Origin of the sequence: Streptomyces hygroscopicus, assembly GCF_026168105.1 — a bacterium.
GTDB classification, from domain to species: domain Bacteria; phylum Actinomycetota; class Actinomycetes; order Streptomycetales; family Streptomycetaceae; genus Streptomyces; species Streptomyces hygroscopicus_D.
Genome location: NZ_LBMW01000013.1, coordinates 1 through 57357 on the forward strand (window position 1 = coordinate 1; position 57357 = coordinate 57357).

The 57357-nt window shown below is 69.8% G+C and carries 49 protein-coding genes, 1 tRNA gene and 2 pseudogenes (1 of these 52 only partly in view); 24 read left to right on the forward strand and 28 right to left on the reverse strand.

Annotated elements, in window-relative coordinates; translation table 11 throughout:
• Positions 1 to 121: 121 nt before the first annotated feature.
• From AAW14_RS15045 to AAW14_RS15060, 6 genes and pseudogenes are all read right to left on the reverse strand, one after another.
• Positions 122 to 397, reverse strand: coding sequence for a DUF1876 domain-containing protein (locus AAW14_RS15045; RefSeq protein ID WP_265564127.1), 276 nt, complete (start codon positions 395 to 397; stop codon positions 122 to 124).
• Positions 398 to 491: 94 nt separating this feature from the next.
• Positions 492 to 1388, reverse strand: a complete 897-nt coding sequence (locus AAW14_RS15050) for an NAD(P)-dependent oxidoreductase (protein ID WP_265564129.1) — start codon at positions 1386 to 1388, stop codon at positions 492 to 494.
• Between the two features lie 206 nt (positions 1389 to 1594).
• A complete protein-coding gene (locus AAW14_RS39740; protein ID WP_416223306.1) occupies positions 1595 to 1789 on the reverse strand; it encodes a pentapeptide repeat-containing protein in 195 nt (64 codons plus the stop codon).
• Positions 1790 to 1804: 15 nt separating this feature from the next.
• Positions 1805 to 1861, reverse strand: a pseudogene (locus AAW14_RS39745) (hypothetical protein); the annotation flags it as partial.
• Between the two features lie 297 nt (positions 1862 to 2158).
• Positions 2159 to 2830, reverse strand: a complete 672-nt coding sequence (locus tag AAW14_RS15055) for a HEAT repeat domain-containing protein (RefSeq protein ID WP_265564131.1) — start codon at positions 2828 to 2830, stop codon at positions 2159 to 2161.
• Positions 2827 to 4146 (reverse strand): FAD-dependent oxidoreductase, encoded by a 1320-nt coding sequence (locus AAW14_RS15060; protein ID WP_265564133.1) that lies wholly within the window; start codon positions 4144 to 4146, stop codon positions 2827 to 2829. The genes AAW14_RS15055 and AAW14_RS15060 overlap by 4 nt, the downstream gene beginning before the upstream one ends.
• Positions 4147 to 4184: 38 nt before the next feature.
• Here AAW14_RS15060 and AAW14_RS15065 point away from each other — a divergent pair, with 38 nt between their 5' ends.
• Positions 4185 to 4565 (forward strand): hypothetical protein, encoded by a 381-nt coding sequence (locus AAW14_RS15065; protein ID WP_265564135.1) that lies wholly within the window; start codon positions 4185 to 4187, stop codon positions 4563 to 4565.
• Positions 4566 to 4688: 123 nt separating this feature from the next.
• On the opposite strand, the gene AAW14_RS15070 is transcribed toward AAW14_RS15065, so the two are convergent.
• Positions 4689 to 5957 (reverse strand): FAD-dependent monooxygenase, encoded by a 1269-nt coding sequence (locus tag AAW14_RS15070; RefSeq protein ID WP_265564137.1) that lies wholly within the window; start codon positions 5955 to 5957, stop codon positions 4689 to 4691.
• Between the two features lie 140 nt (positions 5958 to 6097).
• Positions 6098 to 6469 (reverse strand): hypothetical protein, encoded by a 372-nt coding sequence (locus AAW14_RS15075; protein WP_265564139.1) that lies wholly within the window; start codon positions 6467 to 6469, stop codon positions 6098 to 6100.
• A gap of 387 nt (positions 6470 to 6856) precedes the next feature.
• Here AAW14_RS15075 and AAW14_RS15080 point away from each other — a divergent pair, with 387 nt between their 5' ends.
• Positions 6857 to 7429, forward strand: coding sequence for a TetR/AcrR family transcriptional regulator (locus tag AAW14_RS15080; protein ID WP_265564141.1), 573 nt, complete (start codon positions 6857 to 6859; stop codon positions 7427 to 7429).
• 82 nt (positions 7430 to 7511) lie between these two features.
• On the opposite strand, the gene AAW14_RS15085 is transcribed toward AAW14_RS15080, so the two are convergent.
• The 3 genes from AAW14_RS15085 to AAW14_RS15095 all read right to left on the reverse strand — a co-directional run bounded on the left by AAW14_RS15085 (position 7512) and on the right by AAW14_RS15095 (position 12869).
• Complete coding sequence (locus AAW14_RS15085; protein WP_265564142.1) at positions 7512 to 9182, reverse strand: penicillin-binding transpeptidase domain-containing protein; 1671 nt, start codon at positions 9180 to 9182, stop codon at positions 7512 to 7514.
• Positions 9183 to 9276: 94 nt separating this feature from the next.
• Positions 9277 to 10902, reverse strand: coding sequence for a penicillin-binding transpeptidase domain-containing protein (locus AAW14_RS15090; RefSeq protein WP_265564144.1), 1626 nt, complete (start codon positions 10900 to 10902; stop codon positions 9277 to 9279).
• A 206-nt stretch (positions 10903 to 11108) separates the two neighbouring features.
• A complete protein-coding gene (locus AAW14_RS15095; protein ID WP_265564146.1) occupies positions 11109 to 12869 on the reverse strand; it encodes a trypsin-like serine protease in 1761 nt (586 codons plus the stop codon).
• A 778-nt stretch (positions 12870 to 13647) separates the two neighbouring features.
• On the opposite strand from AAW14_RS15095, the gene AAW14_RS15100 reads away from it, so the two are divergent.
• A complete protein-coding gene (locus AAW14_RS15100; protein ID WP_265564148.1) occupies positions 13648 to 14922 on the forward strand; it encodes a glycoside hydrolase family 3 N-terminal domain-containing protein in 1275 nt (424 codons plus the stop codon).
• A gap of 93 nt (positions 14923 to 15015) precedes the next feature.
• Here AAW14_RS15100 and AAW14_RS15105 read toward each other — a convergent pair whose 3' ends face one another.
• Positions 15016 to 16755 carry a dolichyl-phosphate-mannose--protein mannosyltransferase gene (locus AAW14_RS15105; RefSeq protein ID WP_265564150.1) on the reverse strand — a complete coding sequence of 580 codons (1740 nt, stop codon included), beginning with the start codon at positions 16753 to 16755 and terminating at the stop codon, positions 15016 to 15018.
• A 62-nt stretch (positions 16756 to 16817) separates the two neighbouring features.
• On the opposite strand from AAW14_RS15105, the gene rsmI reads away from it, so the two are divergent.
• The 10 genes from rsmI to AAW14_RS15155 all read left to right on the forward strand — a co-directional run bounded on the left by rsmI (position 16818) and on the right by AAW14_RS15155 (position 29930).
• Positions 16818 to 17681: a 16S rRNA (cytidine(1402)-2'-O)-methyltransferase gene (gene rsmI, locus AAW14_RS15110; protein ID WP_265564151.1), complete on the forward strand. Its 864-nt coding sequence runs from the start codon at positions 16818 to 16820 to the stop codon at positions 17679 to 17681.
• A gap of 285 nt (positions 17682 to 17966) precedes the next feature.
• On the forward strand, positions 17967 to 18428 hold the full coding sequence (locus AAW14_RS15115; protein WP_265564153.1) for a hypothetical protein: 462 nt from the start codon (positions 17967 to 17969) through the stop codon (positions 18426 to 18428).
• Between the two features lie 127 nt (positions 18429 to 18555).
• Positions 18556 to 19437, forward strand: coding sequence for a TatD family hydrolase (locus tag AAW14_RS15120; protein WP_265564155.1), 882 nt, complete (start codon positions 18556 to 18558; stop codon positions 19435 to 19437).
• Positions 19438 to 19576: 139 nt separating this feature from the next.
• On the forward strand, positions 19577 to 21019 hold the full coding sequence (locus AAW14_RS15125) for a resuscitation-promoting factor (protein WP_265564157.1): 1443 nt from the start codon (positions 19577 to 19579) through the stop codon (positions 21017 to 21019).
• A gap of 106 nt (positions 21020 to 21125) precedes the next feature.
• Positions 21126 to 22124: a 16S rRNA (adenine(1518)-N(6)/adenine(1519)-N(6))-dimethyltransferase RsmA gene (gene rsmA / locus AAW14_RS15130; protein WP_265564159.1), complete on the forward strand. Its 999-nt coding sequence runs from the start codon at positions 21126 to 21128 to the stop codon at positions 22122 to 22124.
• A complete protein-coding gene (locus AAW14_RS15135) occupies positions 22121 to 23014 on the forward strand; it encodes a 4-(cytidine 5'-diphospho)-2-C-methyl-D-erythritol kinase (RefSeq protein ID WP_265564161.1) in 894 nt (297 codons plus the stop codon). The genes rsmA and AAW14_RS15135 overlap by 4 nt, the downstream gene beginning before the upstream one ends.
• Positions 23015 to 23377: 363 nt before the next feature.
• Entirely contained in the window at positions 23378 to 25180 is a 1803-nt protein-coding gene (locus AAW14_RS15140) for an ABC-F family ATP-binding cassette domain-containing protein (protein ID WP_265564163.1), read from the forward strand.
• A 243-nt stretch (positions 25181 to 25423) separates the two neighbouring features.
• Positions 25424 to 27163, forward strand: coding sequence for a PQQ-binding-like beta-propeller repeat protein (locus AAW14_RS15145; RefSeq protein ID WP_265564165.1), 1740 nt, complete (start codon positions 25424 to 25426; stop codon positions 27161 to 27163).
• 61 nt (positions 27164 to 27224) lie between these two features.
• Positions 27225 to 28991, forward strand: a complete 1767-nt coding sequence (locus AAW14_RS15150) for a PQQ-binding-like beta-propeller repeat protein (protein ID WP_265564167.1) — start codon at positions 27225 to 27227, stop codon at positions 28989 to 28991.
• 252 nt (positions 28992 to 29243) lie between these two features.
• Positions 29244 to 29930: a helix-turn-helix transcriptional regulator gene (locus AAW14_RS15155; protein WP_265564168.1), complete on the forward strand. Its 687-nt coding sequence runs from the start codon at positions 29244 to 29246 to the stop codon at positions 29928 to 29930.
• A 52-nt stretch (positions 29931 to 29982) separates the two neighbouring features.
• Here AAW14_RS15155 and AAW14_RS15160 read toward each other — a convergent pair whose 3' ends face one another.
• Both AAW14_RS15160 and AAW14_RS15165 read right to left on the reverse strand, forming a co-directional pair.
• Entirely contained in the window at positions 29983 to 30300 is a 318-nt protein-coding gene (locus AAW14_RS15160) for a hypothetical protein (RefSeq protein WP_265564170.1), read from the reverse strand.
• A gap of 21 nt (positions 30301 to 30321) precedes the next feature.
• Positions 30322 to 32016 (reverse strand): sodium:solute symporter family protein, encoded by a 1695-nt coding sequence (locus AAW14_RS15165; RefSeq protein WP_265564172.1) that lies wholly within the window; start codon positions 32014 to 32016, stop codon positions 30322 to 30324.
• Positions 32017 to 32219: 203 nt separating this feature from the next.
• Here AAW14_RS15165 and galT point away from each other — a divergent pair, with 203 nt between their 5' ends.
• Genes galT through galK form a run of 3 tightly spaced genes read left to right on the forward strand, consistent with a single transcriptional unit; the run spans position 32220 to position 35440 of the window.
• Positions 32220 to 33281, forward strand: coding sequence for a galactose-1-phosphate uridylyltransferase (galT, locus tag AAW14_RS15170; protein ID WP_265564175.1), 1062 nt, complete (start codon positions 32220 to 32222; stop codon positions 33279 to 33281).
• On the forward strand, positions 33278 to 34255 hold the full coding sequence (gene galE, locus AAW14_RS15175; protein WP_265564176.1) for a UDP-glucose 4-epimerase GalE: 978 nt from the start codon (positions 33278 to 33280) through the stop codon (positions 34253 to 34255). Before galT ends, galE begins: the two co-directional genes overlap by 4 nt.
• Positions 34256 to 35440 (forward strand): galactokinase, encoded by a 1185-nt coding sequence (gene galK / locus AAW14_RS15180; protein WP_265564178.1) that lies wholly within the window; start codon positions 34256 to 34258, stop codon positions 35438 to 35440.
• Here galK and AAW14_RS15185 read toward each other — a convergent pair.
• Entirely contained in the window at positions 35406 to 35861 is a 456-nt protein-coding gene (locus AAW14_RS15185; RefSeq protein ID WP_265564368.1) for a GNAT family N-acetyltransferase, read from the reverse strand. The genes galK and AAW14_RS15185 overlap by 35 nt on opposite strands.
• Before the next feature lie 249 nt (positions 35862 to 36110).
• Between AAW14_RS15185 and AAW14_RS15190 the strand changes: the two genes are divergently transcribed.
• Entirely contained in the window at positions 36111 to 36878 is a 768-nt protein-coding gene (locus tag AAW14_RS15190) for a response regulator transcription factor (protein WP_265564180.1), read from the forward strand.
• Here AAW14_RS15190 and tamR read toward each other — a convergent pair.
• Complete coding sequence (tamR, locus tag AAW14_RS15195; RefSeq protein ID WP_265564182.1) at positions 36837 to 37334, reverse strand: MarR family transcriptional regulator TamR; 498 nt, start codon at positions 37332 to 37334, stop codon at positions 36837 to 36839. The genes AAW14_RS15190 and tamR overlap by 42 nt on opposite strands.
• Before the next feature lie 167 nt (positions 37335 to 37501).
• Here tamR and AAW14_RS15200 point away from each other — a divergent pair, with 167 nt between their 5' ends.
• Entirely contained in the window at positions 37502 to 38305 is an 804-nt protein-coding gene (locus AAW14_RS15200) for a trans-aconitate 2-methyltransferase (RefSeq protein ID WP_265564183.1), read from the forward strand.
• Positions 38306 to 38307: 2 nt separating this feature from the next.
• Positions 38308 to 38676 (forward strand): VOC family protein, encoded by a 369-nt coding sequence (locus tag AAW14_RS15205; protein WP_265564370.1) that lies wholly within the window; start codon positions 38308 to 38310, stop codon positions 38674 to 38676.
• Between the two features lie 21 nt (positions 38677 to 38697).
• On the opposite strand, the pseudogene AAW14_RS15210 reads toward AAW14_RS15205, so the two are convergent.
• From AAW14_RS15210 to AAW14_RS15220, 3 genes and pseudogenes are all read right to left on the reverse strand, one after another.
• Positions 38698 to 38880: pseudogene (locus AAW14_RS15210) on the reverse strand (Uma2 family endonuclease); the annotation flags it as partial.
• A gap of 99 nt (positions 38881 to 38979) precedes the next feature.
• Complete coding sequence (locus AAW14_RS15215; RefSeq protein WP_265564185.1) at positions 38980 to 39654, reverse strand: TetR/AcrR family transcriptional regulator; 675 nt, start codon at positions 39652 to 39654, stop codon at positions 38980 to 38982.
• Positions 39651 to 40658: an acyl-CoA desaturase gene (locus AAW14_RS15220; RefSeq protein WP_265564187.1), complete on the reverse strand. Its 1008-nt coding sequence runs from the start codon at positions 40656 to 40658 to the stop codon at positions 39651 to 39653. The genes AAW14_RS15215 and AAW14_RS15220 overlap by 4 nt, the downstream gene beginning before the upstream one ends.
• 310 nt (positions 40659 to 40968) lie before the next feature.
• On the opposite strand from AAW14_RS15220, the gene ppc reads away from it, so the two are divergent.
• A complete protein-coding gene (ppc, locus tag AAW14_RS15225) occupies positions 40969 to 43701 on the forward strand; it encodes a phosphoenolpyruvate carboxylase (protein WP_265564189.1) in 2733 nt (910 codons plus the stop codon).
• A gap of 85 nt (positions 43702 to 43786) precedes the next feature.
• Here the strand turns inward: ppc and AAW14_RS15230 are convergent, their stop codons facing one another.
• The 7 genes from AAW14_RS15230 to AAW14_RS15260 all read right to left on the reverse strand — a co-directional run bounded on the left by AAW14_RS15230 (position 43787) and on the right by AAW14_RS15260 (position 49436).
• On the reverse strand, positions 43787 to 44278 hold the full coding sequence (locus AAW14_RS15230; RefSeq protein WP_265564190.1) for a hypothetical protein: 492 nt from the start codon (positions 44276 to 44278) through the stop codon (positions 43787 to 43789).
• Between the two features lie 54 nt (positions 44279 to 44332).
• Entirely contained in the window at positions 44333 to 44935 is a 603-nt protein-coding gene (gene pth, locus AAW14_RS15235; RefSeq protein WP_265564192.1) for an aminoacyl-tRNA hydrolase, read from the reverse strand.
• Between the two features lie 69 nt (positions 44936 to 45004).
• Positions 45005 to 45610, reverse strand: coding sequence for a 50S ribosomal protein L25/general stress protein Ctc (locus tag AAW14_RS15240; RefSeq protein ID WP_265564193.1), 606 nt, complete (start codon positions 45608 to 45610; stop codon positions 45005 to 45007).
• Between the two features lie 179 nt (positions 45611 to 45789).
• A complete protein-coding gene (locus tag AAW14_RS15245; protein ID WP_265564195.1) occupies positions 45790 to 46764 on the reverse strand; it encodes a ribose-phosphate diphosphokinase in 975 nt (324 codons plus the stop codon).
• A 147-nt stretch (positions 46765 to 46911) separates the two neighbouring features.
• Complete coding sequence (gene glmU, locus AAW14_RS15250; protein ID WP_265564198.1) at positions 46912 to 48360, reverse strand: bifunctional UDP-N-acetylglucosamine diphosphorylase/glucosamine-1-phosphate N-acetyltransferase GlmU; 1449 nt, start codon at positions 48358 to 48360, stop codon at positions 46912 to 46914.
• 113 nt (positions 48361 to 48473) lie between these two features.
• A tRNA-Gln gene (locus tag AAW14_RS15255) sits at positions 48474 to 48546 on the reverse strand.
• Positions 48547 to 48554: 8 nt separating this feature from the next.
• Complete coding sequence (locus tag AAW14_RS15260; protein WP_265564200.1) at positions 48555 to 49436, reverse strand: hypothetical protein; 882 nt, start codon at positions 49434 to 49436, stop codon at positions 48555 to 48557.
• A 168-nt stretch (positions 49437 to 49604) separates the two neighbouring features.
• Here AAW14_RS15260 and AAW14_RS15265 point away from each other — a divergent pair, with 168 nt between their 5' ends.
• Positions 49605 to 50924 carry a sensor histidine kinase gene (locus AAW14_RS15265; protein WP_265564202.1) on the forward strand — a complete coding sequence of 440 codons (1320 nt, stop codon included), beginning with the start codon at positions 49605 to 49607 and terminating at the stop codon, positions 50922 to 50924.
• A gap of 61 nt (positions 50925 to 50985) precedes the next feature.
• Here the strand turns inward: AAW14_RS15265 and AAW14_RS15270 are convergent, their stop codons facing one another.
• On the reverse strand, positions 50986 to 51480 hold the full coding sequence (locus AAW14_RS15270; protein WP_265564203.1) for an SUKH-3 domain-containing protein: 495 nt from the start codon (positions 51478 to 51480) through the stop codon (positions 50986 to 50988).
• 65 nt (positions 51481 to 51545) lie between these two features.
• Complete coding sequence (locus AAW14_RS15275) at positions 51546 to 52046, reverse strand: YwqJ-related putative deaminase (RefSeq protein WP_265564205.1); 501 nt, start codon at positions 52044 to 52046, stop codon at positions 51546 to 51548.
• Between the two features lie 263 nt (positions 52047 to 52309).
• Between AAW14_RS15275 and AAW14_RS15280 the strand changes: the two genes are divergently transcribed.
• The 3 genes from AAW14_RS15280 to AAW14_RS15290 form a co-directional block, all read left to right on the forward strand.
• The gene (locus tag AAW14_RS15280; protein WP_265564372.1) at positions 52310 to 53308 is read left to right on the forward strand and encodes an SMI1/KNR4 family protein; all 999 of its coding nucleotides are present in this window, start codon (positions 52310 to 52312) and stop codon (positions 53306 to 53308) included.
• 8 nt (positions 53309 to 53316) lie between these two features.
• Positions 53317 to 56208, forward strand: a complete 2892-nt coding sequence (locus AAW14_RS15285) for an SUKH-4 family immunity protein (protein ID WP_265564207.1) — start codon at positions 53317 to 53319, stop codon at positions 56206 to 56208.
• Between the two features lie 310 nt (positions 56209 to 56518).
• Positions 56519 to 57357, forward strand: partial view of a cellulose-binding protein gene (locus tag AAW14_RS15290; RefSeq protein WP_265564209.1) — the 5' portion only. Its footprint extends 46 nt past the window's final position; 839 of the gene's 885 nt are visible here — the first part of the coding sequence; its start codon is at positions 56519 to 56521; its stop codon lies off the right edge, out of view.

A 57357-nucleotide genomic window follows, 5' to 3' on the forward strand; every position in this document is an offset into this window, starting at 1 on the left:
CGTGCGCGGCGGGTCCGTGCGCGGCGGGTCCGTGCGCGGCGGTGCCACACGGGCATCACCCCGTAGGGGCCCGCCGCGTTCGGGTATTGACCCGCCGCGTACGGGCATCGATGCGAGGCACTCAGTGGGTCAGCGGGTGCGACGTCCTCCCCGACGCCTCGTCGATCTCGTCGTGCGCCTTGGTCAGCAACTGCATCGCCAGGTCGTTGAGCGCACGCGCCCCCGCGATCTCCTCCCCGACCCGTGGCTGATTGGAGTCGGTGCGGTGGCGGCTGGCGTACCCGCGGGCCCGGACTTCGTTCCCGTCGGGAAGCCGTACGAGTGCCGCCGCCCGCGTGCGGTCGTCGTCCTCCTGGAATTCGAGCTCCACGTGCCATCCGACTGCGGTGTGCATCATGACGATCACCTCCGGAACCGCTGATTCCAGGGTGCTCCTCATCGCCCCCCGACGCACGGCGCGGGCATGGCTCACCCCGCCTGCTCGCTGTCCTTCAACAGGATCCGGAGTCCTCGTCGTCGAAGCCGGCGAAGTACGCGGCGGCCATGTCCTCGTCGGCATGTCCCTGCGCCGCGGCACGGCGGAAGCGTTCGGCGGTGGCGGCGGCCACGTCGAGGCGGACGCCGTGCTTCTCCCCGGCCTCGACGATCAGACGGGCGTCCTTCTCCGCGGTCGCCACCGCGAAACTGGGCGGTGACAGCTCGCCGTTCAGGACGAGGTCGGCCTTGGCCCGCAGATAGCCCATGTCGAGCGGGCCGCCCGCGATGAGGTCGAAGAACTTCTGCGGCTCCACGTCCAGGGCCCGGGCCAGGGCCAGGACCTCTCCGGCCGCCGCGGTGGCCGCGAGGATCCAACTGTTGGTCACCAGCTTGAGCCGGGTGGCGCTGCCCGCCGCCCCGTCCTCGCCGGTCCACACCGTGCGGGTGCCCACCGCGTCGAAGACGGGCGTCACCGTGTCCCGCGCCCCGGCGGGACCCGCGGCGATGACGGTCAGCTGTCCGGCCTCCGCGGGCTGGCGGGTGCCGAGCACGGGGGCGTCGTAGAAGACCAGGGCGTGCTCCCGGGCGAAGGCGGCCAGGTCGCCGACGGCCTCGATGCCCACGGTGGTCGACTGCGCCCAGAGGAGACCGGTGCGCAGGGCGGGCGCGGCCTCCCGCATGACCTCCGCCACCGCCTTGCCGTCGTACAGCATGGTCAGCACGACGTCCGCGTCCCGCACGGCCTCCGCGGGAGTGTCCGTGACCTGCGCGCCGTCCGCGGCCAGCGGCTCGGCCTTGGCGCGGGTGCGGTTCCAGGCGTGGACGGTGTGCCCGGCACGGAGGAGGCTGCGGGCCATCGCGGCCCCCATGATGCCGGTGCCCAGGACGCTCACGGTGAGCTTGTCGGTCATGACGTCAACTTCCTGATCCGCGTGATGGGTGGTGCGCCTGCCATGCTGGCCCAGGCGCGAGCCTTCCCGGTGGCGGCCAGGACAACCCCGTCGGGGCGTGTCCCTTCCTCTGGGCATCCTCGGTCGCGCTGCTTGCTTCCGCCACTCGGCGACGCCCCCGGCCACGGGCGGGTGACCCGTCGCAACCCGTCCTCCGCAACACCCCTTCACTGCACGCTGGGCGCGGTGTCCGACGGTGTGCGATTCGGCTTGCCACGGGTCGTTGCCAGGTCCTTTTCGGTGAGTCCGGTATCAGTGATGATCGCTCCCGACAGTTCGGCGCCGCTGAGACGGGCGCCTGCGAGATGAGCACCATGGAGGTCGGCACCGCTCAGAGTCGTCGCCGTCAGGTCGGTTTGCAGGAGGAAGGCGTTACTGAGGTCCGCGTAGTAGAGGTTCGCCTTGTGCAGGGTGGCACTGTCGACGTGGGCTCCACTGACGAGTGCACGGCGCCGTGCGGCCGGCTGACGCGGGCCAGGTCGCGCGGCGCTAGCGGCGTTCTGTCAGATGGAGGTATGGATGGGGGACCTTCACCAAGGGGAGCGCGGTGTACCCGGCTCCAACTGCCGTGCATGGCATGGCAGTTTGCCCGACCGGCGAGCCGGCGTCGGACGGGAATCGGGTGTTGGCCTCGCGCCGTACTGCCCGTGCACAGGTGCGCGAACGCATCTGACGGCCGGCGGATGGGTCGCTGGGACGATCGTCGTGCCACCCCGGGCGAAACACCGGCGTTAGGCGACGCCGCTGTCCAGGTAGCGGCGAACGTCGGCAGCCTTGAGTTTCAGCATGTCGTCCGCGGAAGTGTCGGACTCGATGGACCTCAGGTCCCGGACGATTGCCACCCTTCGCTCCGACACCTCGATCGGCTCGTCCATGGCTGCGCGTGGCGAGGCTGTGGAGGAGTTCTCCGGTGGGTCAAACCTTCGGTCCGGCCCGGAGGTGATGCGCTTCGCGACCAGTTCTTCCAACGCGGTCAGTGCGGCAAAGCGGACGTCTGCCATTTCTTCAGGGTCGCTCGCCAGGCGGCTGAGGACACCGGCGCCACGCGGTCCACCGATGTCGCCCAGCGAGATGATGGCGGCAAACCGAGAGTTGGCGTCGGGGTTACCGCCGGCGCTGAGGTCTTCGAGGAAGGGAACCGTAGTTGAGTCGCCGAGATACCCGGCACTCATAGCAGCGTTGAGCCGCACGGATGGGTCATCGTCCTGGAGTGCCGCATTGAGGTTGTGGAGTCCTTCTTTCGTCAGCTGGCGCTCTGCCGCTTTGGCCAGAGAGCCTCGCTTCTCCAGACTCCGCCGTTTGGCGAGTACCCGATTCCGCAGATGTGTGGAGCTCTCTTGGCGTTGCTGCGTCTCCCGGCCCTGTGCCAGGTCGGAGGTGATCCGATTGAATTCCTCGCTCATGCCGGGCCTCCTCGTTCGCCCACATGCCACTGCTCAAGGAACTCGCGATATGGCAACATCTCGGTCTTATGCTCGTAAGAGCCCTCTACTTTCGGGCGGGACCACATCTCACTAGCCTTTTGAGGTGCCGGTGTCGTAATTTCGCGTCCAACGGTCGGCCAGGCGCCGGACGGCTCTGGCACCTTAGGACGGATGAACCGCAGGGCGACGTTGCTCGCGAAGGGCGTCATCGTCAGCTTGGTCGGCCAGATCGCCAGTAGATTTTCGAAGCCGAGAGGGTCAATGTACAGGTCAGTCATGTGCTGGCCCACCCCGAAATTCCGCTCAGACGTAAGTCCCGTGTATACCGCCATCTCCAGATTCTCGACTGTCCCGTCCGTGAGCAGCTCTGGCGCTGTTGCTCCGAGGGAGATCAGCATCCGCTGGACCCAGTCCGGTGAGGGTATGGGGTCAGATGATGACTCTCCGTTGATATTCATGGGATATGGTGTGCTGTTGTGGTCCGACGCGAGCCATACATTCTTTCCTGTAGTCGAGTCGGTGCGCGGACACAGGAAGACGCCGTGAAGTCCACCGCGGATCGGAAAGACTGCCGTCATCATGGGCAGATGGCTTCCGCGTACGATCAGCATGTGATTCTTGCGCTGGGCTTGGACAGGCGTTCCCGCCGGCACGAGGTTCGTATCGGCATCCAGCCGAGCCAAGAGGCCGTAGTTGCCGACGCCGGCGGTGAATACCACTACCTTCGGCTGGAAATCGACCCGCGTACCGGAAAGCAGTGCGTCCACGCGCACGATGGACGTCCCCTTGCGAAAGAACGCCAAGGAATCATCCTGGTCGTCCAACTTGTACATCGCGTGGTCTACATCATGGGACAGGCCCGTGATGACCTCGCTGGTGTCGAGCGAGAACTCGTCCGTTTCGAAAAGGTGCTTGGCTTTTCCGCCCCGGAGAATGGGTGGGGCCTCTACGCACGGATCGAACTTGAGGCCTGCGGTGTCCCACATATAAGTGTGGCCCTTTACCGCGGTACCCGATCCGAACCCAGCCAGAGCGCGTGATGCGTTCAGCTTGCTGAGTCCGTTCGCGTCAACAAATGCCTCCCAGAACTGCGCGGCAGCATTAAGGATGATCATCATGTCGACGTCGTCATAATAATGACCCCGGTGGATCAAGCCGTGCGAGTGGCAGGTCTGGCCTCCACCAAGTTCGTGGCGCTCCAGGAGAACGGCGCGGTACTGGCGTTTCGTCAGATCATTGAGGAGCCAAAGCCCTTGAGCGCCCCCTCCTATGACCAACACATCGAGATCAACCATGTCCACCTCCGGCTTTGGAACGCCGAATGTTGAATCGGTTGAGCAGGGAGACCATTTCCAGCATCTCCCCGGCCGACGGAACGTGCATCTCGAAGGAGTTTTCGACGGGAGTGAATCTGTTTCATCCTCCGTTTTCGCAGATCAGCAGGGTGTGGACGGCAGCGATGGTGTGTCTGACGAGCTTGGTTGAGCAGCCGGCTCTGCGGAAGATCCGCCATGTCTTCGCTCCGAAGTCCGCGGTCAGCGGAGTGATGACGCTGCTGCGGGCGATGTTCGAGCAGCCCGACGCCGAAGCAACTGAGCGGCAGTTGGACCAGGTCATCGACACCTCCACCAGCGATGCCCTGCCGCCGCCGACCACCTGGAGACCGTCCGCCGCGATCTGCCGGCCTTCACCGCGTTCCCACCTGAGGTGTTGAAGTGCACGCCGACTGCGACTAGGACGCCTACGGTGCACGCGAACACCACGCAGACGACGGCGAGCGGGAATCCGCAGGCGGCGACGTCCGCAAGGCGCCGCCGAAGTCCCATGCCCCCACTGTCTACCCTTCACGGTTTCCCTGCTGATCAAGTCCGGACGGGCACGGTGGTCGGCCAGTTGGACGTGACTGGTCGTCCTTCCCTTCGCCTCGCCGGCGTGCGAGGTACCAACGTCGGCCAGTGGCAAAGGCGCGCCGTGCCGTGCGTACGGCAGCGATCTGGGTGGCAAGGTGGAGTTGGTGGTGCCAGGGGTTCTGGCCACCGTGGCGTACCGACATGGCGTGCGCGAACGCCACAGCATCGCGGTCGATGTACTGGTCCAAGTGCTCGAACCACGCCATGCTCGTACGCGAGGCCGCCTGCACCGGATGGAGCTCCGCGCGGCGATGGCGGTCGTACTCCCGCAGCGCGTCCTCCATGTCAAGGTATTTCTGCAGGCTGTGTGCGAGGACGATCGCGTCGATGATCGCGAGTCTGGTCCCCGACCCCAGTGTGAAGTGGGTGGTGTGGGCAGCGTCGCCGACGAGCACCGTCGCGCCGTGGTACCAGGTCTTGTTGGTCACGTGCGCGAAGCGCTGCCAGTGCGCCGCTGCGCCCCGTGATCGGCTGATCAGGCGGTGGCCGTCGAGTGCTCGCTTGAAGATGTCCTCCAGCAGTCGCACTCCCTGGTCGCGGCCGAGCACGTCGAGTCCCAGACCGTGCCAGGTCTGCGGTGAGCATTCGACGATGCAGGTGCTGATTCCCGCGACCGATGGGTAGGCGTGGAACCAGATCCACCCGGCGGGCGTCTGCTCGAAGCTGAACATGAAGCTGCGGAACTCCTGGTCCGTGCCCAGCCAGATGTAGGGATTGAGCCCGACTTCAACGCGAGTTCCGAACGCTACGCTCTGCCCCCGGATCCCGCTGTTCCCACCGTCGGTGGCAACGAGAAGGTCCGCTTCGGGAAGCGTCGAGAGATCTGCAACGCGGCGGCCGTACTGGACGTCGACGCCGAGTTGCGAGGCACGCCGGGCCAGGACGTCGAGCAGTGCAGATCGGCTCATGCTGTATCCGTAGCCCCCGAAGTACGCCGTCTGCTCGCCGCTCGAGTCGTGCACACGCACCTCCTGGTCCTGCCACAGCACGGACCTGGCGGTGACCTCCCGGGCGCTTTCCGGATCGTTGCGATAGAGGACGTCCAACAGGTCGTCCCAGTACACGATGCCCCAGCCGTAGGTGGCCGCGGGCGGGTCACGGTCGTACACGGTGATCTCGTGCCCGGCATCGCGCAATTTGGCCGAGATCGCGAAGTACAGCCCCGCGGGCCCCGCACCGACGCACACGATCCTCACCGCTACGCACCGCCCCGACCATCAGTCGGATGGGAGGCCTGTCGCTTCACACGGGTCCGGATGCCCGAGGTGTCCGGGCATCCGGATTCGGCACCGACAAAACTGCCGCACGTTGATCGCGAGCTCACTGCGCCGGAGCGTCAGTAGCCATGCCCGCCACCGAAGCCGTGGTCACCGAAGCCGTGGTCACCACCGAAGCCGTGGTCACCGAAGCCGTGGTCACCGAAGCCGTGGTCACCGAAGCCGTGGTCACCGAAGCCATGGTCACCACCGAAGAAACCCCAGCCCCAGCCGTCACCGAAGAAGCAGCGGTCTCCCCAGCCCCAGCCCCAGCCGTCTTCGAAGAAGCAGCGATCTGCCAGGCTCTTGCTGTCGTGGGAGGGAGCCGAAGCGACATGGGACGACGAGGGGAGAGCGGCCGCGCTGGCGGCGCCGGCTCCGGCCGCGATGGCAAGGATGGGTGCCGTGCAGACCACAGCGGCTATCCGCCGCATCCTGCTCGTAGCGCGCATGATGATGTCCCCCTTCCGGGGGTCGTAACAGGGATCCCGGGCGCTCAAGGGGAACGCCCATATGCGCCAGATCCTGCGCGCGGGTCTGACGCGCGGTGTTCCACCCGCCGGACCTGCTGAACCACGTCGCAGTAGTTTCCAGGCAGGCTTGCGGATCTTACTATTGAATACAAGGCGGGGCATACAGTACGAAACGCCTCGTATCGCCAAGATAGGGTCACTTTCCGGACAAAGTCAACGGGGGGTGCCGGTGGCTCACAAGGGAGGCATGCGGTGGACGCTCCCAGGCCGCAAGACGGCCGCCAGAGGACTTTGGCTCCCGAGTACGCCCAGCCCGACCGCATCACGCCCGACTCGCGGCGGCGTCGCCGAGAATCTCACGAAGCCGTGCTCCGAGCCACGAAAGACCTGCTCGGCGAGGTCGGATACCAGCGGCTGGCCTTCGAAGGCATCGCCCGGCGGGCCGGAGTCAGCAAGGCCACCATCTATCGGTGGTGGCCGAACAAGGCCGCACTCGTGATCGAGGCCCTCAGCGGAGAAGTCCCCCTGCCTCCCATCCACGAAACCGGCGACCTCGAAGCCGACCTGCGCACAGCCGTCCGTCTCACCATCGAGCTCGTCTCCGCCATGCCCACCTGCCTGATCCTCCCGGCGCTTCTCGCCGACGTGATCGAGGATCCCACCGGCACCGGAGCCTTCGCCGAGCTCATCGAACCCCGCCGAGCGTCGGTCGTGAACCTGCTGGAGCGGGCCCGCCTCGATGGCCGGTTGCCGCCGGACACCGATACCTCACTGATGGTCGACATCTACTCCGGAACCGTCGTGTACCTGGCCGCGGTGAACCGCATACCACCGGGCGAGGCGGTGGTGGGCCAGCTCGTCAGCCTCCTCTTGCACGGCCACCCCCCGCTCTCGAAGGGACCCGCCCCCGCAGGCCGGGAAGGATCGCCAGGCGCGTGAGCCGGCCGCGCAGAAGTCGCCCCCGCCTGGGACGACACTTGTCGATGGTGCCGTAGGCCGGGGCTTCCGGCCTGTGGAGGCCTCAACTGCCCGCCCGCAGCAGGGCCGCCACGATCGGTCCCGCCGAGTCGCCGCCGTGCCCGCCCGCCTGGACCACGCCCGCGGCGGCCAGATCGCCCTTCCACGCCGTGAACCAGCCGTTTGGCTGCTTCTGTCCGTCGACCTCCGCCGAGCCCGTCTTCGCGCCGTAGTCCGGGCCGAGGCCCGCCATCGCCTTGGCGGCCGTGCCCGCCTCCGCCGTGTACTGGAGGACCTCCTTCAGCTGGGCCTGCGTCGACGCCGACATCGTACGGGCCGCCTTGGCCGGCGTGCGGTTGTCCACCGAGGGGGAGACCAGATACGGCTGGTGGAAGACGCCGGTCTTCGCCGTGGAGACCACCGAGGCCATGTTCAGCGGGTTCATACGAACGCCGCCCTGGCCGATCAGGGAGGCCGCCATCTGGGCGTCGCTCATCACCGGGACCGCGCCGTCGAAGGACGGGACGCCGATCGCCCAGTCGTTCATGCTCAGGCCGTAGATCTGCTGGGCGACCTTGGTGAGGTCGTCGTTCTGCAGCTTCTGCGCCTGGCTGATGAAGGCCGTGTTGCAGGAGATCGCGAAGCTCGTCTTGAACGTGCCGTTCTTGATCTCGAACTTGTTGTCGTTCTGGAACTTCCAGCCGCCGTACGTCACGTACTTGGGGCAGGGGTGCGGTTTGTCGGCCGACGCCAGGTTCTTCTCGAACAGCAGCGTCGACGTCACGATCTTCATCGTCGAGCCGGGGGCGAGCGAGCCCTGGAAGGCCACGTTGAAGCCGTGGTCGGAGTTCGCAACCGCCAGGATCTCGCCCGTCGACGGGCGCATGACGACCACGGACGCCTTGTCCTTGCTCCCCACCTCCTGCTCCGCCTTCGCCTGGAGCGCCGGGCTGAGCGTCGTCCTCAGCGTGCCCGGCGTGCCCTCGCTCAGCGTCAGCAGCGTCTTGTCGGGCGTCTTCTGCGTGCCCTTCGTTGCCGCCTTGCGCACGATCCGCAGCTCGATGCCCGCCTTGCCGCCGGCCGTCCTGCCGTACTTCTCGCGCAGGCCGTCCAGCACCGTACCCAGGGACGGGTACTTGTCCGTCGTGAGCTCGCCGCCGTCACGGTCCAGGGCCTTGACGGGGGGCGTGCCCGCGTCGCCGGTGACCAGACGGTCGCCGTCGGTCAGATCCGGGTGCACCACCGTCGGCTGCCAACGCACCAGCGGCACGCCGTCCTTGGCCCGGCGCACCACGGTCAGCCTGGTCGCGTACGAAAGCGGTTTGCTCTTGCCCTGGTAGGACACCGTCGCCTTCACAGAGAACGGGACCGTGGTTCCCGACGGCTTTCCGCTCGTCAGTGTCACGCCCGTGATGTACGCGTCCTTGCGGTAGCCGGTCAGGGCCTGCGTCGCCGCGGCCGAGTCGTCCGTGGCGGCCGCCGCCTTCGTGACGTCGCCCCGCTGCCAGGCCGTGAGGAACGCCGCGGCCGTCGCACGGACCTCGGACGCGGACGGCGGGCCCGTCTTCACGGTCTTGTGGACGGATCTGGCGGACGCGCCGTCATCAGCCGCGGCGCCGCCGCCCACCAGGCTGTATCCGGCGAACGCCCCGCCCACGCCCACGACAGCGATCAGACCACCGATGACCAGTGGTCCGCCCTTCTTGTGCTCGGCGATGCGCCTTCTCGTGCCCACAGCTTCCGACCCTCCGCAGTTCTCTGTTCCCCTGTGCCCTCACGCTCCCCAACGAGAACAACCACCCTAGGGTCCCGCGGTGACAAGAGTGACTTCAGCCTCCGGTTCGTAGCACAGCTGCGACGATCGGCCCCGCCGCGTCGCCGCCGTGCCCGCCCTCCTGGGCCATGGCCGCCGCCGCGACGTCGTCACGGTAGCCGGTGAACCAGCTGTTGGACCTCGCCTGTCCGTCGACCTCCGCCGACCCGGTCTTCGCGCCGATGTCACCGACGAGCCCGGCCATCGCGTGGGAGGCGGTGCCCTGGGTCGCGGTCAGCCGCATCATCGCCTTCAGTTGGGCGACGGTGCCCGAGGACAGCCCCTTGGCGGTGGCGAGCCGGCGGTCGTCGAGCTCCGGCGAGACCAGGTACGGCTGCCGGAACGTGCCGGTGGTCGCGGTCGCTGTGACGGACGCCATGCTCAGCGGGCTCATCTGGACCTGGCCCTGGCCGATCAGATTGGCCGCCGTGTCCGGGCCCGCGGAGGCGGGGACCGAGCCGTCGAAGGAGACGATGCCGGTCTTCCAGTCGTCCTGCCCGAGCCCGAAGCGGTCCTCGGCCTCCCGGGTGAGGGAGTCGGTCCTCACCTTGGCCGCGAACTTCACGAACGCCGTGTTGCACGAACGCATGAAGCTGCCCGCAAGCGTCGCCTTCTCATCGGGGACCAGGCCCTTGAGGTTGTGGAAGGTCTGGCTCTGCCAGACGGCCGTCTCGGTGCAGGGCGCCGGGCCGTTCATGGTGGTGAGGCCGTTGTCGATGAGGGTCGCCGCGCTGATGATCTTCATCGTGGAGCCGGGTGCGAGCCGCCCCTCGAAGGCGGCGTTGAAGCCGTCCCGGCGGTGGTTGGCGATCGCGAGCACCTCACCCGTGCTCGGCTTCACCGCCACCACCGAGGACTCCGGGTACCGCGTTACGGCCTGTTCGGCCGCCGCCTGCGCGGTGGCGCTGAGCGTCGTGTGCAGCGTGCCGGGCGTGCCCTTGGCGAGGGTCAGCAGGGTCTTGGCGGGCGCGTTCCCGTCGGCGTGCCGGACCGAAAGCTCGATGCCCGGCTTGCCGCCGGCCGCTTCGCCGTACTTGGCGCGCAGCGCGTCCAGGACCGGGCCGAGGGACGGGTACTTCTCCTTGGTCAGCACCACACCGTGCCGGTCCACCGCCTCGATCGGCGCGGCCGTGGCCTCACCGGTGAGGAGCGTGTCGCCCTTCTCGAGGGCGGGATGGACGACGGACGGCTGCCAGTCGACCAGCGCGCGCCCGGTGGTCACCCCGCGCACGACGTTCAGCCTGCCGGCGTAGGCGAGGGACTTGGACTGCCCGCCGTAGGACACCGTCGCCCGCACGGTGAACGGAACCGAGTCCCCGCTGCGTGCCCCCGGTGTGATGTGCGCCCCGGTGATGTGCGCGCTCGTGCCGTACGCCGTCAGCAACTGCTCGGCCGCCGCGGCGTTGTTGGTGTATGAGGCGGCGGTGGCCGCGTCGCCCTTCTCCCAGGCGGCGAGGAACTTGTGGCCCGTCTCCTCGACCTCGCTCGCGGACGGCGGACCGGTCTTCACGGACGCGGCGCCGGTGCCGCCTGTCGAACTGTCGTGCAGCGCCGACAGGATGTTGTACGCCCCGTACCCGGCTCCCCCCACCACCACCGCGAACACCCCGCCGACCACGCCGGCTTTGATCCCCTTGCGCATGACGCGTCGTCCCCTCCCCGTAGGGCTCGAAACTGTATGCGGTGCGAGGGGAGCGTGTGGGGATTGTGTTCGCATGTTGTCCGAACGGTGATCAGGGACATGACCAACCCCTCGGTGGCGGCCGCGAGGGGCGGGCCCGCGCGCCCAGATCAGGGGTGCACGGGCCCGCCCGTCGATGTGTGACCTTTTCGGCAGGTCCGGCCGGATCAGCCGAAGAGGCTGTAGATGTTGTAGCCGTATCCGACCTTGGCGCGGGCGCTCAGCGGCGCGGTGGCAGAGCCGGTGCCCTTGTACAGCCACAGGTTGCCGGAACTGTCGCGGGTGAGCAGGTCGGCGTTGCCGTCACCGGTGACGTCGCCGACGGCGTCGTACGCGGTGTAGTGGTAGCCGTAGCCGATCTTGACCCGCGACGCGAACGGCGTCGTCGCGCTGCCGGTGCCCTTGTACAGCCACAGGTTGCCGGAGCTGTCCTGGGCCAGCAGGTCCGGGTGGCCGTCGTGGGTGAAGTCACCGTGGCCGTGGACGTTTCCGCCGTAGATGTTCCAGCCGTAGCCGACCTTGGCCCGGGAGCCGAAGTAGCCCTTGCCGGTGCCGGGGTACAGCCAGATGTTGCCGCTGGAGTCCACCGCGATCAGGTCGCAGTAGCCGTCACCGTTGAGGTCGCCGGGGAGCGTCAGGACCTTCATCGAGTTCCAGCCGCTGCCGAGGTTGGTGTCCACGACGCCGTACGAGCTCGGGTCGATGTGCCGCCAGATCAGCGAGCCGCCCGTGGTGCGCATCACAAAGCCCTGGTAGCCGCTGCGGTTCAGGTCGGCCTGTCGGACCAGATTGAGACCGGACCAGCTCACACCGTTCAGCGACTGCCGGCCGGCGAAGCCGGTCCCCTTGGAGTCGTACTCGTAGGCCGAACCGCCCGAGGTGTCCGCGAACGTGTCCGCCAGGCCGTCACCGCTCAGGTCGGTGTCGTCAAGCCGCGGGTCGATGGTGGTGGCGTAGGTGCCGACCTTGCTGAAGACGCTGTACGACCCCTGTGCGACGCAGTCCTTCACGCCCCAGGAGACCACGCCGACGATCCTGCCGCCGACCACCAGCGGACCGCCGGAGTCGCCGTTGCAGGTCGCGACCGTTCCGCTGTCGGAGCCGGTCGCCGGGTTCCCGGCACAGGTCATGTGGCCGGAGACGAAGTCGCTGCCGTAGTAGCCCTTGCACGTCGAGTCGGCGTCGATCGACATCTGCGCCGTCTGGAGCATCTGCGAGATGTCGTTGTTGGTGGAGCTTGTCCTGCCCCAGCCGTAGACGGTGGCAGGGGTGCCGGGCGTGTACGACGCGGTGTCGGTCGCGGAGGTGATCGGCAGCGTCTTGCCCGCGACGGGCGAGTCCAGGGTCAGCACGGCCACGTCGTTGTCGGCGGCCGCCAAGTCGAAGGACGGGTGGCTCCACTGACGCAGCACGGCGTTGGCCGTGCCGCCGTTCATGCTGGTGACGTTGCCGTTGCTGTCGAAGCTCGGCAGCTGTGCGCTGCCGGAGACGACGGCGCCGTTGTCGGCCCAGTCATAGCCGGCGACACAATGCGCCGCGGTGAGGACCTTCGTCGGCGCGACGAGCGTGCCGCCGCAGAAGAACCCGTCCCCGGTGGCCGGGTCGGAGTACCACAGCTGCACCATCCAGGGTGCCGAGGAGAAGTTGGCCGTCTGGCCGCCGATTATCTGCGGTTCGACGGTCCTGGACGGGGCCGTGGAGGTGGTGGCCGACGGCGTCGGCGAGGTGGCGGCGGATGCCGACGGCGCGGCTGTCGAGGAGTTCGACGCCGCTGTCCTGGACGCCGACGCGGCCGGCCCCGCGGTGACGGTGGTGAGGCGCTTGCCCTTCTCGGCACCGCGCATCCTGGCCCGCAACTGGGCCTGGGTCGGCACGTGGTGGGCGCTCAGGGTGGTCTTCGGGACGTCCGTCGCGTGCGCCGGTGCCATGAGGAAGGCGCCGATCCCCCCGACGACCAATGCGCCTGCAGCCGCAGGTACCACGGTCCGGGCCCGGCGGCGGTGTTTCCCACTTCTGTGGGCAGATGACACTCACGTCTCCTGTACGATCGAAAGTTGAAAGCTTGATGAAAATCGCTTGATCGTACAACTAGTCGACGGATGTTCACCCGTTCGTCACGTCATGATCGCGTAAAAACGCGCGGGTCATCATGTACCTGCGGTAGCCGGGTCCTTGGCCGGCTGAGGGTGAGCTCGTCGACGGCCGACAACGACCACGAGGGCGCGGCAGGCTGCCGCGCCCTCGTGGTGTGTCCGCTCGTCGGGAGAGCTGAAATCTTTTGCGCATGCGCGACTTGGTGGTCGGTTCCCAGCCGGGGGATCGCCAACCAGGCGCATGGGCTGGGTCTGCGCCGGTGGGTACTGGAAACGAAGGTCTCGGTCTCCCCTTGCTCCAAGAGCCTGTGCCCGATGGCGATCGCAGTCGGAGGGCCGTCGGCCTCGACGGCGCGCCTCCACCAAGTGCGCGCCCCTTCGACCTCACCCCGTTCATGGAACAGGAAGAGGAGAAGGCAAGTCCTGAGCGGCCCCCGCTCACGGCGTCTCGGCTTCCGGCCGACTCCGAAACGCGAGATCCTGGTGGTACGTCGACCGCGGACCAGCGAACAATGCGGGCGGGAGCGAATCCCACGCTTCGTGAGGCCCACCTCCTGCTCATACGGCCCTCAGCGCGACGGGTACCGTCGCGTCTTCCGAAGGAGGCCTGGCGATGAATCTCCCGTCGTACCGTGACCGCAGAAGCGCGACTGCACCGCCGCGGTTCCCCGGCCGAGCCACGACCGCACGCAGACTGAGCACCGCTTCCGCCGTGGCGGTGGTGCTCCTGGCGAGCTGTGGCACGGGCACCCCCAAGGTGGCCCCGCACTCCAGTGGCCCCGGCGCGTCCCACGCCCCGTCCGCCGCGCCTTCCCCTTCCCCTTCGTCCCTCGCTCCGCACCCCACCGCCTCCGCCACCTCGTGCACCAACGGCACGAAGCTGGCCGGGTGGTCGAACCGCCGGCTGGCCATGCTGACCATCGCCGTCCCGGTGTCGGAGACCTCGGTCTCCGACGTCACCCCACAGGTGAGCGCCGGTGCGGGCGGTGTGCTGCTGTTCGGCAGCAAGGCGCCGTCCGACCTCGGCTCCCGGCTGACCGCCCTGAAGTCCCATGTACCCGGCCACCTGGGCCTGCTGGTGATGACCGACGAGGAGGGCGGCGGCATCCAGCGCATGGCGAACCTCGTCGGGTCCCTGCCCTGGCCCGCGTACATGGGCACGCACTGGACCCCGGCTCAGATCCAGCAGAACGTCACGAAGGTCGCCACCAATATGTCGGCTGCCCAGGTGAACATGGACCTCGCGCCGGTGGTCGACGTCGACGGCAGGAACATGGCCCCCAGCCGGACCAACCCCGACGGATGGCGGTCCTTCAGCGGCAGCACCTCGGTGGTCTCCACGGACGGTGTCGCGTACATGAACGGGTTGCGCGCCGGACACGTGATACCCGTCGTCAAGCACTTCCCGGGCCTTGGCGGCTCCAGCTACAACTCCGACTTCGGCCCCGCCCGCACCCTGCCCTGGCCCACCCTGCAAAAGGTGGGCATCCCGCCGTTCACAGCGGCCATCAAGGCCGGTGCCCCGGTCATCATGGTCTCCAACAACATCGTGCCGGGCCTGGGCACCAATCCGGCGAGCATGTCACCCACCGCCATCAGCTCCGAGCTGCGCGGCAAGCTGGGCTTCAAGGGGCTGGTGGTCACCGACTCGCTCAGCGCCAAGGCGATCTCCGCAGCCGGCTTCAGCATCCCCGCCGCCGCCGCCCAGGCCCTGCGCTCCGGTGCCGACATGGTCATGTTCGACCTGGGTGGCAATGTCAGCTCCCAAACGTCCTCGATCGCCTCGGCGATCACCAATGCGGTGGCCGGCGGACACCTCGCCCGCAGCCGCCTCATCGACGCGGCGGGGCACGTCCTGGCCGTGCGGCACGTGAATCTCTGCCCCTGAGCGCGAGTGGATCGCGGCTGACGACCGACAGCGACCACGAGGGCGCGGCAGCCCGCCGCACCCTCGTCGTGTGTCCGCGCTGCTGGACCCCGGCTAGACCCAGGTGTCGAGCCACATCCGGGCCCGCCACGAGTCGATCGGGATCGTCGTGCCCGTGTACAGGGGCCAGAAGTAGATGAAGTTCCAGGCGATCAGCAGGACCAGGACGCCCGCGCCCGCCGCTCCCACGACGCGGCGGCGTTCGCTCGATCCGGGCGGCCCGAGGACGGCGCCGACCATCATCGCCACCGCCAGGCACAGGAACGGGACGAAGACGACCGCGTAGAAGTAGAAGATCGTGCGCTCCTGGTACAGGAACCAGGGCAGATAGCCGGCCGCGACGCCGCACGCGATCGCGCCCGCCCGCCAGTCGCGGCGGAACGCCCAGCGCCACAGGATGTACAGGATCGCGAAGCAGGCCGCCCACCACAGCAGCGGCGTTCCGATCGCCAGGACCTCCCGGGCGCACTTCTCGGTCGCGTCGGAGGGGCAGCCGGACTGGCCGGGGGAGGGGGACTCGTAGAAGTACGAGACCGGGCGGCCCACCACCAGCCAGCTCCAGGGGTTGGACTGGTAGGTGTGCGGGGACGACAGGCCGACGTGGAACTTGTAGACCTCGTGCTCGTAGTGCCACAGGCTGCGCAGCCAGTCGGGCAGGAAGGACCAGGTGCCGCCCCTGCCGTCGGTGGCCGCCCAGTTGCGGAAGTAGCCGCCCGAACCGTCGGCGGGGGAGAGGATCCAGCCCGTCCAGGAGACGAGGTACACGACCAGCGCGACCGGGACCGTCGCCACGAACGCCAGGACCGTGTCGCGCTTGAGGACCGTCACGTACGGCCGGCGGGCGCCCGCGACCCGGCGCGCGCCCACGTCCCACAGCACCGACATCACGCAGAAGGCCGCCAGAATGTAGAGGCCGTTCCACTTGGTGCCGATGGCCAGGCCGAGCATCAGGCCCGCCGCCCAGCGCCACGGCCGCCATCCCAGCCGTGTCGTCTCCGCCGCGTGCGCATCGGGGCGCACCCGGCCGTCCCCGTCCGCGGGCAGGGCCGCAGCCAGTCGCTCGCGCGCCTTGTCCCGGTCGATCAGCAGACAGCCGAAGCCCGCGAGCACGAAGAACTCCAGGACACCGTCGAGCAGCGAGGTCCGGCTCATCACGAACTGCAGCCCGTCCACCGCGAGCAGCGCGCCTGCCAGACAGCCCAGGAAGGTCGAGCGGAACAGACGGCGGCCGATGCGGCAGAGCAGCAGCACCGCCAGGGTGCCGAGGAGCGCGGTCATGAAGCGCCAGCCGAACGGGTTGAACCCGAAGATCAGCTCGCCGAGCCCGATGACGTACTTGCCGACCGGCGGATGCACCACGTACGCGGCGTCCGTCGGGATGGGGACATGGCCGTGGTGCTGGAGGATCAGCTCGTTGGCGTCCTTCGACCAGTTCGACTCGTACCCGTTGTGGATCAGCGCCCAGGCGTCCTTGGCGTAGTAAGTCTCGTCGAATATCACCGCTCTCGGGCTGCCCAGGTTCCAGAACCGCATCAGCCCCGCCATGAGCGTCACGAGCAGCGGGCCGCCCCACGCCGACCAGCGCGTCACACGGTCGGCGACCTCCTGGCGCAGGCCGAACGCGGCCCACAGGCGTGCACTGGGCTCGGTGTACGGCGGCACCAAGCGGTCACGGACGTCGCTGGTCGGCCGCGCCGCATAGCCGAAACGGTGCAGCCGCTGCCGCCACGACGGCCGGTGGTCTTCGGCGGTCGGGCCCTGCCGGGTGTCCGTGGAGGACGCGGTACTGGTCACCGCGCCATGGTAGGGAACACGTCTGTGGGAGTCCCGTGTACGGGGCCTGCGAGGATGGAAACGTGACAGTAACGCCCGGAACCCTGGTCCTCGCCGGCACCCCCATCGGGGACATCGAGGACGCCCCGCCACGGCTGGCGCAGGAGCTGGCCACCGCCGATGTGATCGCCGCCGAGGACACGCGCCGCCTGCGCCGGCTCACCCAGGCGCTGGGCGTGCAGCCTGCCGGGCGTGTCGTCTCCTACTTCGAGGGCAACGAGTCCGCCCGGACCCCGGAGCTGGTCGAGGCGCTGGTGGGCGGGGCGCGTGTGCTGCTCGTCACGGACGCGGGGATGCCGTCCGTTTCCGACCCCGGCTACCGGCTGGTCGCCGCGGCCGTCGAGAAGGACGTCCGGGTCACCGCGGTGCCCGGGCCGTCGGCCGTGCTCACCGCGCTCGCGCTGTCCGGGCTGCCCGTGGACCGGTTCTGCTTCGAGGGGTTCCTGCCGCGCAAGGCGGGCGAGCGGCTGTCGCGGCTGCGCGAGGTCGCCGAGGAGCGGCGCACGCTCGTCTACTTCGAGGCCCCGCACCGGCTGGGAGCCACACTCGCCGCCATGGCGGAGGTCTTCGGGAGCCAGCGCGGGGCCGCCGTCTGCCGCGAGCTGACCAAGACGTACGAGGAGGTCAGGCGCGGTCCGCTGGGCGAGCTGGCGCAGTGGGCCGCCGAGGGGGTACGGGGCGAGATCACGGTGGTCGTGGAAGGCGCCGGCGAGAGGGCCGCCGAGGAGCTGGGCGCGGACGAGCTGGTGCGCCGGGTGCGGGTGCGCGAGGAGGCGGGGGAGCGGCGCAAGGAGGCCATCGCGGCGGTCGCCGCCGAGGCGGGCCTCCCGAAGCGGGAGGTCTTCGACGCCGTGGTGGCCGCGAAGAACGCCGACGTGTCCGGGTGACGCTCGCACCCCCTCTGAGCAGGGAGCATCTCCCATGAGCGGGAGCCCCATGGGTGGGCAAAGCACTGTCGTGGAAGGCAAAGCCACAGCGGTGCGATCGGGTGGATTTGGCAAGCAGAATCCAAATCGCCTCCAACACTCGACAGGCACTGCTGCGTTCGCCCCGGCGAAGGCGTCCACTGTGTGAAGGGACATTCCCGTCCCTCGCCCACAGTGGGACCCAGCGGGATTCAGGGGGAACCCCGCCCCACCGGGGCGCTTGTCCAGCGGACAAGAGGAGCTGGCATGAGTGAGATCGCAGGGCCGGCCGGCCGGATTGCCACGGCCGGTCATGTCACGGGGCAGACCGATCGGGGCGCGGCGACCGACGTCGTACACGAGTCCTATTCCTTCGCCTGTATGCGCTGCGGGCACGGGTGGGAGCAGTCGTACGAGATAGAGCACCACCTCGACGCGGACGGCCACGAGTTCGTCATATACGTGGCGGGCGGACACGTCGTCCCGTCACCGCTGAGTCGGCCCACCTGCCTGAACTGCGACAGCCATGTGGTGCGCATCATGCGCGCCGGGCAGGTCTCCTCCGCGCAGAACTCCCTGCGCCGGCAGCATCACCCCGTGCGGCACACCGCCGGGGAGGCCCTCGACGATCCGACGGAACGGACGCGGGAGCACGAGGAGCACGAGGAGCACCACCACTGGCACCTCTCGGACCTCCTCCACCCCTTCCACCACCGCAAGGACGGTTGACGGACGGGATACTCCCGGGCGACGGGGGACCGACCCTGCCCCACGGCGGGGAACCGATCCTCGCGTACAGCCGGTGACCGATCCTCCCGTTAAGAGGGGCGGCATACCCCTTTCGTAGGATCGGAGCATGCCTTCCCAAGCCTCCGACAAGCACGTGCCGCCGCCGCTTCCCGAGCCGCTGCTCGTGTCCGTCGCCGACTCGCACACGCACCTCGACATGCAGTCCGGCACGGTGGAGGAGGCCCTCGTCAAGGCCGCGTCGGTCGGCGTGACCACGGTCGTGCAGGTCGGCTGTGACGTGAACGGCTCGCGCTGGGCCGCCGAGACGGCCGCCGCGCACGACTGCGTGCACGCGGCCGTGGCGCTGCACCCGAACGAGGCACCGCGCATCGTTCACGGCGATCCCGACGGCTGGTCCCGGCAGGGCGCGCGCGAGCCGGGCGGTGACACCGCCCTCGACGAGGCACTCGCCGAGATCGACCGTCTGGCCGCCCTTCCGCACGTCAAGGGCGTCGGCGAGACCGGGCTCGACCACTTCCGCACCGGGCCCGAGGGCAAGGCCGCCCAGGAGCGGTCCTTCCGCGCCCACATCGAGATCGCCAAGCGGCACGGCAAGGCGCTCGTCATCCACGACCGTGAGGCCCACGCCGACGTGCTGCGCATCCTCAAGGAGGAGGGCGCGCCGGAACGGACCGTCTTCCACTGCTACTCGGGCGACGCCGCAATGGCCGAAGTCTGCGCGCGTGGCGGGTACTTCATGTCCTTCGCCGGCAACGTCACCTTCAAGAACGCGCAGCCCCTGCGGGATGCGCTGGCCGTGGCACCCCTGGAGCTGGTCCTGGTGGAGACCGATGCGCCCTTCCTGACGCCCGCGCCGTACCGCGGACGGCCCAATGCGCCGTATCTCATTCCGGTCACGGTCCGCGCGATGGCGGCGGTGAAGGGGGTCGGGGAGGACGTGCTGGCGGCGGCCCTGGCGGAGAACACGGCGCGCGCCTTCGATTACTGAGTGATAACGATCCCCGGGGCGGCCCGCCTCCCCACGGGGGACCGTGTCGCCACACCGCGTGACGGCGTTGCTTGGGAGAGTGACGGCCAGCCGCTAGGTTCTGGTCGCCCGTTTCGGACTCTCTCTGGAGCGTGTCGTCGTGAGCAACCGGCAGTACCCGCCGTATGGAACGTACGGCCCGACCCCGGCGTACGGAGACCGCGAGCGGTACGGTCACGCGTATCCCGGCACCTACCGTCAGGCCTACGCCGAGCCGTTCCGCCGGGAGGTCGCCGCCGGCGCACACCTCCAGCAGGCCTACGCCGGTCCGTACCGTCAGGGCTATGCCGACACCTACCGGCCCGCATACGAGGCGCGGGCGCGTGCGGCGGCGGTGCGGGCCCGTCAGTTAGCGGCGTCACAGCTCGCCGCGCAGGCGGAAGCCGCCCCGCGCAGCAAAGGACGCGGGGGCGCCCGGCACGCCGCCCGGCGAAGGAAGGGCGGCAGGCATCCCGGTTCCGTGCTCCGGCTCATTCCCCAGGCGCTGGTCGTCGCCTTCCTCGCCGGCGGCACCACGGCGTTCGTCGCCAAGGACAAGGCGGTCGAGCTGACCGTGGACGGGACGCCGCGCACCCTGCACACCTTCGCCGACGACGTGGGCCAGTTGCTCGCCCAGGAGGGCGTGGCGGTGGGAGAACACGATGTCGTCGCGCCCACGCCCGGCACCCCGCTGGCGAGCGGCGACGAGATCGCGGTCCGCTACGGACGGCCCGTGCGGCTGACCCTCGACGGACAGCAGCGCCAGGTGTGGACGACTGCGCACACCGTGGACGGCGCACTCCGTCAGCTCGGGGTGCGTGCGGAGGGCGCGTACGTCTCGGCCTCGCGCTCCCGGCGGATCGGCCGCGAAGGGCTGGCGCTGGACGTCCGCACCGAGCGCACGGTGACGGTCCTGGCGGACGGACGCACGCGCACGATCCGTACGAACGCGGCGACCGTCGGCGAGGCCGTCGAACAGGCCGGGGTCATCCTGCGCGGCCAGGACACGACGTCCGTGGCGCCCGGGAGCTTCCCGCGCGACGGACAGACGGTGACCGTGCTGCGGGTGACCGGCTCCCGGGAGGTGCGCGAGGAGTCGATCCCGTACGACGTGCGGCGCACGCACGACCCGACCCTGCCGAGGGGCACGGAGGTCGTGGCGCGCGCCGGGCAGCCCGGCATGCGCCGGGTGACCTACGCCCTGCGCACCGTCAACGGCGTCGCAGAGAAGCCGAGGCGGATCGGGGACGAGGTGGTGCGGCAGCCACAGACCCAGCTGGTGCGGGTGGGCACCAAGCCGCACCCGGACTCGGTGGCAGGCGCGGAGGGCCTGAACTGGCACGGGCTCGCGGCCTGCGAGTCCGGCGGCAGGCCCGATGCGGTGGACTCCTCGGGCATGTACGGGGGGCTCTACCAGTTCGACCGGCGCACCTGGCGCAGCCTCGGCGGCTCGGGCCGGCCGCAGGACGCGCCGGCGGAGGAGCAGACGTACCGCGCGAAGAAGCTCTTCGTGCGCCAGGGGACCAGCCCCTGGCCGACCTGCGGGAAGCGGTTGTACGGATGAGCGGGGAGCGCGCGGTCGGCGCCGGGGCCCCGGCGGCCCGGGGGAGCCTGGACCCCGCGCGGTCACACCTGCGCGACCGCCCTGTGCCGCCCCGTACCCTTGGTCCGTGAGCAGCCCCACCCCCGACGCCCTCCTGAGCCCCGCCGACATCCGTGAGCTGGCGGCCGGCCTCGGCGTACGTCCCACCAAACAGCGCGGCCAGAACTTCGTCATCGACGCCAACACCGTGCGGCGCATCGTGCGCACCGCAGACGTACGGCCCGACGACGTCGTCGTGGAGGTGGGGCCGGGGCTCGGATCGCTGACGCTGGCGCTGCTGGAGGTCGCCGAGCGCGTCACCGCCGTCGAGATCGACGACGTCCTGGCGGGGGCGCTGCCCGCGACCATCGCCGCGCGGATGCCCGAGCGCGCCGACCGGTTCGCGCTGGTGCACTCCGACGCCCTGCACGTGCGGGAGCTGCCGGGACCCCCGCCGACCGCGCTCGTCGCGAACCTGCCGTACAACGTCGCCGTCCCCGTGCTCCTCCATATGCTCGACACCTTCCCGAGCATCGAGCGGACGCTCGTGATGGTGCAGTCCGAGGTCGCCGACCGGCTCGCCGCCGCGCCGGGCTCGAAGGTGTACGGGGTGCCGTCCGTGAAGGCCAACTGGTACGCCGAGGTCAAGCGCGCCGGGGCCATCGGGCGCAATGTCTTCTGGCCCGCGCCCAACGTCGACAGCGGGCTGGTCTCGCTGGTGCGGCGGGCCGAGCCGGTCGACACCGTCGCGTCGAAGGCGGAGGTGTTCGCGGTCGTGGACGCGGCGTTCGCGCAGCGGCGCAAGACGCTGCGGGCCGCGCTCGCCGGGTGGGCCGGTTCGGCCGCGGCGGCCGAGACCGCGCTCGTCGCGGCCGGCGTCTCGCCACAGGCGCGCGGCGAGTCCCTGAAGGTCGAGGAGTTCGCCCGGATCGCCGAGAACCGAGCCGTCGACAGCCGCGGCGCCGAGGATCGCGTCGCGGAGAACGCCGATGCCGAGAACGCCGAGAACGCCGATGCCGAGAACGCCGAGAACGCCGATGCCGAGAACGCCGAGAACGCCGAGAACGAGGAGCGGGGCCGGCAGTGAGTGTGACCGTACGCGTCCCGGCCAAGGTCAATGTGCAGCTCGCGGTGGGCGGCGCCCGGCCCGACGGCTTCCACGACCTGGCTAACGTCTTCCTGGCCGTCGGCCTGTACGACGAGATCACGGTGACCGAGGCCGACGAACTGCGCGTCACCTGCTCGGGGCCCGACGCCGCGCAGGTGCCGCTCGACCTCACGAACCTGGCGGCGCGGGCGGCGCTCGCGCTCGCCGGTCGCCGCGGGCTCGAGGCGGCCGCGCACATCCACATCGCCAAGGACATCCCCGTCGCGGGGGGTATGGCGGGCGGCAGCGCGGACGGTGCGGGGGCGCTGGTGGCGTGCGACGCACTGTGGGGCACCCGGGCATCGCGTGAGGAACTCCTCGACATCTGCGCCGAGTTGGGCAGCGATGTGCCGTTCAGCCTGGTCGGCGGGGCCGCGCTGGGCACTGGACGGGGCGAGCGGCTCACGGCGCTGGAGGTCGGGGGGACCTTCCACTGGGTGTTCGCGATGGCCGGGCGAGGGCTGTCGACTCCTGCGGTGTTCCGGGAGTTCGACCGGCTGGGTGAAGGGACGAGGATCCCCGAACCCGTCGCCTCCCAGGACCTCCTCGACGCACTGGCGAAGGGGGATACCGCTGCACTCGCGGCGGCGGTCTCCAACGACCTGCAACCGGCCGCGCTGTCGCTGTTCCCCGAACTGGCGCACACGCTGGCCGTGGGGCGGGCGGCGGGGGCGCAGGCCGGGCTGGTGTCGGGGTCGGGGCCGACCACGGCGTTCCTGGCCCGGGACAGGGCCGACGCCGAGAGGATCGCGGAGGCTCTGCGGGCGTCGGGTACGTGCCGGTCGGCCCGGGTGGCCGTGTCACCGGCGCCCGGGGCGACGGTGGTCTGACGACCGCCCGCGGCCTGCTCGGGGCCCGTAAACGGCTACGTGGTGCCTGCAGGTACTATGGCGGATCGTGGCTGCCGCGGACACTCACCGGGGTCCCGGGGCCGTCTTCCGCGTGTTCGGAAACCCCTGGGCGCACGGGAGCCCGAGTGCGCCGCGCGCCCGGGCGGGATCCGCCGCCGCGCTCGGCGTCACCCTCCGTCTCTTCCAGGGCGCACGCCCGTATACCTCTCCGGGGCGCACGCGCGTACGTCTCTTCCCGGGCGCACGCCCCCTCGTACGACCGGCGCATGTCCGACCGCACCGGGGCACCCTCCTGTGCGCATTACGCTGGGAGGCTGACCGTCCCCCCTGCGCAGGAGTGAAATGGCCGTCAATCTGGTCAATGTCGAGAACGTCAGCAAGGTGTACGGCACCCGTGCCCTGCTCGACGGCGTCTCGCTCGGCGTGTCGGAAGGGGACCGTATCGGAGTCGTCGGGCGCAACGGCGACGGCAAGACCACTCTGATCCGGATGCTCGCCAAGCTGGAGGAGGCCGACTCCGGCCGGGTCACCCACTCCGGCGGGCTGCACCTCGGCGTGCTCAGCCAGTACGACTCCCTCGATCCCGCCGCCACCGTCCGCCACGAAGTCATCCGGGACATGGCCGACCACGAGTGGGCGGGCAACGCCAAGATCCGTGACGTGCTCACCGGGCTGTTCGGCGGACTCGACCTGCCCGGCTTCCCGAAGGGGCTCGACACCGTCATCGGGCCGCTGTCCGGCGGCGAGCGGCGCCGCATCGCGCTGGCCAAGCTGCTCATCGCCGAGCAGGACCTGATCGTCCTGGACGAGCCCACCAACCATCTCGACGTCGAGGGCATCGCCTGGCTCGCCCAGCATCTGCGCGAACGCCGCTCCGCGCTCGTCTGCGTCACGCACGACCGGTGGTTCCTGGACCAGGTGTGCACCCGGATGTGGGACGTGCAGCGGGGCGCGGTCCACGAGTACGAGGGCGGCTACTCCGACTACGTCTTCGCCCGCGCCGAGCGCGAGCGCATCGCCGCCTCCGAGGAGGCCAAGCGGCAGAACCTGGTCAGGAAGGAACTGGCCTGGCTGCGGCGCGGCGCGCCCGCCCGTACCTCCAAGCCCCGCTTCCGCGTCGAGGCCGCCAACGAACTGATCAAGGATGTGCCGCCGCCCCGGGACAGCAGCGAGCTGATGAGGTTCGCCGGCTCCCGCCTGGGCAAGACCGTCTTCGATCTCGACAACGTCACCGTTCAGGCCGGCCCCAAGCTGCTCCTCAAGCACGTCACTTGGCAGCTCGGCCCCGGCGACCGTATCGGACTCGTCGGGGTGAACGGCGCCGGAAAGACCTCCCTCCTGCGCGCCATGGCCGACGCCGCGCGCAGCCAGGGGGAGGAGCAGCCCGCAGGGGGCCGGATCGCCGTCGGCAAGACCGTCAAGCTCGCCTATCTTTCGCAGGAGGTCGGCGAACTCGACCCCACTTGGCGGGTCCTGGAGGCCGTGCAGCGGGTGCGTGAACGCGTCGACCTGGGCAAGGGGCGCGAGATGACCGCCGGTCAGCTGTGCGAGACCTTCGGCTTCAACAAGGAGAAGCAGTGGACCCCGGTGGGGGACCTGTCCGGCGGCGAGCGTCGTCGGTTGCAGCTCCTGCGCCTCCTCATGGACGAGCCCAACGTCCTCTTCCTCGACGAGCCCACCAACGACCTCGACATCGAGACCCTCACCCAGCTCGAGGACGTCCTCGACGGCTGGCCCGGCTCGATGATCGTGATCTCCCACGACCGGTTCTTCGTGGAGCGGACGACCGACCGGGTGTACGCCCTCCTCGGCGACGCCACGCTGCGGATGCTGCCCCGAGGCATCGACGAGTACCTGGAACGGCGCCACCGTATGGAGGAGGCCGCCGCGGCCGCGCCCACCGCGCCCGTTGCGGACAAGCCCGCCGTCTCCGCGGCCGACGCGCGCGCCGCCAAGAAGGAACTCCAGCGGATCGAGCGGCAGTTGGACAAGATCTCGGAGCGCGAGGGCAAGCTTCACGAGCAAATCGCCGAGAACGCCACGGACTTCGAGAAGGTGGCGCAACTCGACGCCGAACTGCGCGAACTGGCCGTCGAGCGCGAGGAGCTGGAGCTGCGCTGGCTGGAACTCGCCGACGACGCCTGAGCGTTCGGGGCACGGCCCGCACACGGCGTGAAGGGCACGTGCCGGTTTCGGGGGACGCCTCCACGCATAACGAGGACATCACGGGCCGGTCCGCCCTTGGGAACGGGGCAGGACCGGCCCCGTGTTCGAGTCCGTCGCAGTGATAGAAAGGGCCGTCTGAGAACAGTCCGAGTAGCACCGGCGTGGCGGAAAACGAGCACCACGGGTGTGGGGACGCATCAGTTACAGGGGGGAAATGCGCTGATGACTCAGCCGCCCAATCAGCCGCCGCCGGGCGGCTTCGGAGCGCCGCAGGATCCGCCGTCGGATGGCTTCGGAGCGCCGCAGGATCCGCGGGGCGCCGCACCTCCGCCGCCCTCCCAGCCCCCGGCCCCGCCGGGGCCCGGCTACAGCTGTCCCCAGCCGCAGTCCGGCCCGTACCCGCAGCAGCCGGGCCAGTTCGGCCCGTACGCCCCGCAGGCCGGCCCCTACGCCGCTGCCCAGCCCGGCTACGGCTACCCGCAGCAGCCGCCCCAGTTTCCCGGCGCCCCCACCCCGCCGCCCGGCGGCGGCTCCGGGAGCCCCTTCAAGGGCAAGCCCGCGCTGGTCGTCGGCGCCGCGATCGCCGCTCTGCTCGTGATAGGCGGCACCGTCTACGCGATCGGCGGCACGGGCGGGGACAAGAGACCCGTCGCCGACACGAGCCACGGTGCGGGGCCGTCCGGGACGGCGTCCACCCCGGTCGACCCCGGCGACGGCAGCGGCAACGGCGGCCAGGACCCCCAGAACCTCAACGCGGGCCGCAAGGCGGGCGAGGACAAGGTCCTCTGGTACAAGGAGGCGCCCGACGCCCCCGGTTCCGGCGCCGACGCCCCCGGCATGTGGATCACCGGCAAGACGGCGGTGAAGGCCGCGTACAAGCAGGTCTTCGCCTACAACGTCGGCGACGGCAACCCCGCCTGGAACCCCATCTCCTTCCCGCAGAAGATCTGCGCGGCCACCCGGCAGAAGACGGCCGACGACAAGATCGTCGTGGCCTACATGAACGGCGTCAGCGACAACGCCAAGTGCAACCAGCTCCAGGAGATCGACCTGGACACCGGCAGGAAGGGCTGGAGCGGGCAGGTCGCCGAGGGCGCCCTGTTCGACAGCACGCTCTCCCTCGGCCTCACCCTGACCGGCAAGACCCTGGTGGTCGGCCGCTCGCAGTCCGGTACGGGGTACGACATCGCCGACGGCAAAAAGCTGTGGGACAAGCAGGAGTACGACGGGGCCTGCTTCCCGTCCGCGTTCGCGGGCGGCACCAGGCTGATCTCCGTCGCCTCCTGCGGCGCCGGCGGTTCGAACGAGCACGACGAGGTGCAGGAGCTCGACCCGGCGACCGGCAAGGCCAGGTGGACGAGGGCGATCCCCAAGGGCTGGAAGGTCGCGCACACCTTCTCCGTCGACCCGGTCGTCCTCTATCTCACCAACGACGACAAGAAGACGGCGGCCATCACCGCGCTCAAGAACGACGGCACGCCCCGCTCGGAGGTCCACTCCAAGGAGTCCTTCGCGCCCGAGTGCCCCTGGGCCGTCCTCGACCGTGATCTGCAGGGCTGTACGGGCGCGGTGGCCGATGCCGGCACGCTGTACCTGCCGACCGAGGCGAAGAGCGGCCCGAACGACATCGTGGCGATCAGCCTCGACACCGGCAAGGAGAAGTGGCGGGTGAAGTCCCCGGCGGACCGGCCGTTGCTTCCCCTGAGGACGGACGGCACCCACCTGATCGGGTACGTCGATCCGTCGTACGACGGGGGCGGACGGATCGTCTCCATCGCGACGGACGGCAGCAGCCACACCACGACCGGTCTGCTGCAGAACCCCTCGGGGACCGCGCAGATCGAGAGCGGCTTCTACTCCAAGGCCATCGACTACGTGGACGGGCGCTTCTACATCTCCACGACCCGGCTGACGGGCAACACCCAGTCGAAGCAGAAGCTGATGCTGGCCTACGGCAAGTGACCCGGCCGCCGACTCCTCCGTCCCCGCTCACCACTCTTCCTTTTTTCGAGGTACCCACGTCATGAGCCAGCCGCCCCCGCCCCCGAACCAGCCGCCGCCGGGCGGCTTCGGCGCGCCGCAGGACCCTCCCCCCGGCGGGTTCGGCGCACCGCAGACCCCGCCGGGCGGTTTCGGCGCCCCGCAGACCCCGCCCCAGTCGCCGCCCGGGACACCTCCGCCACCCGCGCAGGGCCCCGGTTACGGCTACCCGCAGCCGCAGACCCCGGCCGGACCCGGCTACGGCTACCCGAACCAGCAGCCCGGCTACGGTTACCCCAGCCAGCAGCCCGGTCACGGCTATCCACAGCCGATGACCGTCCCCATGCAGCAGGCCCCCCAGGGTGGCGGCCGCAAGGGGCCGGGTGCCCAGGTGTGGATCGTCGTCGCGGCGGTCGCGGCCATTGCGCTGATCATCGGCGGTGGGGTCCTGTACGCGAACAGGTCGTCCGGCGGCTCCCAGGGCAAGAAGGACTCCGCGTCCGGTACCGGCGGCAGCCAGGGCGGCGGCACCGGCGGCTCCGCCGGCGGCGCCGCCAAGGAGAAGGCCCCGGCGAACCCGAGCGCCAAGCTCCTGTTCCAGTTGCCCGCGCCGGAGATCAAGGACAAGCAGGAGATCGACAGCGTGGCGGGCTCCTGGCTCACCGACACCGTCTACGCCAAGGCAGGCGTCAACAAGGTCGTCGGCCATGACCCGGACACCGGCGCGGCCAAGTGGACTCTGCCGCTGGACGGCCAGACCTGCGCAGGCTCGCCCGAGATCTCCTCCTCGGGCATCGCCGCCGTGGTCAACGAGTCGGCCAAGCGGGCCAATGCCCAGGACCACAAGCCGTGCTCCGAGGTCACCGCGTTCGAGGTCGCCACCGGCAGGAAGCTGTGGACCATGTCGGTCAAGGCCGGTGACACCCCGGTCGCGTTCAACGAGGTCTCGATCAGCGGCACCACGGTCGCGGCCGGCGCCGGTTACAACGGCGGCGCCGCCTTCGACCTGACCAGCGGCAAGGTGCTGTGGCAGCCCAAGGCCGGCGCCTGCAAGGACCTCGGCTACGCGGGCGGTGAGCAGCTCGTCGCGGTGCGCAAGTGCGGCGACTTCGGCAACGAGACCTACCAGGTCCAGCTCCTCGACCCGAGGACGGGCTCCGTGAAGTGGTCGTACCCGCTCCCCAAGGGCATCGACAACGCCAAGGTGATCTCCACCAAGCCGGTCGTGTTCGGCGTGGACTCGGGTGACATCACCGCGACCGGCGCCTCGGACGTCTTCGCGCTCGACGACACCGGAAAGCTGCGTACGAAGATCACGCTCGCGGACGGCAAGTACGACCACGAGTGCGGCGTCAACAAGGTCCACGACTGCCATGCCATCGCGGTCGGCAACGACAAGCTGTACGTCCCGACCAAGGAGCACGACGGCACGGCAGCGAACTCCCAGACCAACGAGATCGTCGCGTTCTCGCTGGCCACCGGGAAGACCACCGGCGACAAGATCGACGCGGGCGACGGCTACGACGTCTTCCCGATCCGCATGGACGGTGGGAACCTGCTGGCGTACAAGAGCGGCCCCTACGACAAGGGCGCCCAGGTGCTCTCGATCGACGGCGGGACCCTCAAGCAGACCAAGCTGCTGGAGACCCCGGCGTCCGACGACGTGCTCAGCGCGATCAGCGGCATGGTTCCCAAGTCGTCCGAGCTGCTCTACACCGACGGCCGGCTGTTCCTCGGCAAGGATCTGGTCAGCAAGCCGTACTCGGCGGACGAGAAGTCGTACACCGCGCTGGGCTTCGGCGCGAAGTAGCACGTACGGCGCGCACCGCGAAGGCCTCGCTCCTGTTCAGGGGCGGGGTCTTTCGCGTACCCCTCATCAGCGGAGAATGGGCGGGATTTCGGTATTCCGGGGCACTTCTCACCGGTAGGGGAAGCGCAACGTCGAACAAGCGTGTAGCTTCCGGGGGCATGAAGGGCGGGGGGTGCGCCGGGGGGCTTCTGTCCGTGCGGACCAGTGGGCATCCATAGTGGGCATCCATGGGGGGGACTGGGGGGTTGCTCGATGGGAGTGCGGCTCATGGTGGTCGACGACCACCGATTGCTCGCCGAGGCGCTGGCCTCGGCGCTGAAGCTGCGGGGGCACCGCGTGCTCGCCGCGGCGGCGCCCGCCGCGGGCGCGGCGGACCTCGTGATCAGCAGGGCACCCGAGGTGTGTCTGCTCGGTACGGCGACACCCGCCGAGCCGGGGGCCTTCGACCCGGTGGTGCGGATCAAACGGGAGCGCCCGCAGGTGGCGGTGCTGGTCCTCGGGCCGGTGCCCAATCCGCGCGGGATCGCGGCGGCGTTCGCCGCCGGCGCCTCGGGCTACGTACGCCACGACGAGCGCATCGAGGGCGTCGAGCGGGCGATCATGAAGGCGCGGGCGGGTGAGGCGGCCGTGGCGCCGCAGCTGTTGCAGGGCGCGTTCAGCGAGCTGCTCAATCCGGCGGCGCAGCCGGACGACGAGGGGCAGCGGCTGCTGCAGATGCTCACTCCGCGGGAGGTGGAGGTCCTGGTGCGGGTCGCGGACGGCGAGGACACGCGGCTGATCGCGGCCGGCATGGGCATCGCCCCGTCGACGGCCCGCACCCATGTGCAGCGGGTGCTGATGAAACTGGGCGTGGGCTCACGCCTGGAGGCGGCGGCACTCGCGGCCCGCACGGGCCTGCTCGACCGTGCGGGCCCGCGCACTGGGGTGGCGCAGGAGTAGCCGGGGGGCGGGTTCGGGCGCGGGCCGCCTGTCCCGCCCCGCCGGCCTCACCTCACTCCGGCTTCTCGTCCGGGACGGCGTCCGGCAGCGGCACGGTCGGCGGAGCCGTCGGGCGGAGCTTCAGCCAGACGAGGAAGAACAGGCCGAGCAGCAGCATGCCCAGGCCGGTCCACAGGTTGATGTTGACGCCCTGGGCCTTGCGGAGGGCGGCGTCGGAGGCGGTGAAGCCCGCGATCATCACGATGATGCCGTAGATCACGAACAGGCCGCCGATGATGCGGCGCAGGTCGAAGATCCGGGTCGCGGTCGTGGACTCGTGCTCCAGTTCGCTGACTTTGCGCTGAATGTCGCGCTCGGAGTACTCGGACATGGTCTCTCAATCCTCCCGCGGTCAGAGCGAGAACGGGATGTAGCAGGCGGCGGCGAGGACGACCGCGCCCCAGCCGAGCAGGGCGGGCTTGCGGTACCAGGCGTCGTCGCCCACGGCGGCGGGCTCGGCCGTTCCGGGCGAGCGGGTGCCGTAGACCAGGCCCTGGAGGTCCTCCTCCGGCTTGGGCGTGGTGAACAGCGAGACCGCCACCATGACGACCGCGCCGGCCACGAAGCCCGCGATCGCGGAGACGAAGTTGGCGCCCTGGTCGGTGGGGATGTGAATGATGCCGTGCTTGTAGATGACGAAGTAGTTCACCATCGCGGCCGTGGTGCCGGCGAGCAGTCCCCAGAAGCCGGACTTCGCGGACGCGCGCTTCCAGAACATGCCGACGATGAAGGCCACGAACATCGGCACGTTGAAGAAGGAGAACAGCGTCTGCAGGTAGCTCATGATGTTCGAGAACGAGGACGCCAGGAACGCCGTGCCGATCGAGGCCAGGACCCCGATCGCCGTGATGAGGCGGCCGAACCTCACGTAGTACGCGTCCTCGCGGTTCCTGACCACGTACTTCGCCCAGACGTCGTTGGTGAACACCGTGTTGAAGGAGGAGACGTTGGCCGCCATGCCCGCCATGAAGGCCGCGAGCAGTCCGGTCACGGCGATGCCGAGGACGCCGTTGGGCAGCAGCTCCTGCATCAGGTAGGGGATGGCGTCGTTGTACTGCAGACCCGAGCCGGGGTGGCCGATGGTCGGCACCAGGGCGGCCGCCACCAGGCCGGGGATCATCACGAGGAAGACGATGAAGATCTTCGGGTACGCGGCGATCAGCGGGGTGCGCTGGGCGGCGGAGAGGTTCTTCGCAGACAGGGCGCGCTGCACCTCGGCGAAGTTGGTGGTCCAGTAGCCGAAGGACAGCACGAAGCCGAGGCCGAGGACGATGGTCAGCCAGTTGGCGCCCAGCGGGTTGGTGTGGCCGATGCCGGTGCCGCCCCACGCGGTGGTGAAGTCGTGGCCGTGGGCCGCGGTGAGCTTGTCCGTCAGGCCACCCCAGCCGCCGACCTTCTTCAGTCCGAGGACGGTGATCGGAATGAGGGCCGCCAGGATCACGAAGAACTGGAGCACCTCGTTGTAGATGGCGGACGACAGGCCGCCGAGGGTGATGTAGGCGAGGACGAAGAAGCCGGCGACCACGATCGCCACCCACTGGGGCCAGCCCAGCAGTGCCTGGACGACGATCGCGAGGGCGTAGAGGTTGACGCCGGCGATCAGGACGGCGGCGAAGGCGAACAGGATCGAACTCAGCAGGTGTGCCGACCTGTCGAAGCGGAGCAGCAGGAACTCCGGCACCGAGCGGACCTTCGAGCCGTAGTAGAAGGGCATCATCACCAGGCCGAGGAAGACCATCGCCGGGATGGCGCCGACCCAGTACCAGTGCACGGTGTAGGCACCGTACTGGGCACTGTTGGCGGCCATGCCGAGAATCTCGGTGGCGGCGAGGTTGGCGGAGATGAACGCCAGGCCGGTGATCCAGGCGGGCAGCGAGCGCCCGGACAGGAAGAAGTCGAGGCTGGTCTTCACGGAGCGGCGGGCCGCGAAGCCGATGCCCAGAACGACCGCGAAGTAGATCCCGAGGATCGTGTAGTCGAGGCCGTTGGTCGGAAGCCGTAGGCCCGCCGCGAGGTGGACGGGGGCCAGATCTGTGGGGGTCTGCATGACTACTCGCTTCGTCGCGTGAACCGATCAGAGGTGGAACCTACGCCTCCCCATTCGATATTTGAACACTTCTGATGATGCCCTTTGTTTGATTGTGATGTTGACGCTGATGGTTGCTTGTGATTTGTTGTGTTGAGTTATGTTTGAAGAGTGGGCCCGGTGCGGATGAGGAGTCCGGCAGTGCAGCAGAAAGGCAAGGTGCGGTGAAGAAGACCTCGACCCGGCTGGCCGACGGCCGTGAGCTCATCTACTACGACCTGCGCGACGACGTCGTACGGGACGCGGTGGACCGCCGGCCGCTGGAGCGGACCGTCACGACCGCCGAGATCCGTCGCGATGCGCTGCTCGGCGACTCGGTCGCCGTCGCCTCGCACCGCCAGGGCCGCACCTATCTGCCGCCGGCCGACGAGTGCCCCCTGTGCCCCTCCCGGGACGGAAGGCTGAGTGAGATCCCGGACTCCACGTACGACGTCGTGGTCTTCGAGAACCGCTTCCCCTCGCTCGCGGGTGACTCCGGCCGCTGCGAGGTCGTCTGCTTCACCTCCGATCACGACGCCTCCTTCGCCGACCTGGCCGAGGAGCAGGCCGGGCTGGTTCTGGACGCCTGGACCGACCGCACTGCTGAGCTGTCCCATCTGCCCGGCGTGCGGCAGGTCTTCTGCTTCGAGAACCGGGGCCAGGAGATCGGCGTGACCCTCGGCCACCCGCACGGTCAGATCTACGCGTACCCCTTCACCACCCCGCGCACCACCCTGATGCTCCGTTCGCTCGCCGTCCACAAGGAAGCGACCGGCGGGGAGAACCTCTTCGACGCGGTCCTGGAGCAGGAGATGGCCGGCCCACGGGTCGTCCTGCAGGGTGAACACTGGGTGGCCTTCGTGCCCTACGCCGCCCACTGGCCGTACGAGATCCACCTCTACCCCCGGCGGCGCGTCCCGGACCTGCTTGCGCTGGGCGAGGAGGCGCGCACAGAGTTTCCCAAGGTGTATCTGGAACTCTTGAGGCGCTTCGACCGGATATTCGGTGAGGGCGAGCCTCCGACGCCGTACATCGCCGCCTGGCACCAGGCGCCGTTCGGCACCTTGGCGGAGTTCGAGGGAGTCACCAGGGGTGACTTCGCGCTTCACCTCGAGCTTTTCACCATCCGCCGCACTTCCGGCAAGCTGAAATTTCTCGCGGGTTCCGAGTCCGGCATGAACGTGTTCATCAACGACGTGCCGCCGGAAGCCGCGGCCCAGCGACTGCGAGAGGTAGCGAGTTCATGAGCGGGAAGTACCTGGTCACCGGCGGCGCGGGCTATGTGGGCAGCGTGGTCGCGCAGCACCTGCTGGAGGCGGGCCACGAGGTCGTCGTCCTGGACAACCTCTCGACCGGCTTCCGCGAGGGCGTGCCGGCCGGCGCTTCCTTCATCGAGGGCGACATCCGCGACGCCGCCAAGTGGCTGGACCCCTCCTACGACGCGGTCCTGCACTTCGCCGCGTTCTCGCAGGTCGGCGAGTCGGTCGTGAAGCCCGAGAAGTACTGGGACAACAACGTCGGCGGCACCATGGCGCTCCTCGCCGCGATGCGCGGGACGGGCGTGCGCAAGCTCGTCTTCTCCTCCACCGCCGCGACCTACGGTGAGCCGGTCAGCACCCCCATCACCGAGACGGACCCGACCGCGCCGACGTCCCCGTACGGGGCCTCCAAGCTCGCCGTCGACCACATGATCACGGGCGAGGCCGCCGCACACGGCCTGGGTGCGGTGTCCCTGCGCTACTTCAACGTCGCGGGCGCGTACGGCATTTGCGGCGAACGGCACGACCCCGAGTCCCATCTCATCCCGCTCGTGCTCCAGGTCGCGCAGGGCAGGCGGGATGCCATCTCGGTCTTCGGGGACGACTACCCGACGCCGGACGGCACCTGCATCCGCGACTACATCCACGTCGCGGACCTCGCCGAGGCGCATCTGCTGGCCCTGGACACCGCCACCCCGGGCGAGCACCTGATCTGCAACCTCGGCAACGGCAACGGCTTCTCCGTGCGCGAGGTCGTCGAGACGGTGCGCCAGGTCACCGGACATCCGATCCCGGAGGTCGTGGCCCCGCGCCGGGGCGGCGACCCGGCGGTCCTGGTCGCCTCCGCGGCCACGGCCCGGGAGCGACTCGGCTGGAACCCGTCCCGCGCGGACCTCTCGGGCATCGTCGCGGACGCGTGGCATTTCGCGCGGCACATCGCAAGCAACGCAGGGGAGCGGTAGGTGGGCGTGCACGAGGGCTTCGAGGCGCTGTACGGGACGGCTCCCGAGGGCGTCTGGGCGGCACCGGGCCGGGTCAACCTGATCGGCGAGTACACGGACTTCAACGAGGGGTTCGTGATGCCGCTCGCGCTGCCGCACACGGCGGTCGCCGCGGTCTCGCGCCGCACCGACGGCGTGCTGCGCCTGCACTCGGCGGACATCGAGGGCCCGGTCGTCGAACTGCACGCCGACGAGCTGACGCCCCTGACGAACACCAGTTGGGCCGCGTACCCGGCCGGTGTCGTGTGGGCACTGCGCGAGGCGGGCCACCGGATCGGCGGTGCGGACGTGCACCTGTCCTCGACCGTGCCGACGGGCGCGGGCCTGTCGTCGTCCGCGGCGCTGGAGGTGGTCACCGCCCTGGCCCTCGACGACCTGTACGGCCTCGGCCTGACCCGACCCGAGTTGGCCAGGATCGCCCAGCGCGCCGAGAACGACTTCGTGGGGGTGCCGTGCGGCGTCATGGACCAGATGGCGTCGGCGTGCTGCACCGAGGGCCACGCCCTGCACCTCGACTGCCGTGACCTGTCGATCCGCCAGGTCTCCTTCGATCCGGCCGCCCAGGGCCTGGCGCTGCTCGTCGTCGACACCCGGGTGAAGCACGCGCTGGGCGACGGGGCGTACGCCGAGCGGCGCGAGGGCTGCGAGGAGGGCGCACGGCAGCTCGGGGTCTCGCATTTGCGGGACGTGGTGTACGAGGACCTGGACTTCTCGCTCGCGCGCCTGTCCGACGAGCGGGTGCGCCGCTATGTGCGCCATGTCGTCTCGGACGACCACCGCGTCGAGCGGGTCGTCTCGCTGCTGGACGCGGGTGAGATCCGGGCGATCGGCCCCGTGCTGACGGAGGGCCATGTCTCCCTGCGGGACGACCTGCGCATCTCCTGCCCGGAACTGGACCTGGTGGTGGACACGGCGAACGCCTCCGGCGCGCTCGGCGCCCGGATGACCGGCGGCGGCTTCGGCGGCTCGGCGATCGTCCTCGCGGAGGCGTCCGGCACGGACACGATCACGAAGGCGATCGAAACGGCATTCGCCGCCGCGGGCTTCACGGCACCCCGGGTCTTCCTGGCGGTGCCCGCGGCCGGGGCCCGGCGGCTGGGCCGAGCCCCGCTCAGCCCAGGCTCTTCGTCAGGGTGTACTCCGTGATCCCCGGCGGATAGTCGGGAATCACGCACACCACCTGGTAGCCCTGCTTCCGGTAGAACTCCGGGGCCTGGAAGTCCCACGTCTCCACGCGCACGGCCGTGCAGCCACGCCCCTCGCACGCCACGCGCTCCGCCTCCGCGAGCAGGCGCGCGCCGAGGCCCGCGCCGCGTTGGCGCTCGTCCACCCACAGGTAGGCGACGTGCAGCCACACCGTCCAGGTGTGGCCGACCAGTCCGCCCGCCAGCCCACCGGCCTCGTCCAACGCCCAGACATGGAGCGGAACTTCACGCTCGCCGGGCGTTCCGCGCAGTGCGCGCAGCACCGGCGAGGCCGCCGTGTTCGTCTCGCGCAGCCGAGCGCGAAGCAGATCCCGCCGCTCCCTGTCGACTTCCGTCTCGATACGAAACATGCGGCTCACCATAAACGCGCTGGCCAACCAGTTCTGCAAATTTCCTTCCGCTCCCGGCGTGCGGCCCTACCCTGTGAACAGCGCCGGTGGGGGCCGGTGCTGATCAGGGGGCGAGACAGTCGGGTACGACGCCCGAAGTGGGGGTAGCACTTCCAGCACGGCGGCGGCCGTGCGGTCGCGCCGCCCCGGCCCAGGCGGACAACCGGGGAGCACTTCGGCGTCGTACCCGCGCCGGTCGTCCCCCGAGCAGTGGGGGTTTCAGTGGTTCGCATCCGAGTTCTTGTCGTCGACGACCATCGCATCTTCGCCGAGTCGCTCGCGGCCGCCCTGGCCGCCGAGCCCGACGTCGACGTGTCCGCGGCCGGCAGCGGTCCGGCCGCACTGCGCTGCCTGGAGCGGGCGGCTGCCGAAGGCCGCAGATTCGACGTGATGCTCGTCGACGCGGACCTCGGCGGCAATGTCCTGGGCTCGCGTGCCGCCGTCCCCGTCCAGGAGGGCAACGAGGACGGGCTCGTCGACGGCATCTCGCTGGTCGCCGGCGTCCGCTCAGGGCAGCCGAGCGTGCGCACCGTCGTCCTCGCCGAGAAGGACGACCCGCGCCGCGCGGCCCTCGCCCTGGGGGCCGGCGCCTCCGGCTGGGTCGCCAAGGACTGCTCGCTGTCACGGCTGCTGACGGTCATCCGGGGCGTGCTGCGGGACGAGACGCATCTTCCGCCCGCACTGCTCACCGGGGTCCTGCGGGAGCTGACCGCGGCCCGCAAGCACCGCACCGAGAGCGAGCGCCTGGTGGAGTCCCTGACACCGCGGGAGCGGGAGGTGCTGCGCTGCATGGTCGCCGGGTTGGGCCGGAAGGCAGTCGCCGAGCGGCTGTTCCTGTCCCCGCACACCGTCCGCACCCATATGCAGAACGTCCTCGGCAAGCTGGGCGTCCACTCCACCCTCGCCGCCGTCGCCCTCGCCCGCCGCGCGGGTGTCGGGCCGGTCGACCTAGCCGGGGATGTTGTCGAACGGGGCGGTCAGCTGGCGTAGCAGCGCGGCCAGTTCACCGCGCTGGGCCGAGCTCAGCTCCGACAGGATCGCGCGCTCCTGGTCGAGCAGTCCGGCAAGCGACTGGTCCGCCCGGTCCCGGCCCTCGTCCGTGAGCCGCACGAGCACGCCCCGGCGGTCGCTCGGGTCCGGGAGCCGCTCCACCAGACCCTTCTTCGCCAGGCGGTCGATACGATTGGTCATCGTGCCGGAGGTGACCAGTGTCTGGGTCAGCAGCTGGCCCGGGGAGAGCTGATAAGGGCTGCCCGCCCGCCTGAGCGCGGTGAGGACGTCGAACTCCCAGGGCTCCAGGCTGTGCTCGGAGAAGGCAAGCCGACGTGCACGGTCCAGGTGCCGGGCCAGCCTGCTCACCCGGCTGAGCACCTCGAGCGGTTCCACGTCGAGGTCCGGGCGCTCCCGGCGCCACGCCGCGACCAGCCGATCGACCTCGTCCTCCATGACGATCAGTGTAGTGGTTGTGTCGACATGAAGTCTCTTGACATGGAGTCTCTTGACGTCGAGATAGCTGAGACGCGAAGATGACGTTCCGTACGGAGGCGTCGTCAAACGGGGGCGACGTCTCCGTACGAGCACTCCGTGCCCGCTCGCAGCGAGGAGGCCCCGCCATGTCCGCCGCCACCTGGGACCCCGATCAGTACCTGCGCCACGCCGGCCACCGCGCCCGCCCCTTCGTCGACCTGCTCGCCCGCGTCCCGGACCTGCCCTCCGGCGCGCCCCGGATCGCCGACCTGGGCTGCGGGCCCGGCAACGTCACCGTCCTGCTCGCCGACCGCTGGGCCGCCGCGCACATCACCGGGTACGACAACGCGCCCGCCATGCTCGACAAGGCCCACACCGACCACGAAGGCCCCACCCCGGGCGGCGGCCGCCTCGACTTCGCCCACGCCGACGCCCGCGTCTGGACGCCCACCGAGCCGTACGACCTGATCATCAGCAACGCCACCCTCCAGTGGGTGGCGGGCCACACCGCCCGCTTCCCCGACTGGATCGCGGGCCTGGCCCCGGGCGGCACCTTCGCCTTCCAGGTCCCTGGCAACTTCGACTCCCCCAGCCACCGGCTGATGCGCGAGCTCGCCCACTCGGCCCGCTGGAAGGACCGCCTCGCCGACACCCTGCGCCATGACGACGCCGTGCACACCCCCGAGGCCTATCTGGCACACCTCACCGCCCTCGGCTGCACGGCCGACGTCTGGGAGACGACGTACCTCCACCTCCTCGAGGGCGAGGACCCGGTCCTGGACTGGGTGAAGGGCACCGGACTGAGGCCGATCCTGACGGAACTGGGCGATGACGCGGAGAGCTTCCTCGCCGACTACCGAAAGGCGCTGCGCGAGGCGTACCCGGCGACCGACCACGGCACGGTGTTCCCCTTCCGCCGCATCTTCGCCGTCGCGACGAAGGAGGCGTGACCGTGCTGACGGCCGTCGACCATGTCCAGCTCGCGGCCCCGCCGGGCTCCGAGGACCTGCTGCGTGCGTACTACACCGACGCCCTCGGCATGACCGAGATCCCCAAACCGCCGGTGCTCGCCGCGCGCGGCGGCTGCTGGTTCCAGGCGGGGGCCGTGCGGCTGCACCTGGGGATCGAGGAGGACTTCCACCCGGCGAGAAAGGCCCATCCGGGACTGGGGGTCACGGGCATCGACGCGTACGCGGCCCGGCTCGTGGCGCACGGCGCGCCGGTGACCTGGGACGGCGACCTGCCGGGGCACCGCCGGTTCTACTCGGAGGACCCGGTGGGCAATCGGCTGGAGTTCTTGGAGCCTGTCACAGGCTCTTGAGGGCCTCATGGTGATGTCGACGTGGAAACGTCGCTGCGGACTTGCGAAGACCAGGCTCCGGTCGACCAACTCGGTGTGCGGCGGGAGGTCCGGCAGGCTGAAAAGGTCCTCCACGGTGTATCCGTCCCGCGGCGGCACGGGCCAACGGGTGGTCGGCTCGTCGGCGGGCTCGCGGTTCGGCTCGGCGATCGGCTCGGCTGTCACGGTGATTCCTCCCCTGAACGGGATTCTCGGGCCCGAATACCCACCGTGGCCGCCGCTGCCGACAAAGGTCATCACATCGGGTGATCAAGTCCGCCGGACTCAGCTCTTCCGGTGACCTATCAGCCGCGGCTTCGGCTCCAACCCGTCCAGCCCGTGCCACGCGAGATTCACCAGATGCGCCGCGACCTCGGCCTTCTTCGGGCGGCGCACGTCCAGCCACCACTGACCCGTCAGCGCGACCATGCCCACCAGTGCCTGCGCGTACAGGGGCGCGAGCTTCGGGTCGAAACCGCGGCTCTTGAACTCGCGGCCCAGGATGTCCTCCACCTGGGTGGCGATGTCCGAGATGAGCGAGGCGAAGGAGCCCGTCGACTGCGGGATCGGGGAATCACGCACCAGGATGCGGAAGCCGTCCGTGTACTCCTCGATGTAGTCCAGGAGCGCGAACGCCGCCTGCTCGCACAGCTCACGCGGATGCCCGGCGGTCAGGGAACCGGTCACCATGTCCAGCAGACGCCGCATCTCGCGGTCCACCACGACCGCGTACAGCCCCTCCTTGCCACCGAAGTGCTCGTACACCACCGGCTTGGAGACCCCGGCCTTCGCCGCGATCTCCTCCACCGACGTGCCCTCGAACCCCTTCGCGGCAAACAGCGTCCGACCGATCTCCAGCAACTGCTGACGCCGCTCCGCACCGGTCATCCGGGTACGGCGGGTGCGCCGGGGCTTGTCGCTGCTGGGGATGCTGGAGTCGGTCGCCACGCCGTCAATCATGCCGCGTCAGCGGTCGCCTTCTTGCGCCGGGAGCCGTTCCCGTCGGTGGTCCGGCGGGAATCGATACGCGAGCGTGACGGCCAGCGCACGTCGTACGCCCAGCCCAGCTGTTCGAACCAGCGGATGATCCGCGCCGACGAGTCCAGCTGGCCGCGCTCCACACCGTGCCGCGCCGACGTCGGGTCCGCATGGTGCAGGTTGTGCCACGACTCACCGCACGACAGGACCGCCAGCCACCACACATTGCCCGACCGGTCCCGGGACCTGAACGGGCGCTTGCCCACCGCGTGACAGATCGAGTTGATCGACCAGGTCACATGGTGCAGCAGCGCAACCCGCACCAGCGACCCCCAGAAGAACGCCGTGAACGCGCCCCACCACGACATCGTCACCAGCCCGCCGATCAGGGCCGGCAGCAGCAGCGACACCGCCGTCCACCAGACGAACTGGCGGGAGATCGTCCGGATCGCCCGGTCCCGGATCAGATCCGGAGCGTACTTGTCCTGCGAGGTCTGCTCCTCGTCGAACATCCAGCCCACATGGGCCCACCACAGACCCTTCATCAACGCGGGGACGGTCTCCCCGTAACGCCACGGAGAATGCGGGTCACCCTCCGCGTCCGAGAACTTGTGGTGCTTGCGGTGATCGGCCACCCAACGCACCAGCGGCCCCTCCACCGCCATCGAACCGGCGATCGCCAGCGCGATCTTCAGGGGCCGCTTGGCCTTGAAGGAACCGTGCGTGAAGTGGCGGTGGAAGCCGATCGTGATGCCGTGACAGCCCAGGTAGTAGAAGAACACCAGCAGGCCCACATCGAGCCAGCTCACCCCCCAGCCCCAGGCCAGCGGCACCGCCGCGACAAGCGCCAGGAACGGGACGGTGATGAACAGCAGCAGAGTGATCTGCTCGATCGAGCGCTTCTGCTCGCCGCCCAGCGTCGCGGACGGCAGCGCAGTGTCGTTCGCCCTTGGGGCGTCTTCGATCACATCGGAGCTTGTGGTCATGGGGGCGTCCCCTGTGGGGTCGAGGGTCGAGGCAAATGCCCGGGATACGGGGTCAGGATCCTCCCGGAATCCGACGGGAGACCCTACGGTTCCGTAACCTACGGCGTCGTAAGTATGGCAGTGCGTCGCCCGGCGGCAAGAGCCCGTGAGGCTGCGCGTCCGCCCCGCCACCTATCCTTGGAGTCGGTCGGACAGCGCGGTCCGCTCTGATTAATTCCCGGATGCCCCGTCCGTATGCGGCACCCGCCGCGCGCGGCACCCGTCCGGGCCCCCTCCCAGACGAGCTTCAACACTGCAAGGAGCCGCACCTGTGAGCAGTGCCGACGACCAGACCACGACGACCAGCAGCGAGCTGCGCGCCGACATCCGCCGGCTGGGTGATCTGCTCGGCGAGACCCTCGTCCGGCAGGAAGGCCCCGAGCTCCTGGAACTGGTCGAGCGCGTCCGCCGGCTGACCCGCGAGGACGGGGAAGCCGCCGCGGAACTGCTGCGCGGCACCGAGCTGGAGACCGCCGCCAAGCTCGTGCGCGCCTTCTCCACCTACTTCCACCTCGCGAACGTCACCGAGCAGGTGCACCGCGGCCGTGAACTGCGCGCCAAGCGCGCCGCCGAAGGCGGACTGATCGCCCGCACCGCCGACCGCCTCAAGGACGCCGACCCCGAGCACGTGCGCGAATCCGTCCGCAACCTCAACGTGCGTCCCGTGTTCACGGCACACCCGACCGAGGCCGCCCGCCGCTCCGTCCTCAACAAGCTCCGGCGCATCGCCGCACTCCTGGAGACCCCCGTCCTGGACGCCGACCGCCGCCGCCACGACACCCGGCTCGCGGAGAACATCGACCTCGTCTGGCAGACCGACGAACTCCGCGTCGTGCGCCCCGAGCCCGCCGACGAGGCCCGCAACGCCATCTACTACCTCGACGAACTGCACGCCGGCGCCGTCGGCGACGTCCTCGAGGACCTCACCGCCGAACTGGAGCGCGTCGGCGTCAAGCTGCCCGACGAGACCCGCCCCGTCACCTTCGGCACCTGGATCGGCGGCGACCGCGACGGCAACCCCAACGTGACCCCCGATGTCACCTGGGAGGTGCTGATCCTCCAGCACGAGCACGGCATCAACGACGCCCTCGAAATGATCGACGAGCTGCGCGGCCTGCTGTCCAACTCCATCCGCTACGCCGGCGCCACCGACGACCTGCTCGACTCCCTCCGCACCGACCTGCAGCTGCTCCCCGAGATCAGCCCCCGCTACAAGCGACTCAACGCCGAAGAGCCCTACCGCCTCAAGGCCACCTGCATCCGGCAGAAGCTCGTCAACACCAAGCAGCGCCTCGCCAAGGGCATCCAGCACGAGCCCGGACGCGACTACCTCGGCACCTCCGAACTGCTGCACGACCTCAGAATCATCCAGACCTCGCTGCGCGCCCACCGCGGCGGGCTCTTCGCCGACGGCCGCCTCGCCCGCACCATCCGCACCCTCGCCGCCTTCGGCCTCCAGCTCGCCACCATGGACGTCCGCGAACACGCCGACGCCCACCACCACGCCCTCGGCCAGCTCTTCGACCGGCTCGGCGAGGAATCCTGGCGCTACGACGACATGCCGCGCGAGTACCGCCACAAGCTCCTCGCCAAGGAACTCCGCTCCCGGCGGCCCCTCGCCCCCACCCCCGCACCCCTCGACGCCGCCGGCGCCAAGACCCTCGGCGTGTTCGAAACCGCCAAGCGGGCCCTGAAGGTCTTCGGCCCAGAAGTCATCGAGTCCTACATCATCTCCATGTGCCAGGGCGCCGACGACGTCTTCGCCGCCGCCGTCCTCGCCCGCGAAGCCGGCCTCATCGACCTCCACGCCGGCTGGGCCAAGATCGGCATCGTCCCGCTGCTCGAGACCACCGACGAGCTGAAGGCCGCCGACACCATCCTCGAGGACATGCTCTCCGACCCCTCCTACCGGCGGCTCGTCGCACTGCGCGGCGACGTCCAGGAGGTCATGCTCGGCTACAGCGACTCCTCCAAGTTCGGCGGCATCACCACCTCCCAATGGGAGATCCACCGCGCCCAGCGCCGCCTGCGCGACGTCGCCCACCGCTACGGCGTACGACTGCGGCTCTTCCACGGCCGCGGCGGCACCGTCGGCCGCGGCGGCGGCCCCACCCACGACGCCATCCTCGCCCAGCCCTGGGGCACCCTCGAAGGCGAGATCAAGGTCACCGAGCAGGGCGAGGTCATCTCCGACAAGTACCTCATCCCCTCCCTCGCCCGGGAAAACCTCGAACTCACCGTCGCCGCCACCCTCCAGGCCTCCGCCCTGCACACCGCCCCCCGCCAGTCGGACGAAGCACTGGCCCGCTGGGACGCCGCCATGGACGTCGTCTCCGACGCCGCCCACGCCGCCTACCGCAAGCTGGTCGAAGACCCCGACCTGCCCGCCTACTTCTTCGCCTCCACCCCCGTCGACCAGCTCGCCGACCTCCACCTCGGCTCCCGCCCCTCCCGGCGCCCCGACTCCGGCGCCGGCCTCGACGGACTGCGCGCCATCCCCTGGGTCTTCGGCTGGACCCAGTCACGCCAGATCGTGCCCGGCTGGTACGGCGTCGGCTCCGGCCTCAAGGCACTGCGTGAAGCCGGCCTCGACACCGTGCTCGCCGAGATGCACGAACAGTGGCACTTCTTCCGCAACTTCATCTCCAACGTCGAGATGACCCTCGCCAAGACCGACCTGCGCATCGCCCGCCACTACGTCGACACCCTCGTACCCGACGACCTCAAGCACGTGTTCACCGCCATCGAGGCCGAGCACGAACTGACCGTACGCGAGGTCCTGCGGGTCACCGGCGAGAAGGAACTGCTCGACGCCAACCCCGTCCTCAGGCAGACCTTCACCATCCGCGACGCCTACCTCGACCCGATCTCCTACCTCCAGGTCGCCCTGCTCAAGCGCCAGCGCGACGCCGCCGCCACCGACACCGAGCCCGACCCGCTGCTGTCCCGGGCACTGCTCCTCACGGTCAACGGCGTGGCCGCCGGACTGCGCAACACCGGCTGACCCCCACCCCGCACAAAAAGGTGCCCCCGCACTCGTCACCGGACGAGCACGGGGGCACCGCCGTCACCACCCCCCACCACAAGAGCTACTGCAGAGCCACAAACGTCGCCGTCAACAACGCAACCCCCGACCCCGCCATCACCCAGGCCGTACGCGGCATGCGCAGCCCGCCCGCCACCACCACCGACGCAAGCAGCAGCGCACCCGCCAACGGAATCCACGCATACAGCACACCCGCCGGACCCGAACGCACCACCTCGTCGGAATCCGGCTTCACCACGACCGTCAGCACCTCGCCCCGCCGCCCCGCCACCGAATCGTCGATCAGCACCCGCCGCCGCGCCGTCGACCCCGCCGACAAAGGCTCATAGGGGCCACTGCACACACCACCGGAACACCGGGCCACCGTCATCGTGCCCCGCTCCCGGCCCTTCGTCAGCATCACGTGCTGCGCGGTCCCCCACGATCCCCACACACCGCCGATCAGAATCAGCACCGCGACCGCAGCCATCGCCGCGAGCCGCCCGAACCGCAGCACCGCGACCGCAGCCTGAGAAGAGGAGACGGCAGAAGACATGGCCGCGATCCTTGGCCATGCCCCCGCGCCCGGTCAACTCCCACCCGGAACAAGTCAGGAGTTGTACGTGCCTTGCGCCCGCTCCAGCCCCTCGATCACCAGACACTCCACCGCGTCCGCCGCACGATCCACGAAGTAGTCCAGCTCCTTGCGCTCCGCCGACGAGAAATCCTTCAACACGAAATCCGCCACCTGCATACGCCCCGGCGGACGCCCGATCCCGAACCGCACCCGGTGGTAATCCGAACCCATCGCCTTCGTGATCGACTTCAGCCCGTTGTGGCCGTTGTCACCACCACCCAGCTTCAGACGCAGCGCCCCGAAATCGATGTCCAGCTCGTCATGCACGGCCAGCACATTCGCCACCGGCACCTTGTAGAAATCACGCAGGGCGTTCACCGGGCCGCCCGACAGATTCATGTACGACATCGGCTTCGCCAGAATCACACGACGATTCGCCGGACCGGGCGGACCGATCCGCCCCTCAACGACCTGCGCCTGCGCCTTGCCCGCCCGCTTGAACCTCCCCCCGATCCGCTCGGCCAGCAGATCGGCCACCATGAACCCCACATTGTGCCGGTTCATCGCGTACTCGGGCCCGGGATTGCCGAGGCCCACAACGAGCCAGGGGGCATTGGCAGGGGTGCTCACGTCCATGTCTCCTTGATACGCGCCAGCCGCTGCCCCGTACGGGAACAGCGGCTGACGAAACGACGACGACGAGGATCAGGCCTCGGCAGGAGCCTCTTCCTCGCCCTCCACGGCCTCCTCGCCCTCCGGAGCCTCCTCCGCCTGCGCGGCCAGAACCTGCAGGACCACCGCGTCCTCGTCGACCGCCAGGGTCACACCGGACGGCAGAACGATGTCCTTGGCGTGGATCGAGGCACCCGCCGCCAGACCCTCCACCGACACCGTCAGCGCCTCGGGGATGTGCGTGGCCTCGGCCTCGACCGGCAGCGCGTTCAGCACGTGCTCCAGCAGGTTGCCACCCGGAGCCAGCTCACCCTCCGCGTGGACCGGGATCTCGACGGTGACCTTCTCGCCACGCTTCACCAGCAGCAGGTCGACGTGCTCCAGGAAACCCTTCAGCGGGTCACGCTGCACGGACTTCGGGATCGCCAGCTCATTGGTCTTGCCGTCGATGTCCAAAGAGATCAGGACGTTCGGCGTACGCAGCGCCAGCAGCAGATCGTGACCCGGCAGGGTCAGGTGCAGCGGGTCCGAACCGTGCCCGTACAGGACACCGGGGACCTTGCTGGCACGACGGATACGGCGCGCGGCACCCTTGCCGAACTCGGTGCGCGTCTCGGCGGTGATCTTCACCTCGGACATGTTCACTCCTCGTAGTAACGCGAACGGACGTGGTCACCCGGCCACGAACGGCCTGCTACGAAGAGCGCGTCGATTACGGACCGCCGTACCCCAATGAGTACGGCCTCCCTCGCCGAGCAACTGCAGCAGTCTACCCGGAGGGGAAGGCCGTACCCAAAAGGATCTCTACCGGCGCACCATCACTGCTCGTCGAACAGGCTCGTCACCGAACCGTCCTCGAACACCTCACGCACCGCGCTCGCGATCGTCGGCGCGATCGACAACACCGTGATCTTGTCCAGAGCCAGCTCGCCCGGCGTCGGCAGCGTGTTCGTGAAGACGAACTCACTCACCCTCGAGTTCTTCAGACGGTCCCCGGCCGGACCCGACAGCACACCGTGCGTGGCCGTCACGATGACATCCTCCGCACCATGCGCGAACAACGCGTCCGCAGCCGCACAGATCGTGCCACCCGTGTCGATCATGTCATCGACCAGGACGCACACCCGGCCCTCCACCTCACCCACGACCTCGTGCACCGTCACCTGATTGGCGACGTCCTTGTCACGGCGCTTGTGCACGATCGCCAGCGGCGCACCCAGACGATCGCACCAACGGTCGGCCACCCGCACACGGCCCGCGTCCGGAGACACCACGGTCAGCTTCTCGCGGTCCACCTTCTGACCCACATAGTCCGCCAGCAGCGGCAACGCGAACAGATGGTCCACCGGACCGTCGAAGAAGCCCTGGATCTGATCCGTGTGCAGATCCACCGTGAGGATCCGGTCCGCACCGGCCGTCTTCATCAGATCCGCGATCAGACGCGCCGAAATCGGTTCACGTCCACGGTGCTTCTTGTCCTGCCGCGCGTAACCGTAGAAGGGCACGATCACCGTGATGGAACGAGCCGACGCACGCTTCAGCGCGTCGATCATGATCAGCTGCTCCATGATCCACTTGTTGATCGGAGCCGTGTGGCTCTGGATCAAGAAGCAGTCGGCCCCACGCGCCGACTCCTGGTAACGCACATAGATCTCGCCGTTGGCGAAGTCGAAGGCCTTCGTCGGGACGACCCCGACACCCAGCTGGTGGGCGACCTCCTCGGCAAGCTCGGGGTGTGCGCGGCCGGAGAAGAACATCATTTTCTTCTGGCCGGTCGTCTTGATCCCGGTCACAGCACTGTCTCCTCAGAGGTGATTTTCAGCTGGGGTGTCGAGAAGCCGTCACAGCCGTCGCGGCAGACGCGGACGGCCGTCTCAGCTGGTAGGGGGTGCGAGTGTGCACCTATCACGGTACGCCGTGCCGGACGCCCGTGTTTCCGCTCAGCCCTCGCCATCCGGCTCCCCCGAAGCCGCCCCGGCCGCCTTCGCCGCCGCGCTCCCCGGACGCTTACGAGCGACCCAGCCCTCGATATTCCGCTGCTGACCACGGGCCACGGCCAGCGAACCGGGCGGCACATCCTTCGTGATCACCGAGCCGGCAGCCGTGTAGGCACCGTCCCCGATCGTGACAGGAGCCACAAACATGTTGTCCGAACCGGTACGGCAGTGCGAACCCACGGTCGTGTGGTGTTTGTCCTGTCCGTCATAGTTCACGAAGACACTCGCCGCGCCGATGTTCGTGTACTCACCGATCGTCGCGTCCCCGACATACGACAGGTGCGGCACCTTCGTGCCCTCACCGATCGACGCATTCTTGGTCTCCACATACGTGCCGACCTTCGACTTGAGACCAAGACGCGTACCGGGACGGAGATAGGCGTACGGGCCCACGCCGGCCTGCGGGCCGACCACGGCGCCGTCCGAGACGGTGTTGTCGACCCGGGCCCCCGCCCCCACCCTGGTGTCCTTCAGCCGGGAGTTGGGGCCGACCTCGGCGCCCTCGCCGACATGAGTGGAACCGAGCAGCTGCGTACCCGGGTGCACAACCGCGTCCTGCTCGAAGGTCACGGTCACGTCCACCCAGGTGGTGGCGGGATCCACGATCGTGACCCCCGCGAGCATGGCACCGGTCAGCAGGCGGTCGTTCAGGATGCGACGGGCTTCGGAGAGCTGGACCCGGTTGTTGATGCCGGCGATCTCACGGTGGTCGGCCGCGACGGACGCGCCCACACGGTGCCCCGCCTCACGCAGGATCCCGAGCACATCGGTGAGGTACTCCTCACCCTGGCTGTTGTCCGTGCGGACCTTGCCGAGCGCGTCGGCGAGCAGCTGCCCGTCGAAGGCGAACACGCCGGAGTTGATCTCCTTGATCGCCCGCTGGGCGTCGTCGGCGTCCTTGTGCTCGACGATCGCGGTGACGGCACCGGAGGCGTCGTCGCGGACGATACGGCCGTAGCCGGTGGCGTCGGGGACCTCGGCGGTCAGCACGGTGACGGCATTGCCGTCACCGCCGTGGGTGGCGGCGAGCCGCTTGAGCGTCTCGCCGGTGAGCAGGGGGGTGTCGCCGCACACGACGACAACGGTCCCGTCGACGGACCCGCCCAGCTCTTCGAGGGCCATCCGGACGGCGTGCCCGGTCCCGTTCTGCTCGGCCTGGACGGCGGTGCGTACCGCGGGGTCGATCCGGGTCAGGTGCTCGGTGACCTTCTCCCGGGCGTGGCCGACGACGACGACCAGATTCTCGGGCTCCAACTCGCGAGCGGAGGCGAGCACATGCCCTACGAGGGAACGGCCACAGATCTCGTGCAGGACCTTGGGTGTGGCCGACTTCATACGGGTGCCCTCACCCGCTGCGAGAACGACGACGGCTGCCGGGCGGTTGGCACTCACGGGGATGCCCTTCGGCTTCTGGGGGTGGGGTGGACATCCGCAGGATACCGGGGTGTTTGGGGGGCGACATGAGAGCGGGCCCTGACGGTGCTGTCAGGGCCCGAAGCGAGCAGCTCCGCCAGCTGGATTCGAACCAGCACTACAGGGCTTCAAAGGCCCGCGGGCTACCAGTTACCCCATGGCGGATGGCTGCGTCAGACCTTACCCGAGGAGAGAGGTTCCGTGATCCCGGAGGCCGCATTCACCATGCCTGTCCACCAGCCCTCGATACGGCGGTACAGGTCGGCACATTGCAGGACGCTGATCACGAGACAGCCGCGGTAGCTCTCGCCCACGTTCTTGCGGACGGTCTTGGGGTTGTGCTTCTTGATGGTCGTGCGTTGGAACGCGGAGACATCGACGCCGACAAGGTCAGCCCAGTAACGCTGGGCACCCTCGACATCGGCCGTCATGTGGATCATGACTCGGTACCGCAGGCGTTCGCGTTCCACGCCGAGCAGGTCCAGCCAGGCCAGATAGATCCGAATCACGCCGGGATCGCTGTTGACGAATTGAACGCTCTCGCGCCTGGCGTAGGGCTTGTCCTTGGTCCCCTCGGCCCAGTAGAGCGCGACGCCGGTCATGAACAGCTCACGGGCAGTCATCGCGCCGATCTCCCCCGCAGCGGCTGCCTTGGTCCGCCGGCGCTCTTCGTCTCGCATTGCCAGCTCGTGTTCCCACCTCTTCCGGGCCGCCAGCTTCGCTTGTTCCGTCGGATCCCGCCGCTCCGGCTTCGGCAGATCCCGTACCCAAAGCGACACCGAGCTCCGGGAGCACCCCAGCTCCGCCTCGATCTGGTCGTACGTCCAGCCCCGGAGCCGCAGCTCCCTCGCCTTCTTGCGCAGGTCGTCCTTCGCCCTCGGGCGCTTCGTCCATTCCGGTGGCGGCTCCCCCTTCACCAACTGGTTCAGGATGTCGTTGTTGAAGATCTTCAGCTCGTCGCGGATCTGCCGAAGGCTGTAGCCGCCCCGTCGCAGCGCCACCGCCCGTTCCCTCAGCCCCTCGAAGTCCGCGTACCTGCCCGGTGCGTGTGCCATGGGCATAACCTCCGGGCGGAGTCCGGACCTCCGGGGTCGTACGGTGTGCGATTCAGCAGTTCGAGGGATTTCCGGTCGGTTTCGCTTCTGTTTGATTACGGAGTGTGGTGTTCGGTGCCAGTCGGAACTCACCGGAAATCCCCGCCCCGGCGCCCGTAGGCTGGAGGCATGACCACGACGGGGGAAGTCCACACGGGGTCCGGGGAAGGGCCCTGGTGGTGGGTGCGGTGGCGCAGTGCCGTGCTCGACATCTCACTCGCGGCGCTGTCCGCCGCGGAGTGTTCGGCCGAGGGGATGCAGTTCTCGCGGGATGCCGGGCTGCCGGTTCCGGTGGGGATGGTGTTCGGGCTGTTCGCGGGGGTCACGCTGCTGTTGCGGCGCAGGTGGCCGATTGCCGTGGTGCTGGTGAGCATCGCGATCACGCCCGCCCAGATGGGGTTCCTGATGGGTGTCGTCGGGCTGTACACGCTCGCCGCTTCGGAGCTGCCCCGGCGGATCATCGGTGCGCTTGCGGGGATGTCGTTCCTCGGGATGTTCATCGTGACGTATGTGCGGGCGCATCAGGGGATGGTCCGGGGGGATCTGGCGATCGCGGGGGGGTTCATTCCGTTTCTGTCCGTGACCACCGCGCTCGGCATGACGGCGCCTCCGGTGCTGCTGGGGTTGTACATCGGTGCCCGGCGGCGGCTGATGGAGAGCCTGCGCGAGCGGGCCGACTCGCTGGAGCGGGAGCTGATGCTGCTTGCCGAGCGGGCGGAGGAGCGTGCGGAGTGGGCGCGGAACGAGGAGCGGACCCGGATCGCGCGGGAGATGCACGATGTGGTGGCGCACCGGGTGAGTCTGATGGTGGTGCACGCCGCGGCTCTTCAGGCTGTCGCGCGGAAGGATCCGGAGAAGGCGGTGAAGAACGCCGCGCTGGTGGGGGACATGGGGCGGCAGGCGCTGACGGAGTTGCGGGAGATGCTGGGGGTGCTGCGGACGGGGGAGGGGCTCGCGGGCCGGCATGCGCGGGCGGGGGTGCCGTTGGCGGCGGTGGGTGCGGCTGCGGCTGCGGCTGCGTGGCGTGCCGCGGACGATTCGTCCGAGGGTCCTTGTCTGGCGGAGCTGGCGGAGTTGGTGGGGCAGTCGGCGGCGGCGGGGATGGTGGTCGATCTGCTGGTGGAGGGTGAGGTGCGGTCGTATGCGCCGGAGGTCGAGCAGACGGCGTACCGGGTGGTGCAGGAGGCGTTGACCAACGTGCACAAGCATGCGGCGGGTGCGAAGACGCATGTGCGGCTTGCGCATCGCTCTGCGGAGATCGCGATGCAGGTGGAGAACGGGCCGCCGCCGGAGCCGGGCTTTGCTCGTTCGGCGGGGTTGCCGAGTGGGGGCAATGGTCTGGTCGGGATGAAGGAGCGGGTCAGTGCGCTGGGTGGGGTGTTTGTTTCGGGGCCGACGGATGCGGGTGGGTTCCGGGTGTCGGCGGTGATTCCGGCGGGGGCGGTGTGACGGTCGCCGTGGGGGCGGCCGTGGTGTCGTCGGGTGGGGCGCGGCGGTATGTCTTTCGGGGTCACCCGGCGGTGAGGCGTACCGGTTCGATTCCTGCCAGCAGTGTGGTGAGGCCGTGATCGATGTCGGGGCCGAGGTACCAGTCGCCGGTGTGGTCGAGGGCGTAGATGCGGCCTTCGGTGTCGATGGCGAGCAGGGCGCGGCTGTCGGATTCCTCGCCGAGGGGGGAGACCTCGGTTTCGAGGGCGCGGCCGAGGTCGGCGAGGGTGCGGGCCATGTGGAGGCCGTGCAGGGGGTCGAGGTGGAGGGCGGCGGGGGCGAGTTGGCGGCCGGGTCCCTGTGCGGTGATGTGCAGGCCGCCGAATTCGGCCCATGCTTCGACGGCTGCGGGGAAGACCATGTGCCGGTGGCCTGCGGGGGATGTGTGGTTGCGCAGGGTGTCGGCCCAGATTTCCGCCTGCTTTATGTCCCAGCGGCCTGGTTGCCAGCCTGCGGCGCGCAGGGCGGCGTCCACGGGTACGGAGAAGCGTGTGGTGGAGGAGTGGTGGGCGTGCATCTGCCTTCGATCGTCGAGTGTCGTGGTGCGGCGCGGGCGCCGTTTTGCTGTGTGCGGTGGGTGGGTCAGCTGTGCGCCGTGGGGTCGACGATGTGTACGCCGAAGTGGTTGCTGAGTGCGGTGCAGGCGCGGCAGGGTGCGGCGAAACTGCCGTGCAGCGGGTCGCCGTCCTCGCGGATGCGGCGTGCGGTGAGCTTGGCCTGTTTGAGGGCCTTGCGTGCTTCGCCGTTGGTCATTGGTTTGCGTGCGGCGCGTTTGCTGCGTGCGGCGTCGGCGGCGGCGATGTGGCGGGAGATGAGGATGGCCTCGGCGCAGCGGCCGGTGTAGCGGTCGCGTTGGCCGCTGGTGAGGGTGTCGAGGAAGTCCTGGACGAGCGGGTGCAGGACGGGCGGCTGGTCGGCGCGGGCGGCGGTGCCGGTGAGGGTGGCGCCGCGGACGGAGAGTGCGGCGGCGACGGTGGGGAGTATGCCGTCGCGGCGGTGGCGGAGGGTGGGGGCGGTGGGCGCCTCGGTGCTGCTCCAGCCGATGCGTGGGTCGCCTGACGTGCCTGTTTGTGTTGCGCTCATGATCGTGTTCCCCTCCCTTGCACCCCCCGGCGGGACACAGACTGCCAAATGCCGTGGCTGGTGCGGAAGCTGGGGCGCTGCGACACGCCCGTGCTTCGTCGTACGGTCACGGTGGGGTGACGGCTGGTCACGGTGTCGGCGGGGTGTCGACGGGTGGGGAACCGATGGCCCGGTGACCGGTGTCGTCGTACCGCATAGGCTGTCGACGTCCGCGATCCACATCGCCGTACAGGCCAGACAGAACGCCGCAGGGGGCAACCGCCATGACGACAGGTCGGCTCGGGCAGCAAGCCGCGCCGCCGAACGCGGCCTACGCCGGGCAGGTCGTGCACTTTCCGGACCCGGTGAGGGCTGCCCGTCACCCGAGAGGTGTGCGGGTGGACGCGCACGGCTATCCCGACTTCTCGCCGTATGCGCGTGCGGCGGCGGAGATTGCGGATCCGCCGGAGGGTTTCGGCGTGGACGAGTTGCGGCTGACGGACTATGTGTCGGCGAACGCGGCGTCGGCGGCGTCCGGTCATGAGTTGTGGGACACGATTCCGGCGGTGGCGACGCCGCACGGCTGGACGTGGCATCACGTGCGGGGGACGCGTCGTCTGGAGTTGGTTCCGGTCGAGGTGAAGGCGCTGCTGAGGCATCACGGCGGGATAGCGACGGCGCGGGTCGATCAGTCGAAGCGCGGGACGCGGCCGTTGCAGGAGACGCGTCCGGCGCACTTCGGTTTGCCGAAGTCGTCGGTGGCGGTGACGGAGCAGCAGGTGCAGGGGGCCGAGGAGGACCTGGGGTATCGGCTGCCGGGTGCGTACCGCGCGTTCCTGAAGGCTGCGGGTGGGTGTGCGCCGGTGGGGGCGGCGCTCGACGCGGAGTTGGGGCTGCTGGTCGATCAGCCGTTCTTCACGGTGCGGGACGAGGCGGCGGTCAATGATCTGGTGTATGTGAACAAGTGTCTGCGCGACCATCTGACGAAGGATTACCTCGGGGTGGGGTTCGTGCAGGGTGGTCTGCTGGCCGTGAAGGTGAAGGGTGACCGGATCGGTTCGGTCTGGTTCTGTGCGTACGACGACGCGCGTGATGTGGATGCGTCGTGGGCGCCGGCCGAGCGTGTGCAGCGGTTGTTGCTGCCGTGCGGTGACGACTTCGACTTGTTCCTGTCCCGTCTGGCGGGCAATCCACCGGAGTTGGAGACGGTGGCGAACTTGATGGTGGATGGCGGGTTCGCGCATGCGGTGCCGGTGTCGTCGACGTCTTCGGTGGGGGAGTGAGTTCGGCGATGGTGACGTTTGCGCAGGCGCAGGAGCGCGCGGAAGAGTGGATCAACGGGGATGTGCCGTCGTACCAGCATCGTGAGGTGCGGGTGCGGGAGTTCGAGCTCGGGTTCGTGGTGTGGGCGGAGGACCGGGCCGAGGGGCCGCGGTCGGACGGGGGCGCGCAGCGTCTTGTCATCGCGCGTGACAGTGGTGAGGCGACGCTGTGGCCCGGGTTGCCGGTGGGTGAGGTGATCCGCCGGTACGAGGAGGAGTACGGGGTGCAGGACGCGGTGGCGCAGCCGGCGCCGGCGCCTCCGGCGCGGGTGGATCTGAATCAGACGTCATTCCTGTTGAGCCCGCCGGAGTGGCTCCAGGAGGCGGCGGACAAGCTGGGTATTCCGGATCGTCGTCAGGGTGGCGGGGCGGCGGGTCCGTCCTCCGGCGTGTCGGAGGGCGCGGGTTCGCGTCCGGTGGCGGATGCGTCGGCTTCTGCGGCTCCCGCGGCCTTTGCGGCTCCCCCGGCTGCTGGGGCTCCCTCCGTTTCTTCGGCTCCCTCTGCTTCTCCGGCTTCTTCGGGGGGCGAGACGCCGTGGCCCGCCGCCGTGGGTGGCCACGAGGTGCGGGACGCGGTACCGGGTGTGCCCGAGGGGGCGACACCGTGGGCGGGGACCGACACCAACGGCGAGGCGGGCGAGGACCGTTCGGTTCCGCTTCCGGCGACCGTGTTCGCGCCGCAGCTGAGCGACCCCGGCGATGTCGGTACGCCGCCGCCCGCTTCGACGTCGGACGCGAAGACGGCGCTGATGGCGGGCGGCAGCCAACTGCCGCCCACGACGGTGGCTCCGGCACTGGACGGGCCGGGGGCGGGTGCGCAGGGCACGCCGCCTCCTGGTGTCCCCGGTTTGCCGCCGCACGGTGCTCCGGGTACGCCCGGGGTTCCGGGCACTCCGCCGCCGGGCGTCCCGTCGTACGGCGATCCGCAGGGTCCGGGCGGTGCTCCCGGTGTGCCGCAGGGGCCGGGTGTGCCGCAGCCGCCGCAGTCACCTGCCGGTGCGTCCGTGCCGGGGCGGCCGCTCGCGCCGAACGCCGGGGAGATCGCCGACGCCGCGACCAGCAAGGCGGCGCCTCCACGGGGGGCGCGCGCCGGTGGTGCGCCGCCTCTGCCGGGCGCTCCTGGTGCGCCGGGCGTGCGGCCGGGTGACACGCCCCCGCCGCCGTCACCCGGTGGCGCGGCGGGCGGCTATGTGCCTACGCAGCTCGTGTCGCAGCTCGGCCCGGACGGGCCGGGAGGAGTTGCGGGCGCGGGGGCCCCTGGCGCCCCAGGCGCGCCGCAGCCGCCTGCTGCCCCGCAGTCGCCTGCTGCTCCGAATGCGCCGGGCGGTGCGCCTCCGGGTGGTGTTCACCACGCGGCGACGATGCTGGCCGGTCCGCCTGTCGGTGGCCCGGGTGTTCCTGGTGGCCCGGGCGTCCCCAACCCGCCGGGCCCGCCCGGCCCCCCTGGTGCGCCGCAGTCGCCTGCTGCTCCGAATGTGCCGGGTGGGGGTACGCCTCCGGGTGGTGTTCACCACGCGGCGACGATGCTGGCCGGTCCGTCTGTCGGTGGCCCGGGTGTTCCTGGCGCTCCTGGCGCTCCGCAGCTGCCGGCCGCCCCCGGTATGCCGGGCATGCCCCCGGGTGCTCCGGGTGCCCCCGCCGCTCCCGGCGCCCCCGGTGGCGTACACCACGCCGAGACCATGTTCGCCGGTCCGGCCGCCGGTGGTCCGGGCGCGCCCCCGCCGCCGCCCCCGGGCGCGCCGGGCATGCCGCCCGCTGCTCCGCAGCCGATGCCGGGTCAGCCGATGCCTGGGCAGCCGATGCCGGGTCAGCCGATGCCGGGTCAGCCGATGCCCGGTCAGCCAGTGCCCGGGCAGCAGCCGTCGTACGGCTATCCGCCGGCCGCGCAGCCGACGGTGGGGCCCGGCTACCAGGCCGTGTTGCGCTACCGCGCCCAGGACGGTTCCGAGCAGCAGCTGATCCGGCGCTCGGCGCCGGGCACCCCGCACCCCGAGTGGCAGATCTTCCATGAGCTGCGCGCGATGAACGTCCCGCCGGACCAGGTGCTCGAGCTGCACACGGAGCTGGAGTCGTGTGAGCTGCCGGGTGCCTACTGCGCGCGGATGATCCGGGAGAACTGGCCGCAGGCCCGGATCGCCAGCATCGCCCCGTACGGCACCGACCACGCCTCGCGTCAACAGGGTATGCAGCAACTGCTTGCGCATCAGGGCGAGTTGCACCAGGTGGCGGATGGTCCGGCGCGTCCGGCCCCGGTGCGTGCGCCGCTGCCGCCGGTGCAGCCGACGCCGCCGATTCCGCCGGAGGCCATCGCGCAGGAGCTGGCCGGTGCCTTCGGTCCCGGGATCTTCCGCTTCGACCAGGCCGCCGTCTCCCGGCAGGGGGTGCCGCCGATCGTGGCGCACACCCTGGTGGTGGCCGGACTGCCCGTCGACATGGGCCCGTTCTTCTGGGCGCAGGCCCAGCCCGGCCGTCCGGTGCCGACGCTGGCCGAACTGGCGCAGGAGCGAGGGGTGCAGCCGGCCGCGGATGCGGGTTCGTACCTGGTGATGGGCAGTGACTTCGGCAAGGCGGTCTGCGTGCAGTACGGCACGGCGAACATCGTCGCGGTGCCGGTGGAGCCTGGTCCGGGTGGCGCTCCCGTACCGCCGCAGTTCGTGAACACGGGGCTGCCCGAGTTCGCGCGCTGTCTGGCGCTGCTGGGCCGGATGTGGCGGCTGCGGTTCGGGCTCAACCAGGAGCAGGCGGGCCGCTGGACGGTTGATTTCCAGGCCCAGTTGGCCTCCCTGGATCCGGCGGCGCTGGGTTCGCCGGAGAGCTGGTGGTCCGTGCTGCTGGAGCAGATGTGGGACGGGTTGCTGTGATCTGTTGCTGACGTCTCGTCAAGGGCCGGGCGTGGCCGTACGACTTCGTACGGCCACGCCCGGCCCTTTTGTCTGCCCTGCGGTGTCCCCTTTCTGCTTGTCCTGAGGTGTGCCGGGGGGTGTGCGCTGTGGTGTGCGACGGCGTGTGTGACGTGCTGTGCGACCTCGCGCGCAACACCCCGCGTGCATCGTCGTTCCTGGCCTTGTCCATTGCTTATGCGCGGAGTGTCGTGTTATGAACACTTCCGTCTGATCCATCAAGATGTGCGCGGAATCACCGGTTGTGGGTCAGGCGGAGAGGGGTTCCACGTTGAGCAGCGCATCGGGGTCGCCGCACGGCTTTGTGTCCGTGCGCCGCGGCTACCGTCCAGATCAGGTCGACGCGTACACGGCGGCTCTCTCGCAGGACCGCGACGCGGCCTGGGAGCGGGCCGCCCGGCTGACCGTGCTGGCCAGGGAGATGGAGGCCGAGCTGGCGCGATTGCGTGAGACGGTGGCGCGGCTGGGGCCGCAGACGTACGAGATGCTCGGCGACCGGGCCCGGGGGCTGTTCGGCCTGGCGCAGGAGGAGGCCGCGGCCGTACGGGAGGACGCCCGGCGGGGTGCGCGGCAGTCGGTCGCCGATGCGCAGGAGGAGGGGCGGCGGTCTCAGGAGGCAGCGCAGGCGTACGCCGACGAGTTGCGCGCGGAGGCCGAGGAGCGGGTCCGTACCCGGCTGCTGGCGGCCCGGGCCGAGGCCGACGACGTACGGGTCGCGGCGCGGCGCGAGGTGAAGGAGAAGCGTGGGGAGGCGCTGGCCGCGCTGCGCGAGGTGCGTCGGCGCACCGAGGCGCTGCTCGCCGAGCAGGAGCGGGAGCGGGCCGAGCGGCTGGGGGCCGAGGAGCGGGCGGTGGCCGAACGGGCCGCCAGGCTGGAGGCGTCGGAGGCGGAGCGGGTGGCGCGCGCGGAGGCCGCCCTGTCGGAGGCGAAGCGGGCGTTCGCCGAGGCCGAGGAGTCGTCCCGGCAGGTTCAGCGGGACGCCCAGGCACGCGCCGCCGAGGTGATCGCCGATGCGCGGCTGCGGGAGGACCGCATCACGCGGGAGACGGAGCGGGTGCTGCGGGAGCACGGGGAGGAACGGGACCGTGTGCAGGCCCAGTTGGACCATGT

Bases quoted from the DNA above. Each gene is read 5' to 3' on its own strand.
- AAW14_RS15045 (WP_265564127.1), bottom strand. From the start codon at position 397: ATGATGCACACCGCAGTCGGATGGCACGTGGAGCTCGAATTCCAGGAG.
- AAW14_RS15050 (WP_265564129.1), bottom strand. From the start codon at position 1,388: ATGACCGACAAGCTCACCGTGAGCGTCCTGGGCACCGGCATCATGGGG.
- AAW14_RS15055 (WP_265564131.1), bottom strand. From the start codon at position 2,830: ATGAGCGAGGAATTCAATCGGATCACCTCCGACCTGGCACAGGGCCGG.
- AAW14_RS15060 (WP_265564133.1), bottom strand. From the start codon at position 4,146: ATGGTTGATCTCGATGTGTTGGTCATAGGAGGGGGCGCTCAAGGGCTT.
- AAW14_RS15075 (WP_265564139.1), bottom strand. From the start codon at position 6,469: ATGCGCGCTACGAGCAGGATGCGGCGGATAGCCGCTGTGGTCTGCACG.
- AAW14_RS15090 (WP_265564144.1), bottom strand. From the start codon at position 10,902: ATGCGCAAGGGGATCAAAGCCGGCGTGGTCGGCGGGGTGTTCGCGGTG.
- AAW14_RS15095 (WP_265564146.1), bottom strand. From the start codon at position 12,869: ATGGCACCGGCGCACGCGACGGACGTCCCGAAGACCACCCTGAGCGCC.
- AAW14_RS15100 (WP_265564148.1), top strand. From the start codon at position 13,648: ATGAATCTCCCGTCGTACCGTGACCGCAGAAGCGCGACTGCACCGCCG.
- AAW14_RS15115 (WP_265564153.1), top strand. From the start codon at position 17,967: ATGAGTGAGATCGCAGGGCCGGCCGGCCGGATTGCCACGGCCGGTCAT.
- AAW14_RS15120 (WP_265564155.1), top strand. From the start codon at position 18,556: ATGCCTTCCCAAGCCTCCGACAAGCACGTGCCGCCGCCGCTTCCCGAG.
- AAW14_RS15140 (WP_265564163.1), top strand. From the start codon at position 23,378: ATGGCCGTCAATCTGGTCAATGTCGAGAACGTCAGCAAGGTGTACGGC.
- AAW14_RS15145 (WP_265564165.1), top strand. From the start codon at position 25,424: ATGACTCAGCCGCCCAATCAGCCGCCGCCGGGCGGCTTCGGAGCGCCG.
- AAW14_RS15150 (WP_265564167.1), top strand. From the start codon at position 27,225: ATGAGCCAGCCGCCCCCGCCCCCGAACCAGCCGCCGCCGGGCGGCTTC.
- AAW14_RS15155 (WP_265564168.1), top strand. From the start codon at position 29,244: ATGGGAGTGCGGCTCATGGTGGTCGACGACCACCGATTGCTCGCCGAG.
- AAW14_RS15160 (WP_265564170.1), bottom strand. From the start codon at position 30,300: ATGTCCGAGTACTCCGAGCGCGACATTCAGCGCAAAGTCAGCGAACTG.
- AAW14_RS15165 (WP_265564172.1), bottom strand. From the start codon at position 32,016: ATGCAGACCCCCACAGATCTGGCCCCCGTCCACCTCGCGGCGGGCCTA.
- galE (WP_265564176.1), top strand. From the start codon at position 33,278: ATGAGCGGGAAGTACCTGGTCACCGGCGGCGCGGGCTATGTGGGCAGC.
- AAW14_RS15185 (WP_265564368.1), bottom strand. From the start codon at position 35,861: ATGGTGAGCCGCATGTTTCGTATCGAGACGGAAGTCGACAGGGAGCGG.
- tamR (WP_265564182.1), bottom strand. From the start codon at position 37,334: ATGGAGGACGAGGTCGATCGGCTGGTCGCGGCGTGGCGCCGGGAGCGC.
- AAW14_RS15200 (WP_265564183.1), top strand. From the start codon at position 37,502: ATGTCCGCCGCCACCTGGGACCCCGATCAGTACCTGCGCCACGCCGGC.
- AAW14_RS15215 (WP_265564185.1), bottom strand. From the start codon at position 39,654: ATGATTGACGGCGTGGCGACCGACTCCAGCATCCCCAGCAGCGACAAG.
- AAW14_RS15220 (WP_265564187.1), bottom strand. From the start codon at position 40,658: ATGACCACAAGCTCCGATGTGATCGAAGACGCCCCAAGGGCGAACGAC.
- AAW14_RS15230 (WP_265564190.1), bottom strand. From the start codon at position 44,278: ATGTCTTCTGCCGTCTCCTCTTCTCAGGCTGCGGTCGCGGTGCTGCGG.
- pth (WP_265564192.1), bottom strand. From the start codon at position 44,935: ATGGACGTGAGCACCCCTGCCAATGCCCCCTGGCTCGTTGTGGGCCTC.
- AAW14_RS15240 (WP_265564193.1), bottom strand. From the start codon at position 45,610: ATGTCCGAGGTGAAGATCACCGCCGAGACGCGCACCGAGTTCGGCAAG.
- AAW14_RS15260 (WP_265564200.1), bottom strand. From the start codon at position 49,436: ATGGCACACGCACCGGGCAGGTACGCGGACTTCGAGGGGCTGAGGGAA.
- AAW14_RS15265 (WP_265564202.1), top strand. From the start codon at position 49,605: ATGACCACGACGGGGGAAGTCCACACGGGGTCCGGGGAAGGGCCCTGG.
- AAW14_RS15270 (WP_265564203.1), bottom strand. From the start codon at position 51,480: ATGCACGCCCACCACTCCTCCACCACACGCTTCTCCGTACCCGTGGAC.
- AAW14_RS15275 (WP_265564205.1), bottom strand. From the start codon at position 52,046: ATGAGCGCAACACAAACAGGCACGTCAGGCGACCCACGCATCGGCTGG.
- AAW14_RS15280 (WP_265564372.1), top strand. From the start codon at position 52,310: ATGACGACAGGTCGGCTCGGGCAGCAAGCCGCGCCGCCGAACGCGGCC.
- AAW14_RS15285 (WP_265564207.1), top strand. From the start codon at position 53,317: ATGGTGACGTTTGCGCAGGCGCAGGAGCGCGCGGAAGAGTGGATCAAC.